The following is a 55,884-nucleotide window of genomic DNA, read 5'->3' on the forward strand; positions in this document are numbered from 1 at the left end:
GACAGCGAGGTGCCCAGCTTCTGCACGTACACCCGAACTCCGGTGCGTGGCGCTTCGACAGTGGACATCTGACGACCTCCGATCTTGCCGGCTGCTGGGTGACGCCGGTCACATGCACTGCCAGTACACCGCACAAATGGGCATGAGTGCAAGCAATTGGGCTTAAATGGGCATCTCAAATTGTGGTTTTATGACCGGATTGGGGTTAGGGTGCTGATATCAACACGGTTATCGCCAGTCCCTGCCCGTCGAGAGGACCGTCATGAAAGCCCTGCGTTTCTACGCCCCCGAGGATGTCCGGCTCGAGGATGTGCCGGAGCCCCAGTGCGGTCCCCACGAGGTGAAGATTCGGGTGCGCAACTGCTCCACCTGCGGCACCGACGTCAAGATCCTGCACAACGGACATCAGAACCTGACCCCGCCGCGCACCATCGGCCACGAGATCGCCGGTGACATCGTGGAAGTCGGTGCCGACGTCAATTCCACCTATGGCACCGATTGGGCCGAGGGAGACCGGGTTCAGGTGATCGCGGCGGTCCCGTGCGGAGAATGTCATGAGTGCCGCAAGGGCTGGATGGCCGTCTGCCAGAACCAGACATCGATGGGCTACCAGTACGACGGCGGGTTCGCCGAGTACATGATCGTTCCGCGCCAGGTGCTGAAGGTCGATGGGCTGAACCGGATTCCGGACAATGTCAGCTACGACGAGGCGTCGGCGGCCGAACCGTTCGCGTGTGCGATCAACGCGCAGGATCTGCTCGGGATCGAAGAGGGCGACACAGTCGTGGTGTTCGGTGCCGGACCCATCGGCTGCATGCACACCCGCATCGCGCGCGGCGTGCACAACTGCGGCCCCGTCTATCTCGTCGACGTGAACGAAAGCCGACTCAAGATCTCGGCCGACGCCGTCCATCCCGATGAGGTGATCAATGCGGCGGAGGTCGACGTCGTCGAGAAGGTGATGGAACTGACCGGTGGCCGCGGTGCCGACGCCGTCATCACCGCCACCGCGGCCAACGTCACCCAGGAACAGGCCATCGCGATGGCGGCCCGAAACGGGCGTATCTCGTTCTTCGGCGGACTGCCCAAGACCAACCCGACCATCACCTGTGATTCGAACGTGGTGCACTACCGCCAGTTGCACATCCACGGTGCCAACGGTTCCGCGCCGGAGCACAACAAGCGTGCGCTGCAGTACATCTCGACGGGCCAGGTGCCGGTGAAAGACCTCATCACGCGCCACGTCCCGCTCGACGACGTACTCGACGCGTTCTCGATCGTCCAGAACGGTGAGGCCATCAAGGTGACGGTCGAACCTGCCGCGGCGACCGCCTCGGTCTGAGGTCAGTACAGCTCGTTTTCATAGTGGTCGTCGATCACGGCATGAAGCGAGTCGGCCAGGTCGCCGAGTTTCTCGGCCATCTTCGCCGCGCTCTCGGTGATCGAGAGGGTGTAGAAGTCCCCGCCCAATGTCACGGCGTCGGCCAGTCCCCGGCTGTCGCCCTCCCAGAGCTTGGCCCGGATCACGGCCTTGCCGCATTGCCCGAACACCTCGCGGATGCGCACGATGGTGGCCAGCACCGCGGGTTTGCCGTCGGCGCTGAGCATTTCGAGTAGTTCCGGGTCGTCGGTGACGAACGCGTCCCCGTTCACGCGGATCACCTCGCGGATACCCGGCACGAAGAAGACCAACCCCACCGCGGGATGCGTGGTGATGTTCTTGTGGGTATCGGCGAGCTTGTTGCCCGGCCGGTCGGGGATGGCGAGCGTCCATGGGTCGAGGATCCACACCGAACCGGGTGGGTCTCCTCGCGGGCTGGTGTCCAATTGACCGTCGGCACCCACGGTCGCCATGCAGAAGAACGGGCTGTGTGCGATGAACCGAGCCGAGAATTCACCGAGTTTCGGCTCCTTCTTCTCGGCGATGAACCGCTCTGGGTATCCGACAATCTCCCTGACCCGCTCCATGGAGACGGGGGAGTACGAGTCTGCCGCCGTGCCTGTGGTTTCCATCATCGAATCCCTAGACGTCGAGAACCAGCCGGGGAGTGTGCGCCCGGGAAACGCAGACGAACATGCGATCGTTGGCCGCACGCTCGGACTCGGAGAGGATGTCGTCGCGATGGTCGGGTACGCCCTCGATGACAGCGGTCTCGCAGGCACCGCAGATCCCCGATCGGCACGACGAGGACACGTTGATCCCGGCACCGTCGAGCGCGGCGAGAACGCTCTGGCCCGCTTCGACGTTGACGGTCCTGTCCGACGCGGCACACACCACTTCGACCGGTTTGTCTTCGGCGGATGCCGCCCGCTTACGTGGCTTGAAGCGCTCGAGATGCAGACTGTCCGCCGGCCAATGGTCGGTGGCGTCCTGCAGTGCCGACAGCAGCGCCGAGGGGCCGCACGCGTAGATCTTCGCGCCGGACCGGACCTGTGCGAACTGCTCACCGAGCGGGATGCGGCCCTCGGCGTCGGAGGCATAGAAACTCACGCGTGTTCCGTATCGGCGGAGTTCGCCCGAGAACGGCATCGAGCTCGCGGTGTGCCCACCGTAGAGCAGTTTCCAGTCCAGGCCCCAAGATTCGGCCTGACGGATCATCGGAAGGATGGGGGTGATTCCGATGCCGCCGGCCACGAAGACGTATGAGGTGGCGCGACGCAGCTCGAATGTGTTGCGTAGCCCGGCAACCGTGAGTTGTTGCCCCGGACGTAGAAACGCATGCACGTACTCGGAACCGCCGCGGCTGGTGCGTTCCCGCCGCACTCCGATGCGGTAGTACGACCGCTCACCGACGGGCCCGCACAACGAGTACTGGCGCTGGATGCCGGTCGGCAGGAGCAGATCGATGTGTGCGCCGGGTTCCCACGCCGGCAGCAGTTCGCCGGCACGCGGCTGCAGTTGCACGGACACCACGCCGTCGGCCTCCCATCGGAGTTGGCGGACGGCGACGCCGATCCCGTCGGCCGTCAGTTCGCTGCCCACACCGCACCTCCCTTCCATGTTAACAATGTTAATTGCAGGTCAGAGAGTAGTGTTAACATCGTTAACGTGTCAACTGCCTCAACTGGCCGCGATCGCGTGGCGCTCGCCAAGCTGTCGGTCGACCGCGTGGTCGGGGAGGCCCTGGCGCTGGTCAACGACGGTGGACTGGAATCGCTGACCATGCGCCGGCTCGCCGACCGGCTGCAAGCGCACCTCCCGACGATCTACCGACTGGTCGACGGCAAGGACGCCCTCATCGACGAGATGGCCGAGACGATCCTGGCGAAGGCACTCGAAAACGCCGAGACTGGCGACCCGGAATGGGCTCATCGCGTCAAAGGCCTTGCTGCGGGACTCCGTTCGTCCCTGCTGGCGCAGCGCGACGGAGCCCGGATCGTCGGCGGGAACTATGCCGCCAAGCAAGCCAACTTGACCTACATCGACACGCTCGTCGGCAGTATCCAGGCCGGCGGACTGGCCCGTGAATACGCGTTGTGGGCGGCGAGCTCACTGTTCTGCTACGTCCTCGGTGAGGTGCTGGAACAACAGGGCGCGGCGGGGGGAGAGGCCGAGACGCTCGAAGGTGTGGTTCGGGCAGGCGACTATCCGCACCTCGCGTCAAGCCCCGTCGAGCAATTGCTCGACTTCGACGCGCGGTTCGAGTTCGGGTTGAACCTGCTGATGTCGGGCATGCGTTCCGGTGAGCCTTTTGCCTGACCGGCGGCACCGTTGTCGCTCAGTCCCAGTGCCAACCCGCCCCCGATCAGGCCGATGCCGGCCCATACCGCCGCGGCGGGCAATGCCCCGATGACGGCTATGCCGATGGCGGCGGCGGCAATGGGCGCCACACCGGTCAACAACCCGGCGGCCCCGGCGCCCAGCGTGCGCACGCAGGTGTACCAGAGCACGAACGCGACCGCCGTCACGCATACGGCCAGATAGCCGATCGCCAGGATCTCGCCGACGTCGAAACTGCTTGCCGCTCTCCATCCTTCGGTAACCAACGCGAGCACGGCGAACATCGCCGCGGCCATCCAGGTGGTGTGCACCGACACTCCCGCTGGACCGTGTGAACCGAGCACTGGCACCGCCAACAACGTGAATCCGGCCTCGCAGGCGAATACCACCGTGGCCCAGAACAATCCGATCCCGTCGGCCCGCCCCAGTCCTTCGACGACCACCGCCCCGACGCTGACCACGACTGCCGCGGCCAGCACCCGACTGCGCGGCCGGTGGCCTTCCAGCAGTGGCCCCATCGTCGCCAGCGCGACCGGCACGCATGCCACCGCGACCGCCAGCACCGCAGGCTCGGCGTGGCGTGATCCGTACACCAGGGCCATGTTGAACAGCACCAGGCCGCTCACGGTCACACTCAGCAGCCACAGCCATTCGGAACCCCTCGGGCGGCGCAAGGATTGGCCGGTGAGCCGGGCCCACGCGAGCAGCAGCAGGCACGCCACGGCGTAGCGCAACGCCTGCGCGGTGTGTAGTGGCGCGTCGGCGATCACGCTCGAAACGGCCACGCTGCCACCGACGAAGGTCATGCCGAGTGCGCCGGAAAAGCCGGCTCGGGTGGGGCTGGACATCTACCCATGCTGACGCCAATATGGTCCAACAAATAGAACCAAGTTTGGACACCTGTCATGGACCAAATTGCGGGGGCGGACTTCCTGCAGCTCGACCCGTCGACTGCACCGGCACGGGGGCTCACCGACTGGCTCGCGGACGCCCTGCGCACTGCGATCGCCGACGGGCGGCTGTCCCCGGGCACCCGGTTTCCGCCGACCAGGGTCTTGGCCGGCGAACTGGCGATATCACGCGGGGTGGTTGTCGAGGCCTATCGGCGGCTGGCGGACGAAGGTCTGGTCAGCGGGCACGCGGGTGGCGGCACTCACGTGCTCACGCAGCCGGTCCGGCCGACCCGGGCTGAACCTCTGGGATCGCTGGTGGCACGCCTGCCGCGCCCCCGACTGCCGGTCGGTGAGGGCATCGATCTGTCGCCGGGCGTGCCCGATCTGTCGGCATTTCCGCGCAGCACCTGGCTGCGTGCCGAACGTGCGGTGCTGGCCGAGGCCTCGCCCGACGACCTCGGTTACGGCGATCCCCGGGGCCATCCGCGGTTACGGGCCGCACTCGGCCCGTGGCTCGGCCGGACCCGCGGACTGCGCGTCGCTCCCGACGACATCCTGGTGGTCGCCGGCGTTGCCCAGGCCGTCGCCCTGCTCGCCCAGCAGTTGCGCGGCGAAGGCCTCGACACGATCGCCGTCGAGGATCCTGGTTCGCGCGGGGCCGTCGACGAACTCGAGCACTGGGGTCTGCACCCGGTGCCCATCCCCGTCGACGACGACGGAATCCTCGTCACCGAACTCGCCGCCAGCGGCGCACCGACTGTCTTCCTGACCCCGGCGCATCAGTTCCCGACGGGCGTGGTGCTGGGCCCGCATCGGCGCCGCGCGCTGCTGGAATGGGACGGCGCGCTGATCATCGAGGACGACTACGACGCCGAATACCGTTACGACCGGGCCCCTGTTCCGGCCATGCACGCGTCAGCGCCCGATCGCATCGCCTACGCCGGGAGCACCTCGAAGAGCCTGGCGCCCGCGCTGCGGCTGGGTTGGCTGATCGCGCCGCCGCGCCGCCATCCCGAGCTGGTGGCGGCCAAACATGCCACCGACCTCGGCAGCCCGACCGTGCCGCAACTGGTGCTCGCGCGATTGCTCGAATCAGGTGAATACGACCGGCACGTCCGGCTGGTGCGCACGCGGCACCGGGCACGGCGCGACGCACTGCTGGACGCGTTGACCGCGGCGATGCCCGCCGCGAGGGTGAGCGGTGTCGCCGCCGGCCTGCACCTGCTCGTCACGTTGCCCGACGACATCGATGATGCGGCGCTGGCCGACGATCTGCGTGATGCCGGTGTGCTCGTGCATCCCGTGTCATGGCACCGGCGGCTACCCGGTCCGCCCGGTCTGGTTCTCGGGTACGCGTCGCATCCACCCGACCGGTTGCGCGAAGCGGCAGCCACGATCGCGCGGGTCACGCGAAAGTGGCAGAGCGGTCGCCGACGAGGCTCGGTAGCAGCCGTGGCGTCACATTCGGTGACGCTCGACAGCAAACACACGTAACCTGTTGGCGCGCGGCAAAGTCGACGACACATCGAGCGGAGCGGAGCGGATGCGGTACTACTACTCGGCCGATGCGATCCGTGCCGCCGAAAGGCCGCTGCTGGCATCGCTGCCCGACGGGGTGCTGATGGGCCGCGCCGCCTATGGGCTGGCGACGGCGATCGCGACCGAGTTGAAGCTGCTTACCGGTGGTGTCGCCGGTCGACGGATCTGTGCGGTGGTCGGTTCCGGCGACAACGGTGGCGATGCGCTGTGGGCGGCGACGTTCCTACGCCGTCGCGGCGCCGCTGCCGATGCGGTCCTGCTCAATCCCGAGAAGACTCACGCCAAAGGGTTGGCGGCGTTCCGGCGGGCCGGAGGGCGGGTGGTGTCCGGCATCTCTGCGGCAACCGATCTGGTGATCGACGGCGTCGTCGGCATCTCCGGGCGCGGTCCGCTGCGTGCCAACGCCGCAGCGGTCTTCGACGCCAACACCGCACCCGTGATCGCCGTCGACAGCCCCAGCGGGCTCGACGTGCAGACCGGCGCCGCCGACGGCCCACATGTGCATGCCGTCCTGACCGTCACGTTCGGCGGCCTCAAACCGGTACACGCACTGGGTGAGTGCGGTCGCGTCGAGCTCGTCGACATCGGTCTGGACTTGGCGCCCGCCGATCTGGCCGGCCTGGAGGCAGCCGATGTCCGGGAGCTGTGGCCGATTCCGGGACCACACGACGACAAGTACACCCAAGGTGTGACGGGCGTGGTGTCCGGCTCGGCGACCTACCCCGGTGCGGCGGTGTTGAGCACCGGCGCCGCCGTGGCCGCCACCTCCGGCATGGTCCGGTATGCGGGAAGCGCCGGCCCGCAGGTGCTTTCACACTGGCCCGAGGTGATCGCCGCACCCAGTCCGCGGGAAGCGGGGCGAGTCCAGGCCTGGGTGGTCGGGCCGGGACTCGGTACCGATGACACGGCCAAGTCCGCGCTGCGCTTCGCGCTCGAAACCGACCTGCCGGTGATCGTCGATGCCGACGGTCTCACCCTGCTCGCCGCCGAACCCGGCCTGCTCGCCGGACGCACCGCGCCGACCGTGCTCACCCCGCATGCCGGGGAATTCGAACGGCTGGCAGGAGATCCGCCGGGCCCCGACCGCATCGCCGCCGCGCGGGGTCTGGCCGAGCGACTAGGTGCCACCGTGCTGCTCAAAGGCAACGTCACCGTCATCGCCGAACCCGGGGGATCAGGAATGACCACCTATCTCAACCCCGCAGGCCAATCATGGGCTGCCACAGCCGGATCCGGAGATGTGCTGTCCGGGATCATCGGATCCCTGCTGGCCGCCGGATTGCCGCCCGGAGAAGCCGCGGCCGCTGCCGCCTTCGTCCATGCCCGCGCCGCCAACTTGTCGGCGGCCGATCCCGGTCCCAACCCGGCGCCGACCTCGGCGTCACGCATCCTCGCTCATGTCCGCGCGGCAATCGCCGCGCTGTAGAAGAAAAGGAACTCCATGCCGCACAAGCACCATCGCGCCCCGCACATCTCGCCCGCCTATACCGGCAGATTGGCGATGGCGCCGGTTCCCTCACTCCGCCTACCCGACGATGCGATGGAACCCGGTGCGGCGTACCGCTTCATCCACGACGAGCTCATGCTCGACGGCAGCTCACGGTTGAATCTCGCGACCTTCGTCACCACGTGGATGGACCCCGAGGCCGAGAAGCTCATGGCCGAGACGTTCGACAAGAACATGATCGACAAGGACGAGTACCCGGCCACCGCGGCGATCGAGGCGCGCTGCGTGAGCATGGTCGCCGACCTGTTTCATGCCGAAGGCCTGAGCGACGACGACGCTTCGGCCGCATGTGGAGTCTCGACGATCGGTTCCAGCGAGGCAGTGATGCTGGGCGGGCTGGCCATGAAATGGCGCTGGCGCGAGAAGGTCGGGAAGGATTGGAAGGGACGCACCCCCAACCTGGTGATGGGGTCCAACGTCCAGGTGGTGTGGGAGAAGTTCTGCCGGTACTTCGACGTCGAGCCGCGTTACCTGCCGATGGAAGAGGGGCGCTACGTCATCACCCCCGAGCAGGTGCTCGACGCGGTCGACGAGGACACCATCGGCGTCGTCGCGATCCTCGGCACCACCTATACCGGCGAGCTGGAGCCGATCGCGGAGATCTGCGCGGCGCTGGACCAGCTCTCGCAAGACAAGGGCCTGGACATCCCCGTGCACGTCGACGCCGCCAGCGGCGGATTCGTCGTCCCGTTCCTGCACCCCGACCTGGAGTGGGATTTCCGGTTGCCGCGCGTGGTGTCGATCAACGTCAGCGGTCACAAGTACGGGCTGACCTACCCGGGTATCGGCTTCGTGGTGTGGCGCAGCAAGGAATACCTGCCCGAGGACCTGGTGTTCCGGGTCAACTACCTCGGTGGGGACATGCCGACGTTCACCCTGAACTTCTCCCGGCCCGGCAACCAGGTGGTGGGCCAGTACTACAACTTCCTGCGGTTGGGCCGGGCCGGATACACCCAGGTGATGCAGTGCCTGTCGCAGACGGCCCGCTGGCTCGGTGATGAGCTGCGCGACAGCGAGCACTTCGAGCTGATCACCGACGGCTCCGCCATCCCCGTGGTCAGCTTCCGGCTCAAGGGAAAACCGGGCTACACCGAGTTCGACGTGTCCGAGGGGCTGCGTTCCTTCGGCTGGCAGGTGCCGGCCTACTCCATGCCCGAGGGCGCCACCGACGTCGTGGTGCTGCGGGTCGTCGTGCGCGAGGGGTTCTCGGCCGATCTCGCCCGGGCGCTCAAGGAGGACACCATTACGGTGCTCGGCCGGCTCGACGCGCTCAAGCCGCGCGGAGCGTTCGACGACCTGCAGCCGTTTGCGCATTAGATGGGCCGGCCCGGTCCGCTGATCAGGCCGGATTGGTACCTCTGGGACAATGGTCGGCGGTGATATGACATGCAGACGACCGAACTCGCGACCTCGCTGACCCCGCACGCATCGCCGCAGGCGGTGGTGGACCTCGGCGCGATCGACCACAACGTCCGCCTGCTGCGGGAACATGCCGGCGGCGCCCGCGTGATGGCTGTGGTCAAAGCCGACGGTTACGGCCACGGCGCCGTAGAGGTGGGTACGGCCGCGTTGGCCGCCGGAGCCGCCGAACTCGGGGTGGTGACCATCGCCGAGGCAGTCGCGCTGCGGGCAGGCGGGATCACCGCGCCGGTGCTGTGCTGGCTGCACCCGCCGGGCACCGACTTCACGCCGGCGCTGGAAAACGATGTGCAGATCGCGGTGTCCGCGGTGCGCCAGCTCGACGACGTGCTGGCCGCCGTGCGCCAGACCGGCCGCGCCGCGACGGTCACGGTGAAGGTGGACACCGGGTTGAGCCGCAACGGTGTCAGCCCGGCAGATTTCCCCGCGATGGTCGCTGCGCTGGCCCGGGCCCAGACCGACGGCGCGATCCGGGTGCGCGGCATCATGAGTCACCTGGTGCACGGCGACGACCCCGACAACCCGTTCAACGAGATGCAGGGCAAGCGCCTGACCGCGATGCGCGAGCAGGCCGCCGAGCAGGGTGTGGTGTTCGAGGTGGCCCATATCGCGAACTCGCCGGCAGCCATGACCCGGCCGGATCTGGCGTTCGACATGGTGCGGCCCGGGATCGCGGTCTACGGGCTGAGCCCCATCCCCGAGCTGGGCGATATGGGTCTGATCCCTGCCATGACGGTGAAATGCCCTGTTGCACTGGTCCGTTCGGTACATGCTGGCGACGGGGTGTCCTACGGCCACCGGTGGATCGCGGACCGGGACACCACGCTGGCGCTGCTGCCGGTGGGCTACGCCGACGGCATCTTCCGCTCGTTGAGCGGGAGAATCGAGGTGCTGATCAAGGGCAGGCGTCGCCAGGCCGTCGGGCGGATCTGCATGGATCAGTTCGTCGTCGACCTGGGCCCGGATGCCACCGACGTCGCCGAAGGCGACGACGCGATCCTGTTCGGTCCCGGGACCCAGGGCGAACAGACCGCCCAGGACTGGGCCGAACTGCTCGGCACCATCAACTACGAGGTGGCCACCAGCCCGCGTGGCCGGATCGCCCGCACCTATCTGCAGGCAGGTCGCGAGCGTTGAGTCGCAATGCTCAGTGGCTGGCCGGTGCCGCCGGGCTCACCGCCGTGGGCACGGTGGCGGGCAGGTCGGTGGCGCGCTCATTGACCCGGCGCAGCACCGACGAGGATCCCTACCTGGGCGAAGATTTCGAACGCCTGGACGCAGACCGCAGTTCCGTGGTCACGACGGATGACGGGGTGCCGCTGGCCGTGCGTGAGGTCGGCCCCAACGACGCACCGCTGACGGTGGTGTTCGCCCACGGATTCTGTTTGCGCATGGGCGCCTTCTACTTTCAGCGCACCCGCCTGGCCGAACAGTGGGGCCCGCAGGTGCGGATGGTGTTCTACGACCAGCGCGGCCACGGCCAGTCGGGGACGGCGCCACCGGACACCTATTCCGTCGAACAACTCGGACGTGATCTGGAAGCCGTTCTGGCGGTGACGGTTCCGCGCGGGCCCGCGGTGCTCGTCGGCCATTCGATGGGCGGAATGACGGTCCTCTCGCATGCCCGGCAGTTCCCGCACCGCTACCCGAAGCAGATTGTCGGTGCCGCGGTGATCTCCTCGGCGGTCGAGGGTGTGGCGCGCTCACCGCTGGGCGAGATCCTGCGCAACCCGGCGCTGGAGGCGGTGCGGTTCCTGGCCCGTTATGCCCCCGGTGCCGTGCACCGCACCCGCGGTGCGGCCCGCTCGGTGATCGGGCCGATCCTGCGCGCCGCGTCCTACGGCGACGAGTCGGTCAGTCCCAGCGTGGTCGAGTTCTCCCAACGGATGATGCACGGCACGTCGATCACCACGCTGGTCGAATTCCTGCACGCTCTCGAGGTCCACGACGAGGCCGGCGCCCTACGGGTACTGGCCAAGGTGCCGACACTCATCGCCTGCGGTGACCGGGACCTGCTCACCCCGATGGAATACTCAAAGGCCATGGCCGCACAGCTACCCCGTTCCGAACTGGTGATCGTCGGGGGAGCCGGTCATCTGGTCCAGCTTGAGGAGCCCGTGGTGATCGACGACGCACTGGTCCGTCTGGTGGAGCGGGCTACGCCCTCCAAACTGGTCACACTGTCCCGCCGGGTCCGCGATCGGGTCCGGTTCCGTGGCTGAGCGCAGCGCCGGCACCGCCGAGCTCGCCACCACCGAGGACACCATCGCCCTGGGCGCGACGCTGGGTGCGGGGCTCAAAGCCGGTGACGTGGTGGTGTTGTCGGGCCCGCTGGGGGCGGGCAAGACGGTGATGGCCAAGGGCATCGCGGCGGCGATGGATGTGGACGGGCCGGTGGTCTCGCCGACGTACGTGTTGGCCCGGGTGCATCCCGCCCGGCAGGCCGGCCGACCGGCGATGGTGCATGTGGACATGTACCGGCTGCTCGACCATCCCGGCGTCGACCTGTTGGGGGAGCTCGATGCACTCGACCTCGACACCGATCTCGACGACGCCGTAGTGGTGGTCGAGTGGGGCGAGGGCCTGGCCGAACGGCTCTCCGATCATCACCTGGACATCCGCATCGAGCGCGACACCGACACCGAGACGCGCACGGTGATCTGGCAGTGGAGCGCGCCATGAACATCTTGACCATCGACACCGCGACCCCGGCGGTCAGCGCCGGCGTGGTCCACCGCGCCGAGGATGGCGCCGTGCGCACCCTCGCGGAACGGGTGACGTTGGACGCCCGGGCCCACGCCGAGCAGCTCACACCCAACGTGCTCGGTGCCGTGTCCGATGCCGGGATCACTGTCGCGGAGCTCGACGCGGTCGTCGTCGGCTGCGGGCCGGGCCCGTTCACCGGACTGCGGGTGGGGATGGCCAGTGCCGCAGCCTTCGGCCACGCATTGGGCGTTCCGGTGCACGGGGTGTGCAGCCTGGACGCCATCGGTGTCCACACCGACGGCGACGTGCTGGTGGTCACCGACGCGCGGCGGCGCGAGGTGTACTGGGCGCGCTACCGCGACGGAGTTCGGGTCGACGGGCCCGCCGTCAACGCACCTGCCGATGTGGCGCCGGAGTCCTCGGCCGCGGTGGCCGGTTCACCCGATCATGCGGCCCTGTTCGCGCTGCCCCGGCTCGATGTGGTGTACCCGACGCCGGCGGGACTGGTGCTCGCGGTCGGCGACTGGGGCGCCCCGCAGCCTCTGGTGCCGTTGTATCTGCGCCGGCCCGATGCGAAACCCTCTGCGGCGGTGCGGAAGTGACCGTTTTCGACGCGCTGACCCGTGCCGACGCCACGCGGTGCGCCGAGCTGGAAGCCAAGCTGTTCGTCGGCGACGACCCGTGGCCGGCCCGGGCGTTTTTGGCCGAACTCGACGCCAAGCACAATCGCTACATCGCGGCCCGCAACGACGGCGTTCTGGTCGGCTATGCCGGCATCTCCCGGCTGGGCCGGATGCGCCCGTACGAGTACGAGATCCACACCATCGGTGTCGATCCCGAGTTCCAGGGGCAGGGGATCGGGCGCAGGCTGCTCGACGACCTGCTCGACTACGCCTCGGGCGGAACGGTTTTCCTGGAGGTCCGCACCGACAACGAACCGGCCATCGCGCTCTACGAGAGCGTCGGATTCGTCAACATCGGCCTGCGCAAGCGGTACTACCGCGCCAGCGGCGCCGACGCCTACACCATGCAACGCCTTCCCCAAGGGGGCCCGACGTGATTATTCTGGCCATCGAAAGTTCTTGTGACGAAACGGGAGTCGGCATCGCCGATCTCGCCGCCGACGGAACCGTAACGCTTCTCGCCGACGAGGTCGCCTCCAGCGTCGACGAGCACGCCCGCTTCGGCGGTGTCGTTCCCGAGATCGCCTCACGCGCGCATCTGGAAGCGCTGGGGCCGACCATGCGCCGGGCGCTGGACGCCGCAGGCATCGAGCGGCCCGACGTCGTCGCCGCGACCATCGGCCCCGGACTGGCCGGGGCGCTGCTGGTCGGGGTCGCCGCCGCCAAGGCATACGCGGCCGGCTGGAACGTTCCCTTCTACGGGGTCAATCACCTCGGCGGGCACCTGGCCGCCGACGTGTACGACCACGGGCCGCTGCCCGAAAGTGTCGGTCTGCTGGTCTCGGGTGGTCACACCCATCTGTTGCATGTCCGGTCGTTGGGGGAGCCCATCATCGAGCTCGGCAGCACCGTCGACGACGCCGCCGGTGAGGCCTACGACAAGGTGGCCCGGCTGCTCGGACTGGGCTATCCGGGTGGACGGGTGCTCGACGAGCTGGCCCGCACCGGGGACCGTGACGCCATCGTCTTCCCCCGCGGTATGACCGGGCCACGCGACGACCCGTACGTGTTCAGCTTCTCGGGACTCAAGACCGCGGTAGCCCGGTACGTCGAGGCCCACCCGGAGGCCTCGCAGGCCGATGTCGCCGCCGGCTTCCAGGAGGCCGTCGCCGACGTGCTGACCGCCAAGGCTGTGCGCGCCGCCACCGATCTCGGGGTGTCCACCCTGCTCATCGCGGGCGGGGTGGCAGCCAACTCACGGCTGCGGGAACTCGCTGAGGAACGCTGCGCCGCAGCGGGTCTGACGCTGCGGGTGCCGCGGCCCCGACTGTGCACCGACAACGGCGCGATGATCGCCTCGTTCGCGGCGCACCTGATCGCAGCCGGCGCGGAACCGTCGCGGCTGGATGCGGCCAGTGATCCGGGATTGCCGGTGGTGAAGGGACAGGTGGCATGAGTTCGGTTGTGGACAAGCTTGAAGTCACCGAGCTGCTGTACCGCTATGCCGAACTGATCGACGCCGGCGACTTCGACGGGGTCGGGCAGTTACTGGGCCGGGCCACGTTCGGCGGCCCGGCCTCTGGCAGCGTGTCTGGAGCCCAGACCATCGCGAAGTTGTTCGCCCACACGACGCGCAGGTTCCCCGACCACGGCAACCGCACCCGGACCCGTCACCTGGTGCTCAATCCGATCGTCGAACTCGACGGCGATCGGGCCGAAGCCCGGTCGACGTTCTGCGTCGTGCAGCACGTCCCGGACGTCCCGAGTCCCGTTCCCCTACAGCCCATCGTGGTCGGGCGGTACATCGACACGTTCGCGCGGGATGACGAGGGCTGGCACTTCACCGAACGCAAGGTCGACGTGGAGATGGTGGGGGATGTCTCGGCGCATCTGAACGTCGACCCGCGACAGTACGGACGCTAGGTCAGCGCGCTTCGTTGATGTGGTGAACCCGCACACTGACCTCCAGCTGGAAACGGTCGGCGGGGTTCTTGAGTGACAGCCCGGTGAGTTCCTCGATGAGTTTGATCCGGTACAGCAGCGAGTGGCGGTTCAGGAACAGCGCCCGCGCCGCCGCACTGGTGTTGGTGGCCTCGTCGAGCAGGATCTCCAGGGTGTGCACGAGTTGCCCACGTCGGGTCTTGTCGTACTCGACGAGTGGCTGCAACGTCTGCAGGACAGTGGCCATGCTGCGCGGGTGCTGACGCAGCACCTCGGCGAACTGCATGGGACCGACCGGGCCTTCGGGCAGTGGCGACGAAACCGGAGCCGCGACGGTGACCGCATGGCCGTGTGCGGGCGCCAACAGGGCCCAGGTCACGAGATCCTCGGGGAGCCCGCTGAGTCGCTGTGCGGACTCGACCAACCCGGAAACCGTGGATTCCGTTGGGGCCGAAGAGAAATGACCCATGACCAGGTCGTCGGTCACCGACGACGTGACTGTCAGGCCGGCGGCGAGCGCCAATTCGCGCAGGGCGTTGGCGAACTTGTCGGCGGCTTCGCCCCACTGAGGATCGTCGCGCACGCGGCGACCGATGACCATCTGCACCCCGGTCTCCGGCGGAGACGGACCGACCAGCGGCAGGATGGTCTTCTGGACGTCGGCGAAGGCAATCTCCCAGGGCAGCAGCACAAATGGACACGCATGCTGGTCGGCGAGCGGGATCAGCAGCTCGAGGAGGTCGTGGGCGTCCACGTCGGGGGGCGGGCTGAGAATGATGCCGGCGGCCGGTGAGGCCACCAGGGAGACCAGGAATTCGCGCACACCGGGTTGTTTGAGGTCGGCGCCGGTGGTGAGCACCAGGTCGCCGGGCCGGACGAAGTCCTCGGCGGGTGCGTGGATGATGTCCACCCAGCGGACCTCGCGGTCCAGTCCGCGGTGGCCGGCGACCACTGAACCCTGGTCCAGGGGTGGAATCGTCAAGACCGCCGCCACGCTCAGCGACGAGTCCTCGGACATGCCGCTTCCCTTCTGATCAACTGCTCGGCGGTGCGTCGAAGCCGACGGTATCAGCGACCAGCGACGGCGGTGGCCACCTGCCCGGCAGGTGGCCACCGCCGTCGGGGTTGGTTCAGCCGACGGACGAGATCGAGGCTAGTTCCTCGGTGGACCGTCGGCTCAGCAGCATGCCTACTGCGAAGAAGATCAGTGGCATCACACCGAAGATCGCCGCCAGGGCGGGAGTGCCGCCGACCACCAGGGTCAGGTTGGACACCACCAGCACCAGGGCCGCCGCCAGGGCGAGCGTCGCGAACGAGGCCAGCACCACCTTGCCGGTCGAATTGCCCCGCCGGACGAAGAAGATCACCACCGAGATCGTGGTCAGCAGCCACAGCAGCGCGAGGGCCAGGATGCCGAGGCCACCGCCCGGTCCGAAGATCTGCAACACCGGGTCCAGCTGAAGCGCGGCGCAGATCCCCATCACGACGAACGAGGCCACGGTGATGACCAGCGAGGCGTTCGACGGTGAGCCGTGACGCTCGTGCACCTTGCCGATCTTCTTCGAGAACACGCCGCTCTGTCCGAGCACGAACGCGTACCGAGACGCGATGTTGTGGAACGCGAGGGCACATGCGAAGACACTGACCGACCACAGGATGGTGTTCAGGTCACGTCCGACCATGCCGAGGTACTTGCCCGCGGTGTTCACCATGAAGTTGTCGGGGTCGTCGGTGGCGAGCTGGATGGCGTCGTGCCCGCCGTTGCCCTCGACGAGGGCCCAGCTGGTGAAGGCGTAGAAGACCGCGACGATGCCCACCGCCCAGTAGGTGGCCCGGGGCACGGTGCGGTCGGGGTCCTTGGCCTCGTCCCGGAAAACCGCGGTCGCCTCGACGCCGACGAAACCCCACAGGGCGTAGAGCAGGGCGATGCCGAATCCGCCGGCGATGCCCTGCGGGGTGAACGAGTCACCGGTGAGCCCGTGCTCGCCGCCGCGCACCACGATGACCAGATCCACCACCATGAGGATCGCGACCTCGGACACCAGGAAGACACCGAGCACCTTGGCGCTGAGGTCGATGTCGCGGTAGCCGAGCCAACCGACGGCCGCCAGCACTACGCCGGTCAACAGCCACCAGGGGAGATCGGGTCCACCGAACCGGGTGATCAGTTCGTTGAGGATGACGCCGTCGTAGGCGGCCACGGCGATCAGAGTCGCCATGTAGGCCGGGAGCGCGAGCACGGCCGCTCCGGTTCCGGCCGCCCGGCCGAGCGACTCACGGATGTAGGCGTAGAAGGCCCCGGCGTCGGTGACGTACTTGGACATCGCGACGAAGCTGGCCGCGAACAGGCCGAAGATGACGCCCGCGACGATGAAGGCGACCGGGATGCCGGTGGTGTTGCCCAACGCCATCGCGATCGGCACATTGCCGCCGATGGTCGACAGCGGCGCCGAGGCAGCCACGACCATCAGCACGATCGCGGGCACGCCGAGGTGGCCGCGCAATTTGGCCGGACGGCCGTCCGATGACGTATCAGGTGGGGTCTTCTGGCCCGCGTTGACAACCTCGGTCATTGGGTTGATTCCTCCTAACTGCCGACCGCAGTTGGCGGCCGGGTGAAGTCCGGGGCAAGTTTGCGAGAATCACAGGCCGCTTCGCCACTGCAGTAGGTCACTTTCCAACACCTTGTTGTAAGCCAGTTCACATCGGCCGCCGCGCAGTCACACACTTTGTTGGAAGGTGCCGAGTGGATGTTGTTTCCACCGCGGCATCCAGTCGATGCTTGGCCGGTTACGCGACGCATCCGTCGCGCCGACAGAGAGGTACGACGACTGCAATGAACCCGGACAGCAGCGAAACCGAGCAGGATCACCGGCTGGGACGCATCCGACTGCTGGATGAGCAGCGCGTCAACCTGGATGGATTCGCCCAGGCCGACCCCGAGCTGGGCATGATCTCCCATCTGTCGCCCCACGATCCGGAACCGTCCTGGAAGGTGGCCGACGACGGCACCGTGGTGGAGATGGATTCGAAGCCCGTCGCCGACTTCGACACCATCGACGAGTTCATCGTCCGCTACGCCGTCGATCCTGCGGAGGCACCGCGATCGATGGCGATGAGTGACGTCGAGCTGGCCCGGATGATCGTCCACTCGGATGTGCCGCGCGAGGAGGTGCTGCGAGTCTGCGGCGGATTGACCCCGGCCAAGATGGCCCGGGTGGTGGCGCTCCTGCAGCCCGTCGAGATCCAGATGGCGATGATGAAGATGCGGGCCCGCCGCACGCCTGCGAACCAGGCCCATGTCACCAACCGCCTCGACGACCCCTTGCTCATCGCGGCAGATGCCGCCACCGCGGTCGTCTACGGGTTCCGGGAGCTGGAAGCCACCGTCCCGGTGCTCGACGACGCCCCGGCCGTCGCTGTCGGCCTGCTCATCGGGTCGCAGGTACCCGCGCCCGGGGCGCTGACACAGTGCTCGGTCGAGGAGGCGCGCGAGCTGGAACTCGGGGTCCGCGGCCTGGTGTCCTACGCCGAGACGGTCTCGGTGTACGGCACCGAGCAGGTGTTCACCGACGGTGACGACACCCCGTGGTCAAAGGCGTTTCTCACTTCGTCCTACGCCTCCCGCGGTATCAAGATGCGGCTGTCCAGCGGGGCAGGCTCGGAGGTGCTGATGGGCCAGGCCGAGCGCAAGTCGATGAACTACCTGGAGTCCCGCTGCGTCGCCCTGGCCAAAGGGATTGGCGCACAGGGGGTTCAGAACGGTGGCATCGACGGCGCCTCGATCACCGCGTCGGTGCCGGGCGGTGTCCGCGAACTCATCGCCGAGAACCTGATGGTCATGTTGCGCGGGCTGGAATCCTGCAGCGGCAACGACTCGCTGGTCTCCGAGTCCACGATGCGGCGAACCAGTCGGACGTTGCCGGTTCTGTTGTCCGGATCGGATTTCATCTTCTCCGGCTTCGGTTCGGTGGTGGCCTACGACAACATGTTCGGCCCGTCCAACTTCAATGCCGCCGACCTCGATGACTATCTGGTGATGCAGCGCGACTGGGGTGTCGACGGCGGGCTGCGGTCGGTGGACCCGACGACTCTGGAAGCCATGCGCCGGCAGGCCGCCGAGGCCACCCGTGCGGTATTCGAATATCTGGGGCTGGCCGATTTCGACGACGAGCATGTGGAAACCGTTGTCGGGGCGGCGGGTTCCAAGGACCTGCCGCCCACCGACGGGGTGAAGGTGCTCAGCGCCGCCCGGATGATCGAGCAGTCGGGTCTGACGGTCCTCGACATCGTCGCCGCGCTCGCCGAGACGGGATTCACCGATATCGCCGAACGGGTCCTGAACATGGCCAAGGCCCGCGTCACCGGCGACTACCTGCAGACCGCGGCGATCTTCGACGAACAGATGAATGTGCTGTCAGCGCTGCAGGATCCGAACGACTACCGCGGTCCCGGCACCGGGTACCGGCCGACGGCGGAGCGTCAGGCTCAGATCGATGCCGTGCGTCAGGCGCGGTCGGTGACGGACCTGGTCAAGGAGCAGGCGACCTTCGCCCATCCGGATCGGCTTATCGTGAGCGGGGTCGCGGATGTGGGAGAAGATCCCCGCGAAGTGGTCATCGGGGTGTCTCCCGCGTTCGGCGTCAAGCTGTTTCGCACCCTGTCGGGGATGACCGTCTACGACGCGCTGGAACAGATCCTGGCCGGACTGGAAGAGGAGCAGTGTGTACCGCGCCTGGTTCGGATCGCCGACTCCGTGGATCTCGGGGTGATCGGCAAGTCCGCGGCCCGGCTGTCCGGATCCGGGATCGGTGTCGGGCTTCAGGCCAAGGGGACCACACTGATCCACCGCCGTGATCTCCCGCCGTTGGCCAACCTCGAATTGCTCAGTGTGGCACCACTGATCACCCCGGAGATGTACCGGCTGATCGGCATCAACGCCGGCCGGCACGCCAAGGGTGCGACACCTGCCCCGATGCGCAACGCGTACACCGACGAGGCGATCACCGCCCGCTACCACACCAGAGTCGTGTCGATGGTGGCGATCGAACGGTCCGAGTGCGACGACCACGGCCTGAACATGGAATTGGAGCTCAAGCGATGACGATCACCGCACACTCGGGCCGCAGCCTTACCGAGGTGACGGTCGAGGCCGCCCGCAACGGCGAACTGGTTCTCGACGACATCCGGATCAGCCGCGAAACCCTTCTGTCCCAAGCCGATATCGCGGAGCGCTCCGGATCCCTGCAATTGGCGATGAACCTGCGGCGGGCTGCTGAGATGACCGCACTCAGCTCCGAGGAGATGCTTGACGCCTACGAGGCGCTCAGGCCCCGCCGGTCGAGCTTCGCCGAATTGCAGGAACTGGCACAACGTCTCGCCGACCGGGACGCACCCACCTGCGCCGCACTCGTCCGGGAGGCCGCGACGGCCTACCAGCGGCGCGGCCTGCTGCGGTGACCGTCTGGGCCGGTGTCGACATCGGCAACTCCACCACCGAGGTGGTGCTCTGCCGGATGGACGCCGAACTGACGGTGCTGGCCAGCGCCCGCACCCCGACCCGTGGTGGCAAGGGATCGCCCCGGGCGGTGCAGGGCGCTGCGCAGTTGGTGCGGCGCCTGGCCGAGTCGCATGGGCTGGTGATCGACCGGGCGGCCTTCGCCCCGACTCCGCCCGTGAAGTCCACCGTCGAACAGGTTCAGCTCGAGACCCGACGGACAGGCAGGCTGACGATCGTCACCCGGTCGGCCGCCACCACCGCGGGGGATGCGGTCGGTGTGGGGCAGCCGGTTCCGGTCGAGTGCCTCGGTGACGTGGATCCCGGCCGCCCGGTCGTCGCTTGCGCCACGGCGCAGTGGGGATACCGTGAGGTCGCGCAGCGCGTGAATGACGCTGTAGCCCAAGGATGCAAGGTCACCGCGGTGTTGACGGCCAACGATGAGGCCGTGCTGGTGTCGAATCGGCTGAACACTGCTCTGCCCGTCGTCGACGACGTCGATATCAAGTCGCTGCTGCCGGCTGCCCGCGTCGCCGTCGAAGTACGCCAGGGCGTCGCACCTCTGCAACACCTCACCGATCCCTTCTGGCTCGTCGATGCGTTCGGGCTGGGTGAGGCCGAGCGGGCCGATGCCCGTGTGATCGCCGATCAACTGTTCGACAGTGCCTGCGCTGTGGTCAGCCTCGGCGATTCCGAACCGGTGGCTGCCGCACCCGTCGTCCGGCCCATGGGGGAGAGCGCCCACGTCGTCTACCTCGCCGACATCGCGGCGCAAGCCAATTCGCGGCGCGGATCGGTCACCGTGGACAGCCTGGTGATGGCGAACATGGCCGGCGAGCAGGAGCCGCCGGCCGGGGCCGACGAGTTGGCCCGGGCGTTGGGTGTGCCGGTGACGCGCGTCGACTCGGAAGCCGCAGCGGCCCGCGTCGGCGCTCTCACCACTCCCGGGATCACCCCCGAGGTCGTAGTGGTGGATGTCGGCGGGGGCACCGTCGACGTCGTGTCCGACGGATCCCGCATCGTGCTGCCGGGTGCGGGACAGCTGCTGACGGCGGCGACGGCCACCGCCCTGGACATCTCCCGAAGCGCCGCCGAATACGCCAAACGGGCGGAGGCGGTCACGGCCGTCACCGTCCAGATCATCGAGGACGAACACGGCCGGCGACAGTTCTTGGACACGCCGGTCAGCGGCCGGTGCAGTGGGTGGTTGCTGACGGCCGCCCCCAGCGGTTGGCTGCCCTTCACGTCACGGCTGTCGGGTGCCGAGTGGCGCGGTTGGCGCCTGGCCGCCAAACGACAGGTGATCGGTGGCAACGTGATGCGGGGTATCGAGCAGGCGGCCCCCGGAGTGACCGGAGTGCTGCTCGTCGGAGGTGGCGCCAGTGACGACGAACTGGTCCGGGCCGTCAGCGAGCAGCTCGGCCACGACGTGAGTGTGGGCCGGGGAAACGTGGCCGGTCAGCTGGGGCATCGGTTCGCGGTGGCCTACGGACTGGTGGCCATGGTGGCGCAGATGCCTGCCGGCGCGCCGAGGGATGAAGAGCTGGACCGGGTCGACCGGTCAGGCGGCAGCGTGAATGCGCACGACGTGGATGTCGCTGGTGAACACCCGCGCGCCGGTGGGTAGCGGCGGGGCGGTACTTCGATAGGTCCGGCCGGTCGGCGTGGTGAGTTCTGTGGTGTGCCGGCCGTAACCGTCGTAGGTGGTCGCGGTCTGCCACCCGGGGCTTTCCTTTGCGTAATTGCAGCGTTCGCAAAGCCCTTGCCCGTTGACGGAGGTGGTCGCGCCACCGTCGGCGTGCCGGGTGATGTGGTCGATGTGCCGGATGGGGGCGTCGCAATACGGCGTGCGGCACTTTTGGTCGCGCATGGCGATCAGCCAGCGCAGCCCCTTGGGGAACGCCCGGGCGGTGGACTCCATGGCGACCAGGTTGCCGGTGGCCGGATCGGCGTAGAGCTTGCGCACCGCGGCCTCGGCCTGGGGGTCCAGCAGCGCCGCCAAGGCCATCTGTCGGGCCACCTCTGCCGGGATGGGGCCGTATCCCTGCAGCACCGCCGGTTCGGAACCCTGGGCCAACAGGCTCTCGTCGGAGACCACCAGATTGAGCGCGACCGGGACCGCGGCTTCGACCTCACGCCCGGTGGCCCGTCGGTAGAAGGCATCGGCCATCAACGGGCCTCGCCCCTGGCATCCACCTCCGGCGGCGATCGAGGCGGCCCCGGCGGCGGCGGCCTCCGCCTGCAGCGCTTGATAGGCCGTAACGCCTTCTGCGGAGGTCAGCAGCGCCGTCACGTACGCCATGCCGTGCGGGGCCGGACGCAGCGTGACAGTGCGATCGCACTGATGGCGGCTGATGCGCGACATCACCGCGTCGTGGTCGAGCCGAAAAGCCACCCGGCCGGCCTCAGCCTCAACCTTTCTGTCCCCCAGACCATCCAGCACGGCAGGATCCGCGCACAGTTCGGCGTCCATCGCGTGTCGATCTGCTGGTGACAGACAGGCGGCCTGGTCCACGATGATCATCGCCCGGTCTTCGGTAAGCACGCCGGACTGCAGAGCCGCGAGCGTGTAGGGCATGTCGTCGACCAGGATCCTGGACATCTTCAGATACTTGGCCCCGTGCCAAGGGGAGGATTTGCGGGCCAGTCCCACCTCGGACGCCAGCCCTTGAGCGCGTTTGGCGGCAGGCACACCCTCAGCGGCCTTACGGGCGAGACGCTTGGCTTCCAGCATCGTCGTCACTCTGGCCTGTGCCGCGGCAATGCCAGCGGTCGCGCGGGTCATCGCAGCTAGCTGGTCGACCAACGCCGCTTCCGTGGCGTCGGGGTCGATGTTCCAACCAACTTCGAACATGTGTTCGAGTGTAGCACCGTTCACTGACTCGATCTTTTTGACAGGGTTTCAGCCCGTAGATGAGTTCGCGGGCGGCGCACAACCCACCCTTGAGTGCTAGCACTCGCATGTATAGAGTGCTAGGTGGCACGCGGCCAACCCCCAGCGCCGGCACCCGCGACGACGGAGCGAGGGGTACGGGCGCATGCCGAACACCTGGTTAACCCGAGGGCCCCGGAGCACACCGGGACTCGATACCCGAAAAAGTGGAGGGCTTCCATCGTGGCAGTCAACATCAAGCCACTCGAGGACAAGATCCTCGTTCAGGCCAACGCGGCCGAGACCACGACCGCTTCCGGTCTGGTTATCCCCGACACCGCCAAGGAAAAGCCGCAGGAAGGCACCGTCGTCGCAGTTGGCCCCGGCCGCTGGGATGAGGATGGCGAGAAGCGGATCCCCCTGGACGTTGCCGAGGGCGACACCGTCATCTACAGCAAGTACGGCGGCACCGAGATCAAGTACAACGGCGAGGAGTACCTGATCCTGTCCGCCCGCGACGTGCTGGCTGTCGTCGCTAAGTAAGTACTCGTGCGTCCGCCCCGGAGATCCCCGCGTTTCAGTGCGGGCGGTTTCCGGGGCGGTATGCGTTAGGAGTCATGAAAGAGACTTATGAGCAAGCAGATTGAGTTCAACGAGACTGCGCGCCGTGCCATGGAGGCCGGCGTCGACAAGCTCGCCGATGCGGTCAAGGTGACGCTGGGTCCGCGCGGTCGGAACGTGGTGCTCGCCAAGGCTTTCGGCGGCCCGCAGGTCACCAATGACGGTGTGACCATCGCACGCGAGATCGACCTGGAAGACCCGTTCGAGAACCTCGGTGCCCAGCTGGTGAAGTCGGTGGCCACCAAGACCAACGACGTCGCAGGCGACGGCACCACCACCGCCACCGTCCTGGCACAGGCTCTGGTCAAGGCGGGGCTGCGCAACGTCGCGGCCGGTGCCAACCCCATCGCCCTGGGGCAGGGCATCAGCAAGGCCGCCGACGCCGTGTCCGAGGCCCTGCTGGCCGCGGCCACCCCGGTGTCGGACGAAAAGGCCATCGCCCAGGTCGCCACGGTGTCCTCACGCGATGAGCAGATCGGCCAGTTGGTCGGCGAGGCCATGACCAAGGTCGGTCACGACGGTGTCGTCACCATCGAAGAGTCTTCGACGCTCAACACCGAGCTCGAGGTCACCGAGGGTGTCGGCTTCGACAAGGGCTTCATCTCGGCCTACTTCGTCAACGACTTCGACTCGCAGGAAGCGGTGCTCGAGGACGCGGTGGTGCTGCTGCACCGCGACAAGATCAGCTCGCTGCCGGACCTGCTGCCGTTGCTGGAGAAGGTCGCCGAATCGGGCAAGCCGCTGCTGATCATCGCCGAGGACATCGAGGGCGAGGCCCTGTCCACGCTGGTCGTCAACGCCATCCGCAAGACGCTCAAGGCCGTCGCCGTCAAGGCGCCGTTCTTCGGCGATCGTCGCAAGGCGTTCCTGGACGATCTCGCCATCGTCACCGGTGGCCAGGTAGTCAACCCCGACGTGGGCCTGGTGCTGCGCGAGGCCGGCCTCGACGTGCTGGGCTCGGCCCGTCGCGTCGTGGTCACCAAGGACAGCACCGTGATCGTCGACGGTGGCGGCTCCAAGGACGCGGTCGCCGACCGCGTCAAGCAGCTCAAGGCCGAGATCGAGACCACCGATTCCGACTGGGATCGGGAGAAGCTGCAGGAGCGGCTGGCCAAGCTGTCCGGTGGCGTCGCGGTGATCAAGGTCGGCGCGGCCACCGAGACCGACCTGAAGAAGCGCAAGGAAGCGGTCGAGGACGCCGTCGCGGCGGCCAAGGCTGCCGTCGAGGAGGGCATCGTCACCGGTGGTGGCGCGGCACTCGTGCAGGCCCGCGCGGCCCTCGACAAGCTGCGCGGCGAGGTCAAGGGCGACGAGGCTCTCGGTGTCGACGTCTTCTCCTCCGCGCTGTCGGCCCCGCTGTACTGGATCGCCACCAACGCCGGCCTGGACGGCTCCGTTGTGGTGAACAAGGTCAGCGAGCAGTCCAACGGGCAGGGCTTCAACGCCGCCACCCTGACCTACGGTGACCTGGTCGCCGAGGGCATCGTGGATCCGGCCAAGGTGACCCGCTCGGCGGTGCTCAACGCCGCATCCGTGGCGCGGATGATCCTGACGACCGAGACGGCCGTCGTGGACAAGCCGGCCGAGGAAGAAGATCACGGGCACGGCCATCACGGCCACGCTCACTAAGTAGTCACGTAGAACACCCCCGGTCCTTTTGGGCCGGGGGTGTTTTCGTGGTGGGACGCGGTGAGGCTGCGAACGTGGACGTACTCAGTCTGTCGCCCCTTGGCTGCGGGGAAAGTCCCTCGGACCGATGGGCGTGGATGTTTTACTTCGCCTGGGAGCAACCCCATCCGGCCACTCTTGAGGAGCGTTCGCAGGTTGTCACTGCATTGCGCGATGGCTTATGAGATTGTCCTCCGAAACGAGTAGGAGGCTACTCATTCGCCACTGTGCAAAGCGAAATAGCGTTTCCTGGTAACCACCGAGGGAGGCCAGGATGGCAGTCGAGCGGCAGACCGTCGATCTGGCCCAAGTTCCTGATGATGTGTTCTCCTACCTGGGGACGCGGGTGCGGCGAAACCCACCACTACGTGGGTTGAATGCTGTCGTGCCATGAATCGCATCTGGCAGTGGGCGTGGGATCGCTATGCAGCGCGGTACTCGTGGGTGATCTTCGCGGTCACCGTCGCCGAACTGCTCTCGGTCTACCTGGTGTTGGCGCTCATGATCGTGGCTCTGGAGCGGTCGGACCGCTATGTCGCGGCGGCCGCGGTGACCCTTGGTGCGGTAGTGGTGACCGAATATGTGACGGCCCTGCCAGGGTTCGGCGGAAGCCGTCTCGTGGAGCGGTGGGTAGCCGGGCACGACGTCGATCGGGTTCGGGTGCTGGACGCCACCTACACCTGGAGTCGGTTGGCAGGGCGCCGAGCATTGTGGGCCAATGGGGTTTTCATCGCGTTGGCATTCGTCATTGTGGGTGCGATCGCCGGGGCGACCGGAGCACGGTTGGTCCAGTACGCGATTCTGGGCGCGGCTTCGGGGGCTTCGGCGGTGCTGGTCGCAGTACACAGTTATCCGGAAGCCGCCATGCGGCCAGCCAGGGTTGCGCTCACTGCCGACACTGCAGCGGGTGACGAACTGCCCCGCGCGCACCCAACTTTCGCCCGGTGGTCGGACCTGTCGGTGCTTGCCACGGCGTTCATTTTCGCGCTCGCCGGCGCCATGTTGGCGGCGGCTGTCAATCGGGTCAGTGAAATACCGGTGCTCGTCGTCGTGATCGGGTCGGGGCTGACGCTCGTCTTCGCCGTACCGATCACCGTCGGCGCTTCATTCGCGCCGTCGTTGCGTCCCCTTCGCGATCTCGCCGAGGGGACGGAACGTGTTGCGGTGGGCGACTATAGCCAACGGCTGCCGGTGGTTCAGGACGATGACTTGGGCGCTCTGGCAGCGTCATTCAACCGGATGCAGGCGGGCTTGGCCGAGCGGCAGCGGCTTCACGCGGCATTCGGCACCTATGTCGACCCGGTCCTGGCCACGCGGCTACTTGAACAAGGCGACGATGTGTTCACCGGTGAGCGTCGTGAGGTGACGGTGATGTTCATCGACGTCCGAGATTTCACTCCGTTCGCCGAGGCAAACACCGCAGAAGACACCGTGGCACGCTTGAACGCTCTGTTCGAAATCGTCGTGCCCGCTGTGGTCGACGCAGGAGGGCACGTCAACAAGTTCCTCGGTGACGGCGCGCTGGCGGTGTTCGGGGCGCCGAATGAACTTGCCAATCATGCCGACGCCGCGGTAAGTGCCGCGGTGTCGATGCAGCGACTGGTCGCCGAACGATTCGAGGGCGCACTACGGATCGGGATCGGTATCAATACCGGCCTGGTGATCGCCGGCACCATCGGCGGCGGGGGCAAGTTGGAGTTCACGCTGATCGGTGACGCCGTCAATGTGGCCGCCCGCGTCGAGCAACTGAACAAGGCAACCGGCGATCTCATCCTGCTGACCCAGCCGGCCGTCGACGCCATGTACGTGCGTCCAGCCGGACTCGCCGATCGCGGGCCTCACGAGCTGAAAGGCAAGTCAGCAGCGGTACAGGTATTCGCGCTTGATCCGTCGATGAGTTTGTGAGCCATCGCAGGTCGGTACGGGTATGTCTGACGAAACCATGAGCGCCACGTGCATCATCAACGCGCCGGCCGAAACCGTGTTCGCGGTGCTGGCCGACCCGACCACCCACCAGGCGATCGACGGCACCGGCTGGGTGCGCGAGTCACTCGACGGCAAGCCGCTGACCGACACCGGCCAGATCTTCCGGATGGCGATGTACCACGACAACTACGGCGGCATGCACTACGAAATGGCCAACCGGGTCGAGGTTTTCGAGCCTCCGTGTGCGATTGCGTGGCTACCGGGCCAGGGCGATGACGACGCCAATATCGAGTTCGGCGGCTGGATCTGGCGCTATGACCTTGAGCCGCGCGGCGACGACCGGACCGAGGTCACCCTCACGTACGACTGGTCGGCGGTGCCGCCCGCGCTTCGCAATGAGATCGAGTTCCCGCCGTTCGACCGGCAGCACCTGGACAACTCGCTCAAGCACCTGGCCGGCCTGGCGCAGGCTCGGGTGTAGCGGTCGGCTGAATCGACACCAACCGCAACGCGTCCGGCCGGGCGTCGTCGGACACGAACCGCACGATCAGGGTGTCGGGAGGAAACTTGGAAGCCAGGTCGTTCAGTGTCCGGGGCAGGAAGACCCTGGCCTTCGCGTTGCCGTACCAATTGGGGTTGGAGGGCGAGGTGTCGAGGTTGCCGACCTTGTCGATCTGGGTGTCCCATTCTTGAACCGGGTCCGGCGGCGTATCGCCGAATCCGGTCGATGTCAGGTACGCATCCGCTTGTCCTGCAAGGGTGATCGCCGACCCGCCGCCGACCGGCGTCCCGGTGATCGTCCCGTCGATCACATCGGCCGTCACGGATGTCAGTCGCGCGGTGCACACGTTGTCGACGACGTTGGGCGGCACACAGAAACCCGGCAGCGGGGCCGCGTGGGCCGAAGGGACATTGAGGACGGCCGGAACGGCAAGCGCAGCCGCCGCAGCACCGACGGCGGTCATTGCGCGGCGACGATGATTCGGCATCGGGCTAACCTCCTTCGGACGCGCTGAACTGTATGTCGGCGCGCCCGCCACAGGAGTTACAGATCGTCAGCTCTCGATCGGCGCGTACCAGTCGGCGTTGGTGAGCAGCACCCGCGTTCCGAGGTCGCGGTTCCACTCCGGCTCGATGCCGTGGCGCCGCACGATGGGGAACACCACCTGGTCGAGCATCCGGGTCACGTCGCTGGTGTAAAGGTCTTCCTTCGCCTGATCGCTCAGCCGGTTGTAGGCCTCCTCGTCGAAGTTCTCCGGCTCGAACGCTCCATAGCCGACATAGGTGGCGCCGTCCTCGACCAGGCGGTCGGTGTCCTGGCTGTGGAAGTAGATGTAGCCGCTCCAGTGGCGGCTGTCGTCGCGCTCGTCGCCGATCTCGGCTGACGCGCAGGTTCCGCAGCAGGAAAAGTCGGCGCGCGCAATCACGCCGTTGGCGTTGAGTTCCTCGAACGCCGCGTGTGTCCGGGACCGGTAGTCACCGATCTCGGTCTGCTGGCGCAGTCTCGCTTCGCGTAGCGACGTGAAGGCGACTGTGAGCTGTTCCTCGGTGAGCTCGTAGTCCTCGGCATAGGTGTCGAGGAAGTCCTCGACGTCGTCGTTGCCGGTGACCAGCATGCCCCAGATCTCTGAGGTCAAAGTGGCGCGGTCCTCGTCGTCCAACGCGAGGTCGGGAAGCGCGGCGTACGCGGGGATCACGTTCGGGTTCGACGGTGCGCTCACAGCGCTGGCCTCCAGATGTTGTGGGGACGGGCGAATCCGCCCGGCGGGGCGATCGTAACCGCCGTTACGAGTCGACGCGTGCACGAAAAGCGGGGGATGGCAGCCACGTCGGCAAACCGCACAACATTGCTACCGGCCTGGCGGCGTGGTACGGAATGACGGTGACTTATCCGAACGACCCGTTTTCGTCGGCGGGGGGCGCGCCGAACCCTCACTCGAACCCCTTCGGCAACCAGCCGCCGGCGAGTCCGTTCCAGGGCGGTGGTCCTCAATTCCCACCGGCGGACCCGTCGTTCGGTCAGTTTCCTCCGGTTTTTCAGGCCGGATATCAACCGGCAGTGCCACCGCCCGAACCTCCGCGCAAGAAGCGCAAGGTGTGGTTGGTGCTCACCGTGGTGGCTGCCGTCGTCGTCGCGTCCGCGGGTATCGGCACTCTTCTGTGGTGGTTGAACCGCGGCGGCGGGGCCGGCGAGGTGACTGCGGCCGGCGGGGGACCGCTGCCGGCGTCCGTGCCGCCGCTGGGCGACTTACGTCCGCCGGCCGACGTAGCGTTGCCCTCGCTTGAGCAGCCGATCGACACACCACGCTGGACCTACGAGACCGGCATTGATGCCTACGTGCTCGGCGGCGATGCCTACACCGTGGTGGTCGGGTCGGATCAAGGCGTGATGGCCTTGGACAAGGAGACCGGCGAACCACGCTGGTCGCAAGGAGTCAAGCCGCCCACGGTCAATATCAACCGGTTTGGGAGTGCCAAGTGTGTCATCACCCGCTCGGCAAAGACCATGGGATGTGGACTCAATCTGAATCTCTGCTGTGGAGATCCCGAGGTGCTGGTGTTCCTCGACGTGGCAACCGGACGCATATTGAGCCAGCCTTCGTTGCCGTCGGACCGGATAACCAATCTTCAAGGAAGCGGTGACGGCATCGCTGTCGTTTTTCGCAATGAACTGGTCTCGTATGGCGCGGACGGCAACGAGGCATGGCGTGTTCGGCATGACGGCGTCTCGGTGTTCGGCGATCAAGGGGTCGTCATCACCGAGCATGAGGTGCTTGACGCCAACACCGGGAAGCCCATCGTGAGCGAACCGAGCACCTCGAATACCGCTTTTGCATCGGGATTCGCGGTGGCATTTGCAAACTCGTTCAAGTTCTTTGACTTCAGCGGTAGAAACACCGCCACTGTGCCCAGCGAGGGATACACACTGATGGGCAATGCGGGCTCCGGAATATACCAATTTCCCTTGGGGCGTCCCGACAACGACCCGTACGGGTCGTCAGGTTTCTACTATCCGCTGGCCTACAACCGATCTACCGGCGACTTCCGTGCGTTCGACGGGCAATCCGGACGCATTCTCTGGACGTATCCCGCCGGCGCAGATGCGGTGCTTGCCAACATGATCGGGGGATTCGGCAGTGGCGAATTGTGCGTGATCGGTGTGCAAGAGACCTCGGATGCCAAGCTGAAGGCTGGTAGTTGCCAGGATGTCAACGTTGCGCCAACCGCGAATGTGCAGATGACCTTCTTCCTCGGATCCGATGGTGCGCGGTACTTGTACCGTGACCAACGGGATGTGATCTGTGTCGACGCCAGTGGGAAGGAGTTGTGGCGGAAGAAGTTTGACGATGGCTCTGACCAAGTCTGGGTGTCGGGCGGAGCGTATATCTCCGATCGCAACATCGTGATTCGGGTGATTTGACACGCGCCATCAGCTCCGCACGGCAACGACCATTGGCGCGACACGCCAAGCATGAGCGGGGTTTTTGATCCCGGGCAGCTCACAATGCGGATATGACGGAACCGCGGGAGTCGCCGCGTGGGGTCTCGCGTCAGACGTTCCTGCGCGGCGCCGTGGGCGCGTTGGCCGTCGGCGCGGTGTTCGGGTCGAGCCGGGCCAGTGCGGATCCGGCCGGCTGGGGTGACCTCTCGGCTGCCGTCAACGGGAAAGTGGTACTTCCGGACAGCGGTGGACAATTCGCTTCGGCCAAAAGTGTTTTCAATACCAACTTCAACGGCCTGACGCCGGCGGCGGTCGTCACCCCGGCATCGGCGGCGGACGTGCAACGGGCGCTGGCCTTCGCTGCGACGCACAACCTCAAGGTCGCTCCGCGCGGCGGCGGGCACTCCTATGTGGGCGCGTCGACAGCCAACGGCACGGTGGTGCTGGACCTGCGCCAACTGCCCGGTGACATCAACTACGACGCGGCGACCGGGCGTGTGACGGTAACGCCCGCGACCTCGCTGTACGCGATTCACCAGGCGCTGGCCGGTGCCGGGCGGGGCATCCCGACGGGTACCTGCCCGTCGGTCGGCGTCGCGGGGCACGCCCTGGGTGGTGGGCTGGGTGCCCAATCGCGGCACGCGGGCCTATTGAGTGATCAATTGGTGGCGGCGACCGTGGTGCTGCCGGGCGGCGCCGGGGTGACGGCCTCGGCCACCGAGAACCCGGATCTGTACTGGGCATTGCGCGGCGGTGGTGGCGGCAATTTCGGGGTAACGACGGCGCTGACCTTCGCCACGTTCCCGACCAGCGACGTGGACGTCGTCGGGCTGCATTTCCCGCTGGAGTCTTTCCCGCAGGTCCTCCTGGGCTGGCAGAACTGGCTGCGTACCGCCGACCGCAGCAGCTGGGCACTGGCCGACACCATCACCGATCCGCAGGGCGCGCACTGTCGCATCCTGGCGACCTGTCCGGCCGGGTCGGGCAGCAGCGTGGGAGCCGCCGTGATCAAGGCCGTGGGGCTGCAGCCGGCCAACACCGAGAACCGCACGTTCAACTACCTGGATCTGGTGAAGTTCCTGGCCGCCGACAATCTCAACCCGTCACCGCTCGGCTATGTCGGCGGATCCGACGTCTTCCCGACGATCACCCCGGCCGCGGCTCAGGGAATCGCTGCGGCATTCAACGCCTTCCCTGCGGGGGCCGGCCGCCCGATCGTCATCATGCATGCGCTCGACGGCGCGCTGGGCACCGTGGGTCCGGGTGACACCGCCTTTCCGTGGCGGCGGCAGTCCTCACTGGTGCAGTGGTATGTGGAAACCGCCGGTTCGCCTGCGGCAGCAGCCAACTGGCTGGCCACCGCCCATCAGGCGGTGGCGCCGTATTCGGCCGGCGGCTACGTCAACTATCTCGAGGCGAACCAACCGGCGTCGCGGTATTTCGGCGCCAATCTGTCCCGGTTGGCCGCTACTCGACAGAAGTATGACCCGGGACGGATCATGTTCTCGGGCTTGAACTTCTGAGGGAGAGAAGACTCATGGACGAGACGTTTCCGCAGACGCCGGCCGCCGCAGCGGCCCTCGCGGTGGCAACGCGCTTCTATTCACCTGCCTTGCTCAACCACTGCATCCGTTCATATCTGTGGGGCGCGACGTATGCGGCGGCACATGGCATAGCTTTCGACGACGAGCTCTACTACGTCTCGGCACTGCTGCACGACATCGGGCTCACCGACCCGTTCGACAGTCACCGGGTGTCGTTCGAGGAGGCGGGTGGGGACCTGGCCTGGGTGTTCGGCGTGGCGGCCGGGTGGTCTGCCGACCGGGCCGGCAGGGCGACGGAGATCATCGTGTTGCACATGCGCGACGACATTTCGGCGGCGGCCGACCCTGAGTCGCACCTCTTGCAGGTGGCCACCGGCTGGGACGTCGTCGGACGCAGGCCGGAGGAGTTCCCCACCGACGTGAGGACCGACATCCTCGCGCGATATCCCAGACATTCGTTCGGCCGCGAATTCATCGCGTGCTTCGAGGACCAGGCCGGCCGCAAACCAGGTGGCGCCGCTGCCGCATCGGTGGCCAACAATGGCGCCGACCGCATCCGGGCCAACCCGATGGACGCCTGAAGCTGGCAGGACCGGACAATCAGGTGCTCCCGGGACAGAGCAGCTGCCGCGGGCTTAGCCTCGAAACGTTGGGACTCACCTGCCACCCGGACGAGTGAAGGAACCGAGCATGCGAGCAACCGTGATGTATGGGGCCGGCGACGTGCGTGTCGAGGACGTACCCGACCCCGTTGTGAGGGAACCCACCGATGCGATCGTGCGGGTCACCCGAGCCTGCATCTGCGGTAGCGATCTGTGGCCGTACCAGTCGATGCCGCACAAGGACGGTGGCAGGCGGATGGGCCACGAATTCATCGGCATCGTCGAAGACGTCGGCGCTGACGTGTCCGGTTTGGGGCGCGGCGATCTGGTGGTCGCCCCCTTTGTGTGGGCGGACAACACGTGTGACTTCTGCCGGGAGGGATTGCAGACGTCGTGCCGTCACGGTGGTGGTTGGGGCGCGCCCGGCGTCGATGCCGGCCAGGGTGAGGCCGTGCGCGTCCCACAGGCGCAGGGCACGCTGGTGAAGCTTCCGGTGGCGGAGGACTCGGCGCTCATGCCGTCCCTGCTGACGTTGTCCGACGTCTTCTGCACCGGTCACCACGGCGTGGTCACGGCCGGGGTGGGGCCGGGATCTTCTGTGACCGTCATCGGTGACGGTGCGGTGGGGCTGTGCGCAGTGCTGGCCGCCAAGCGGCTGGGTGCCGAGCAGATCATCCTGAACGGCCGGCACACGGTCCGCACCGACCTCGGGCGCGAGTTCGGCGCCACCGACGTCGTCGCCGAACGCGGCGACGAAGCCGTCGAGAAGATCCGCGAACTCACCGGCGGTGACGGTACGCACGCGGTGATCGAATGTGTCGGGACCGAGCCGTCGCTGGCCACCGCCCTCGACGCGGTCCGCGCCGGTGGTCGCGTCAGCCGGCTGGGCGTATCTCAATACACCGAAGTGCCAATGGGTTTCGGCACGTTCTTCCGCAACGTCACCCTCACCGGCGGTGTCGCGCCCGCTCGCGCCTACATCGAGGAACTCATGCCCGATGTTCTCGACGGCGTCATCGAACCCGGTCGGGTGTTCGACCGGACCATCGGTCTCGACGAAACCCCCGACGGCTACCGCGCGATGGCCGACCGCGAGGCCCTCAAGGTGTTGATCGAGCCATGACACTGCTCCTTCAGGACCGTGATGAGCGTGGGGTCGTCACGCTCACCCTGAACCGCCCGCAGGCCTTCAACGCGCTGTCGGAGGCGATGCTGACCGCCCTCGGTGACGCGTTCGACGGGCTGGCCGAAGACCAGACCGTGCGGACCGTGATCCTGGCAGCGTCCGGCAAGGCCTTCTGTGCTGGGCATGACCTCAAGGAAATGCGGGCCGAGCCGTCGCTGGCGTACTACGAGCGATTGTTCGAACAGTGCACCAAAGTGATGCTGTCGATTCAGCGCCTCCCCGTGCCGGTGATCGCGCGGGTCCAGGGGCTTGCCACCGCAGCGGGCTGCCAACTTGTCGCGATGTGCGACCTCGCGGTGGCGAGCGACGACGCACGGCTGGCGGTGAGCGGCGTCAATGTCGGGCTGTTCTGTGCGACTCCGGGAGTGGCATTGTCGCGCAACGTGCCTCGCAAGGCCGCCTTCGAGATGCTGGTCACCGGTGAGTTCGTCTCTGCCGAGCAGGCCCGGTCGCTGGGGCTGGTCAACCGGGTGGCGGCAGCGGACGCCCTGGACGACGAGGTAGAGGCGCTGGTCGCGAGCATCGTGGCGAAGCCCCGGGTTGCCGTCGCGATGGGGAAAGCGTTGTTCTACCGGCAGATCGAGGCCGACATCGAGTCTGCCTACGCCGACGCGGGCACGACGATGGCCTGCAACATGATGGATCCGAGCGCGCTCGAAGGTGTGCAGGCCTTCATCGAAAAACGCTCTCCCACTTGGTCGGTGGCGTCGACGTAGCCGGCGGCGCCACCGACTGGTCGCGACGTCAGGCGGCGTGGCGGTGCCGGGTATCCGCCGAGGGGGCAATCAGGTTCTTCGATTCTCCACCGGGAAGGACGGCCATGGTCCGGTCTTCGGTGCGGACTTGGCCTTCGGCACGGTACATCTCGCGATAGCGATCCACCTGACCCTGGTCGACCGGGGTGGAGAACATGCTCACGTTGTTGGTCGGGGCGCCCGGTAACCGGGCAGCACTCAGTCTCCGGGCACTTGCCCGGAAGCCTGCCACGGCGCTGCCGAGGCAGGCGATCATTGCAACCGCTGCGACGACCGCCAGGTTGCTGCCGAGCGCCATGGCGGTGACGAACAGTCCGAGTGCGACGAACGCGACGAGCAGGAGAACGTACGCGACGTTGGAAACCGGAATGCGACGGAAAGCCTTCAGCATGGGATCACCTCATAGGAATCGAATGTGCGGACGAACGAAACGCTACGCGGAGCGTATCGTTCGATACGTATAGCGTAGCGCATAACCGGGATGCGATATTCCCGGCAGGCGATTGGCGAGCGAAGGAGGCCGGGCGGTGGCGCAGGGAAGGGTCGAGGACGGCATCGCGGAATCGACGCTGCACCTGCTGCGGAGCGGCGGACCTCGCGCCGTGACGGTCGAGGCGGTGGCCGCGCACTCAGGAATCGCGAAAACGACGATCTACCGGCGGCATCCAAATCGACGGGACATGCTCGCGAGCGCGCTGTCGCGCCTCGCGTCCCCGGGTCCGGTGGATCCAGATGCGACAGCGCCCGAGCGGCTGCGGTGGCTCATCGCGCAGGCGGTCGGGATGGTCGAGGACGGCATCGGCCTCGGTGGCCTGGCGGCGATGCTCACGGAGGATGATCCCGAATTCACCGCCGTTTTCAGGCGGATCCTCGTCGACCAACGTGCGGCGCTGGCTGCCGTGGTCGATGCCGCAAAGGCCGATGCTTCGATGCGCGCGGACGTCGACACGGTGACGCTGATCGATGCGGTGGTCGGTGCCTACATCGCCGAAAGCGCCCGGACCGGCGGTGCCCAGGAGGGCTGGGATGAGCGCTTGTTCCGGCTCTTCTGGCCTACTGTGCGAGCGTCGGACTAGGCCACCGGCGTTGATTTCGGTTATCGCCGCTGCAACTCGATGACCGGGATGACCCGGTCGGTCTTGGTCTGGTATTCGCCGAATCCCGGCGCCTTCTCGACGATCCGTGGATAGGCGGCATCGCGCTCGGCCCGCGGCATTTCCCGAGCATGTACGTCGTAGGCGTCGGTGCCGATCTCGATGTGGGCATCGGGATGCGCGCGCAGATTGTGCAACCACGCGGGGTCGACATCAGCGCCCGCATAGGAACCGACGATGGCGAGTTTCCCGTCGAGGTCGAACGCCATCACCGGGTTGACGCGCTCCTTGCCGGACTTGGCTCCGGTGGTGTGCAGCAGGAGAAGGGTCGCACCCTCGAACGGACCGCCGACCTTGCCTCCATTGGCCCGGAACTCGGCGATGATGTTGTCATTCCAGTTGTCTGCCATGGCTTCCTTCCTACGCCTGCACACCGCGATGAGGCCCGCGGATCACGAAATCGCGGTCGTGGTGATGTGGACCGACGAGGTGAGGGTCTGGTGTACCGGGCAGCGCTCGGCGATGCCCATCAACCGTTCCCGTTGGGCGTCGTCGAGATCGCCGACCAACTCGATCTCGCGATCGATGTGGTCGATCATTCCCTTGGAGGTCTCACAGTCGGCGCAGTCCTTGGCATGAATACGTGAGTGCCGCAACGCCACTCGTACCTGTTGAAGCGGCCAGCCTTTGCGGTTGGCATACATCCGCACCGTCATGGACGTACACGCCCCCAGGCCGGCCAGCACCAGGTCATAGGGATTCGGGCCGGCGTCGCCGCCCACCGGGAGGGGCTCGTCGGCGATGAGTTGGTGGCGTCCGGCGGTGATCTGCTGGGTGTAGGTGCCGGCGCCCGTCTCCGCCACGGTCACCACACCGACCGGCGATGCGGTGTCGCGCCCGGGTTCCTCAGATGTCATCCCGCTCTCCTCAACAAGTCGATCGATGGCTTTCCAGACCGGATCGTCGCATGAGTTGTCTGTCCGCAACCTGGGTACCGCGCGCTTACGGGGAACTGCGCACCCGAGGGGGACCAGCTGTTGCAGGAAGTGGGATTTTATGGCTCCCGCAGCGCGCGTTTAGCGTCGGATTCATGGAGTGGAATTTTCAGTCGGCCGGTGAGTTGGCGGTCGCGTTGCGCGCCGGTGAAGTGTCCTCGGTGGAGCTGACCGAGGCGGCGATCACTGGGATCGAGCGGGATGACCCGGTGATCAACGCGATCTGTGTGCCCGACTTCGACCGGGCACGGGATTCTGCACGGGACGCCGACCGGGCACGTGCCCGGGGCGAAGACCGGCCGCTGCTGGGTATTCCCGTGACGGTCAAGGAGTCCTACAACATGGCGGGGCTGCCCACGACCTGGGGCATGCCGCAGTTCCGGGACTTCCGGCCGGCCGCGGACGCGGTACAGGTGTCGCGGCTCAAGGCCGCCGGCGCGGTGGTGCTCGGTAAGACCAACGTCCCGTTGGGGCTGCAGGACATCCAGACCTTCAACGAGATCTACGGCACCACCAACAATCCGTGGGATCCCGATCGCACCTCGGGCGGATCTTCCGGTGGCTCGGCGGCGGCCCTGGCCTCGGGATTCGGCGCCCTGTCCATCGGCTCCGACCTCGCCGGATCATTGCGGACCCCCGCGCATTTCTGCGGCGTCTACGCGCACAAGCCGACCCTCGGCCTGGCCGCGATCCGCGGTATGACCCCGCCGTCGACCCCGGCATTGCCGACCGAGTCCGACCTCGCCGTCGTCGGTCCGATGGCGCGCACTGCCCGCGATCTCGCACTCCTGCTCGACGTGATGGCAGGACCGGACCCGCTGACTCTCGGTGTGGCACACCGGGTGACGCTGCCGCCCCCGCGTCATGAGGGCCTCGGCGACTTCCGGGTCCTGGTCCTCGATGAGCATCCGTTCCTCGCAACCTCAGCCGCGGTGCGCGCCGGCATCAGCCGGGTGGCGGATGCCCTTGCTTCCAGCGGTGCCCGCGTCGAACGACACAGTCCACTGCTGCCAGATCTGGCCGAAGCCGCGTTGCTGTACACGCAGTTGCTGTTTTCCAGCACCTCGGCGCGATTCCCGGTCGACGCGTACGAGCAGCTGCAAACCCTCGCCGCCGGCCTGAGCCCAGACGATCAGAGCCTCGATGCGGCTCGGTTGCGCGGAATGGTGTCGAGCCACCGCGATTGGATCGAGGTGAACAACCGTCGCGAACTCCACCGCCAGGGCTGGCGACAGTTGTTCGGTGAGTTCGATGTCGTCGTGTGTCCGATCACGCCGACTCCGGCGTTCCCGCATGACCACAACCCAGATCTGTTGGAACGTCGGATCGATGTCGACGGTGTCGAGTACGCGTACTTCGACCAGCTCGTCTGGGCCGGACTGGCCACCATGCCCGGCCTGCCCGCTACCGCCGTACCGGCGGGGCGGTCCGCCGAGGGACTGCCGGTGGGAGTGCAGCTCATCGGTCCGATGTTCGAGGACCGCACCCCGCTGCGGCTGGCCGAACTGCTCGAACAGCAGATCGGTGGCTTCCAGGCACCTCCGGGTGCCTAGTCCGCCAACGTCACGTCGACCGACGCCAGGCGGTCCGGATCGCCGATGATGTCGATGACATGGATCCGGCCGTCCCGAATATCAAGGCGCAGTAGGGACTTGAGCTGACCGGCGGGCGCGACGACGATGCCCGCGGCGCCGTCGAGAACGGCGACCTCGCCGCCGCGCGCTGTCGCGGCGAACAGCTTGGACTCCTCGACGAACTCCCGGGCGCCCCGCAGCTCGACGGGAATGTGCCCGCCGACGAGCACTCGGTCCACGCGGCGCACCACGTCGGGGTCGAGGATCTCCAGCAGAGCGTCGAGGTCGCCCTCCTGCGAGGCTGCCAGGAAAGCTCGCGCGACGGACAGGTGTTCGGCGGTGGGGCGAGCCGCGCTGGTTGCACCCCGCACCCGCTCCCGGGCCCGGCTGGCCAGTTTCTTGGTGGCTGCCGGCGTGCGGTCGAGCAGCGCGGCGATGTCGTCGAAGGGCACGGCGAAGGCGTCGTGCAGAACGAACGCCACGCGCTGGGCGGGAGAGAGCCGGTCGAGCACCACCAGCAGGGCGCGGCCCACCGACTCGGCCATGGCCACCTGTTCCTCGGCGGCCGGAGCCACGGCAGCAGGAACGTGCTCGTCGGAGCCGAGCACTTCCGCGCGGCGTTTCCGCTCCCGGAGTCGGTCGAGGCATTCGTGGGCGGTCACCGTGGTGAACCAGCCAGTCGGATTGGTCACCTCGGCGATGCCGCGCCGGCTCACTTTCAGCCACGCGGCCTGGACCGCGTCGTCGGCGTCATGCACCGAGCCGAGCAGTCGGTGGGCGACCTCGCGTAAGTGGTGCCGATCCTCCTCGAACCGGGCGGCCAGGGTCTCCAGATCGGTCACAGCGTCACCTTCCGGGCGTCGGAAACGTCATCAAGGTGAACCACCACCGCAGCATCCGAACATGGGAGACGACCATCATGACCCTACAACTCGGCATGATCGCGGCCGTGATCGTCGCGATCGCCATCGTGGCCAATGGGGCGATGGCCGTCGCGGACCTCGCCGCGGTCCGCTTCGTCCTCGCGAACTCCGCCGAGGTCGGTGTCCCGCGGAGTTGGGTACCGACCCTCGGACTGCTCAAGGGCGCGGGCGCGGTCGGACTGCTCGTGGGCCTGTTGGCCTTCCCGCCGCTGGGTATCGCCGCCGCGATCGGGCTGATCGGGTTCTTCGTCGGCGCCGTCATCACCCACATCCGTGCGGGCGTGTTCTACAACATCGCCTTTCCCGCCGTGTTCCTCGTGCTCGCGGTCCTCGCGCTTGGGGCCTTCCTGGCGGGCTGACCCTGGCTGTGGATGCCAGGAACTGCAAAGGCCCCATCCCTCGCGGAATGGAGCCTCTGCAGTTCGGCGTGTGAAGTTTGCTGTGGGATTCAGGCGCTGCGGCGGATCCCCCGCTTGAGCAAGAGCTCGCGCTCGGACTCGCTCAAGCCGCCCCAGATGCCATAGGGCTCGCCGACGGCGAGCGCGTGGGTGCGGCACTGGGTGATCACCGGGCAGCTGCGGCACATCTCCTTGGCGCGAACCTCGCGTTGCGCCCGGGCCCGCCCGCGCTCGCCATCGGGATGGAAGAACACTGACGAATCGACTCCACGGCAAAGTCCCTGCATTTGCCAATCCCAGATATCCGCATTGGGTCCGGGAAGTTGCTGCGGCTGCGGCATTTGGAAAACCCCTCTCTGCTCGCCCATTTCGCCAAAAGTGGGCGGGTTTGAGTCGGTGGAACCGAACTGAGCACATGTCGCCGATGACCGCTCGTGCACACAAACTAGGGGGGCCCGATAAAGCGAGTCAATACCTTGCCGATGTGCTAAAGGACATAACCGCAGGTCGAGAATTTACATCACGTTCATCATTGTGACGCGGTGACCGAGACATCGGTGTTAAGGATCTGCTAGAGGTCATCGGATTTTCCCTGCTCGGACCAGAGGTGTCGTCATGCGCTATTCCGGCCGGGCGATAGTTAGTTGACCTGCCATTAACATTCGAGCCATCAATTGTTAACTAATTGTCGCCGGCAACGTGAATTCCGGCGTATCCGTCCGTGCCGGGTTGCCCACGAACCCGGCGGTACCGACGGTATTGATAGCGTCGCTGACCGATGACTGCAATCGCAGGGGCCGCCGCGGCCCTGGCTGACGCTGCCTTCGGGGCCGACCCCGGCCGCTGGCCGCTGCCCGGCGCGACCACGCCGCGCGAGCGCTGGCTGCGGGCGGTCGCCGCCGGCGGGCAGGGGCGCTACGCCTGTGCGCTCACCGAGCTTGCCGAGATCCTGCGGTGCCAGGACTCGGGTCCGTTGGTCTCGCTGGTCCACAGCACCCGCGCCTCGTTTCTTCGCCAGCTGGGTGGGCACGCGCGCGCTCGCGGCGCCGACGGCCAGGCGTGGGCGCACCGCGGCGACGATGACGAGGCCGCCGGCGACGCGCTCGTCGGGCTCGCCGCCGACGCCTTGGGGATGGGCCGGTTCGGGGTGTCGGCCCGACTGCTCGACCGGGCTCGCGCCATAGACACCCCCGGCGACTCGCGGCAGCGGATCCGGCTGTCGTGGGTGAGCGCCGAACTGGCCATGGTCCAGGGCCGCGGCGCCGAGGCCGTCGAACATGCCCGATGCGGAGTCGCGGCCGCGGCCGGTCACCGCTCGACGCGCCACGCCGTCAAATCCGACGTCGTGCTGGCCGCGGCGCTGTGCAGTGCCGGCGAGCTCGACGCCGCGCGGGAGGTCGCCGACGCGGCACTGCCGGCCACCGAGAAATTCGGACTGATCCCGCTGCGCTGGGCGTTGGCGTGCGTGCTGGCCGACATCGGCAGCGAGTCACACGACGCTGCCCAAATCAACCGGATCCGGGACCTCGGCGCCGATACAGTGCGTCGCAGAGGCGGGGTGTGGGCCGGCGCCTAGATCTGGCACCGGCAGGGCCCTGCCTCATCGATCGTTATTGTTTAGCTGAGCCAATCCGCCCCGAGTGTCGGTGCAACGTAACGCTGGAGAGATCGCCCACGATGACAAGTTCGGGAGACCGTCTCGACATTGTCGTTGCTGACGCAGTGGCAGGTGATCGGAACGCGCTCTCGGAAGTGCTGGAGATCATTCGGCCGATCGTCGTTCGGTATGTCCGGGCGAGGGTGGGGGCGACCGAGCGCAGTGGTCTATCAGCTGATGACGTTGCGCAGGAGGTTTGCTTGGCCGCCATTACGGCGCTGCCGCGCTACAAGGATCAGGGACGCCCGTTCCTGGCCTTTGTCTACGGCATCGCTGCGCACAAGGTTGCTGACGCGCATCGCGCGGCAGCCAGGAACCGTGCCGAGCCCACCGAGGTGGTGCCCGAGCGGTTCTCCCTTGACGCGGGGCCCGAGCAGACCGCTCTCGACACCGAGTCTTCTGAACGGATGGCCAGGCTGCTGTCCGTGCTGCCCGAGAAGCAGCGCGAGATCCTGATCCTGCGCATCGTCGTCGGCATGAGCGCCGAGGAGACCGCGGAGGCCGTCGGAAGCACCGCCGGCGCCGTGCGCGTCGCGCAGCACCGTGCGCTCGCCCGGCTGAAGAACGAGATCATGGCGACGGGGCGCGACCATGCCTGACTTCGGCCGCTGGACCTCAAACGGTGGTGATCCGTCCCTCAACGAGATCAACCGGTCCGAGAAATTCATCGAGGCGCTGTCCCTCGAGCGGCAGGTCTATGCGACCGACCGGGAGGAGGCCGAACTGGCCGTCCTGCTGGCCGGTTGGCGCGACGACGCACGACAAACCCCGATGGCGGGCATCGCGACACCGCGTGAGGCCGTCAAGGCGCTCGACAAGGCGACCGGGCAGGGTCGGGTGCGCATCCCGATGGCGCTGGTGGGCTCCATGGCGGCCGCGGTGCTGTGCCTCGGCGGGTTCGGTGCGGCCGTGTACGGCTCCGGCCCGGGCGATGCCCTCTACGGGGTGCGCGGATTGGTCTTCGGGTCCGCGCCGGTAACCCGCGACGTGGGGGTCGAACTGGCGTCGAGCGAGCTCAAGCAGGTCCAGCAGATGATCGACGACGGGCAGTGGGAGCAGGCCCAGCAGAAGCTGCAGACCATCACGACCACGGTCGCCACCGTCGGCGACGAGCAGCGCAAGCAGGAACTCGTCGACCAGTGGCAGCAACTGTCGGTCAAGGTGGAGAACCGCGACCCGAACGCGACCGTGCCGCCCGATGCACCGCCGGTGGTGTTACCCGAGGTGACGGTGACGACGACGCCGCAGTCCCCGTCCACGCCGGGGGAGACGACGCCGACGTCGCCTTCGACACCGACGACCGGGCCTTCGACACCGACGACAGAGCCCAGCCCGGGTTCGGAGACGTCCACGTCACCCACGTCGCCATCGGAGAACCCGACGTCGCAACCGACGACCAGCCAGCCGTCGACGCCGCCGTCGTCGACCACGGCCCCGACGCCGTCGAGCAGTGCCGAGCCGACGACGAGCGCGCCGGCCACTGCGACAGAGTCCTCGCCCGCCTCAACGCCGGCGGCGCCTCGCACGTCCTCGGCGCCGACCACCACGGCCGCACCGGCGGCCGAAGCGCCCGCGGTGACCACTACGACTGTCGCGCCGACCGTCGAGCCGACATCTGTGCCGTCCGCGCCGTCGGTGCGTACTACGCAGGCCGCGCCTGTGGAGCCCAGCAGTGGCGGAGGTCACGAAAGCCCGTCGGGCGGACATAACGGAGAGGGCCCGGCATCGCCGGGGATCGAAGTGCCCCTGTTGCCGGGGCTAGGCGGCGGTCAGCGGTAGCCGTCGGTGTCCGACGTGGCCTCGTTGAGGGACGCGTCGGCATAGCCGCGGCAGTAGTCCCACGTCACGTAGGCATCGGGCTCGGGGTCGTAGGCCGGCTCGTGCGGGCGCACCGTGCCGTCGACGAGCAGCTGCAGCAGGTTGGCCCGCAGCATGTCCCAGTCGTGGTAGTGGTCCTGCTGGCATTCGTCACAGCAGACGACGAGACCGCGAATTCCCTTGTGCGCCAACAGCGCCTCGTATACCGCGAGATCAGCTAGATCAGCCTCGACAGCCGTCCGTTCCTGGGGGTCCAGCGGCTGGCCCGGCTCGATCGCGTCCAGCGCAGCAGAAGGATCGCAAGGATCATCGGCAAACGGATCGGGCGGCAAACCAGGGGGGAGGTGGTCACGCACGAGTCCCACACTACGCAGCCGCACAGGTATCGCGCCAGCCGTCCTGATGCGCGGGGGGATGTGCACCCTGAGGTGCAAGGAACGGCAACATCACTGTCAATAACCGAGCCGATAGAATCGGGTTATAAGCCCCACGCCTGCCACTGGAGGCCCCACCCATGTCGATCGCTGAAAGCAGCGTTCCCATTGCCGTACCGGTGTCGACCGGCGGCGACGATCCCACCAAGATCGCGATGCTCGGTCTCACCTTTGATGACGTCCTGCTGCTGCCTGCTGCCTCGGATGTGGTCCCGGCCACCGCTGACACCTCGAGCCAGCTGACCCGGAACATCCGCCTGCGGGTGCCGATGGTCAGCTCCGCGATGGACACCGTCACCGAATCGCGGATGGCCATCGCGATGGCCCGCGCCGGTGGGATGGGCGTGCTGCACCGCAACCTTCCGGCCGCCGAACAGGCCGCCCAGGTGGAGACGGTGAAGAGGTCGGAGGCCGGTATGGTCACCGACCCGGTCACCTGCTCGCCCACCAACACCCTGGCCGAGGTCGACGCGATGTGCGCCCGGTTCCGGATCTCGGGGCTCCCGGTCGTCGACGAGGCCGGGCAACTCGTGGGGATCATCACCAACCGCGACATGCGCTTCGAGGTCGACGAGAACAAGCCCGTCGCCGAGGTGATGACCAAGACGCCGCTGATCACCGCCCAGGAAGGCGTGTCCGCCGAGGCTGCCCTCGGCCTGCTGCGCCGCCACAAGATCGAGAAGCTGCCGATCGTCGACGGTCACGGCAAGCTGACCGGCCTGATCACCGTCAAGGACTTCGTCAAGACCGAGCAGTTCCCGTTGGCCACCAAGGACAGCGACGGCCGGCTCCTGGTCGGCGCTGCGGTGGGCGTCGGCGACGACGCCTGGGCGAGGGCCATGACACTGGTCGACGCCGGAGTCGACGTGCTGATCGTCGACACCGCCCACGCCCACAACCGCGGCGTGCTCGACATGGTGGCGCGGGTGAAGCAGACCGTGGGCGACCGCGTCGAGGTCGTCGGCGGCAACGTCGCGACCCGCGCCGCGGCCGCTGCGCTGGTGCAGGCCGGCGCCGACGCGGTCAAGGTCGGTGTGGGCCCCGGCTCGATCTGCACCACCCGCGTGGTCGCCGGTGTCGGCGCCCCGCAGATCACCGCGATCCTCGAAGCCGTCGCCGCCTGCAAGCCCTACGGCGTGCCGGTGATCGCCGATGGCGGTCTGCAGTACTCGGGCGACATCGCCAAGGCGCTGGCGGCCGGCGCATCGACGGCCATGCTGGGCTCGCTGCTGGCCGGCACCGCCGAGTCGCCGGGCGACCTGATCTTCGTCAACGGCAAGCAGTTCAAGAGCTACCGCGGCATGGGCTCGCTGGGTGCCATGCAGGGACGCGGCGGTGGCAAGTCCTACTCCAAAGACCGCTACTTCCAGGACGACGTGCTCTCCGAGGACAAGCTGGTGCCCGAGGGCATCGAGGGCCGGGTGCCGTTCCGGGGGCCGCTGGGCTCGGTGATCCACCAGCTCACCGGCGGGCTGCGGGCAGCCATGGGCTACACCGGCTCGGCGACCATCGAGCAGTTGCAGCAGGCGCAGTTCGTCCAGATCACGGCGGCCGGGTTGAAGGAAAGCCACCCGCACGACATCACCATGACTGTCGAGGCCCCCAACTACTACACCCGCTGAATCGGTGGGGCAGGAGACTAAGAACAGTCATGCGCGACATGGTTGAAATCGGCATGGGCAGGACCGCCCGCCGTACCTATGAGCTCGACGACGTCACGATCGTGCCCTCGCGGCGCACCCGTTCGTCCCAGGATGTCTCGACGGCCTGGCAGCTCGATGCCTACCGCTTCGAGGTTCCGGTCATCGCACACCCGACCGACTCGCTGGTGTCGGTGGAGTTCGCGATCGAGATGGGGCGCCTCGGCGGTCTCGGCGTGCTCAACGGCGAGGGGCTGATCGGCCGGCATGCCGATGTCGAGGAGAAGATCGCGAAGGTCCTCGATGTCGCGGCGAACGCCGACGACGACTCGGCGGCGATCCGCATGCTGCAGCAGCTGCACGCCGCCCCGCTGGACCCCGACCTGCTCGGCGCGGCGGTCGCGCGCATCCGCGAAGCCGGCGTGACCACGGCGGTCCGCGTCAGCCCGCAGAACGCTCAGGCCCTGACCCCGACGCTGGTGGCCGCCGGGATCGACCTGCTGGTCATCCAGGGCACCATCATCTCCGCCGAGCGGGTCGCGTCCGACGGCGAGCCGCTCAACCTGAAGACCTTCATCTCCGAGCTCGACGTGCCGGTGGTGGCCGGCGGCGTGCTCGACCATCGCACCGCGCTGCACCTGATGCGCACCGGCGCGGCCGGCGTGATCGTCGGCTACGGCTCCACTGCCGGTGTCACCACGAGCGACGAAGTGCTCGGCATCAGCGTGCCGATGGCCACGGCGATCGCCGACGCGGCGGCCGCCCGTCGTGAATACCTCGACGAGACCGGCGGCCGCTACGTGCACGTGCTGGCCGACGGCGACATCCACACCTCTGGCGACCTGGCCAAGGCGATCGCCTGCGGCGCCGACGCCGTCGTGCTCGGTACCCCGCTGGCGGTGGCCGACGAGGCGCAGGGCAGCGGTTGGTTCTGGCCGTCGGCGGCGGCTCACCCGTCGTTGCCGCGGGGCGCGCTGCTGCAGGTGGCGGTCGGGGAGCGGCCCAGCCTGGAGCAGGTGCTCACCGGACCGTCCGACGATCCGTTCGGCTCGTTGAACCTGGTCGGCGGTCTGCGCCGATCGATGGCCAAGGCCGGGTACTGCGATCTCAAGGAATTCCAGAAGGTCGGCCTGACGGTCGGTTCCTGATCTCGGCGGGATCCCCAGACCGGGCCCGCTGCGCCGTTTTCTGCACCAGGGTTGTGCTCGGGCGCTGATCGCGACCCTGAGGTAGAAATCGGTAGAGGTCGCCGCCGCATGGAGAAATTCTTCTTTACAAGTTAGGGCCTCCTGTCTAGAAGTTACCTGCGGGTAGCGTCATACTGGTCACATGCAGCCTGACTATGACGTCTTGGTGATCGGTTCGGGATTCGGCGGCAGCGTCAGCGCGCTGCGCCTCACCGAGAAGGGCTATCGGGTCGGAGTACTCGAAGCCGGCCGGCGGTTCACCGACGCCGACTTCGCCAAGACCTCGTGGGATCTGCGCAAGTTCCTCTGGGCGCCGCAGCTGGGCATGTATGGCATTCAGCGCATCCATCTGCTGCGCAACGTGATGATCCTGGCCGGCGCCGGTGTCGGCGGTGGATCCCTCAACTACGCCAACACTCTGTACGTGCCGCCGGACCCGTTCTTCAACGACCCGCAGTGGAAGGACATCACCGACTGGCGGGCCGAGTTGATGCCGCACTACGACCAGGCTCAGCGGATGCTCGGGGTAGTGAAGAACCCGACCTTCACCGACGCGGACCGTATCGTCAAAGAGGTCGCCGACGACATGGGTTGCGGGGATACGTTCGTCGCCACACCGGTTGGCGTGTTCTTCGGTCCCGACGGTGAGATGACCCCCGGCAAGACCGTGCCTGATCCCTTCTTCGGCGGAGTCGGCCCGGCCCGCACCGGGTGTATCGAGTGTGGCGAGTGCATGACCGGTTGCCGGCACGGCGCCAAGAACACGCTCGTCAAGAATTACCTTGGCCTGGCGGAATCGGCCGGCGCGCAAGTACATCCGTTGACCACCGTGACGAGTTTCGAGCAGCGTGCCGACGGTGTCTGGGAGGTCACCACCGTGCGGACCGGCAGCAAGCTGCGTCGTCACCGCAAGACTTTCACCGCGAATCATCTGATCCTGGCGGCCGGGACGTACAACACCCAGAAGCTGCTGTTCAAGATGCGGGACACCGGCAAGCTGAACAAGCTCTCGGACAAGCTGGGCGTGCTGACCCGGACCAACTCCGAGTCCATCGTGGGGGCGCAGACCCTCACGGTGACACCCGGCATGGATCTCACCCATGGCGTGGCGATCACCTCATCGGTGCATCCCACCTCCGACACCCATGTGGAACCGGTGCGCTACGGCAAGGGTTCCAACGCGATGGGCCTGCTGCAGACGCTGATGACCGACGGCACCGGGCCGAAGGGCACCGACGTTCCTCGTTGGCGGCAGTTCCTCGATCAGGCCCGCGAGGATCCGGGCAAGCTGGTCCGGCTCCTCAACCCGCAGCGGTGGAGCGAGCGCACGGTGATCGCGCTGGTGATGCAGCACCTGGACAACTCGATCACCACCTTCACCAAGCGTGGGCCCGGGGGCAAGCGGGTGATGACGTCCAAACAGGGCCACGGTGAACCGAATCCGACGTGGATCCCGGTGGGCAACGAGTTCACCAGGCGGATGGCGGAGAAGGTCGACGGCGTCGCGGGTGGCACCTGGGGCGAGCTGTTCAACATCCCGCTCACGGCGCACTTCCTCGGTGGGGCGGCGATCGGCGACAGCGCCGAGCACGGTGTCATCGACCCGTACCAGCGGGTGTACAACTACCCGACGCTCTACGTCATGGACGGCGCGGCGATATCGGCGAACCTCGGCGTGAACCCGTCGCTTTCGATCACCGCGCAGGCCGAACGCGCGGCGTCGCTCTGGCCGAACAAGGGGCAGAACGACGAGCGTCCGGCTCAAGGTGAGTCCTACCGGAAGCTGGCGCCGATCGCTCCCGAGCGTCCCGTGGTGCCGGCCGAGGCTCCCGGTGGGTTGCGGCGGCTGCCGATCGAACCCGTCAACACGGGCGGTTAGCCCCCGCCGCATTCCGGGTACCTAACCCTCGCCGGGCGGCACCGTCCGGCGAGGAAGGAAGGGTGTGGCGATGCGAAAGGCATTTCACGACGAGTTGGCGGCATTGTCCGACCAACTGGCCGAGATGTGTGCACTGGCGGTCAGCGCGATGCAGCGGGCCAACGAGGCCCTGCTCGACTCCGATCTGTCCTTGGCCGAGCAGGTCATCGCCGACCACGAACACATCGCCGACTACAACCGCCGCATCGAGGAGTCCGCATTCCGGCTGCTGGTCCTCCAGCAGCCTGTCGCCGGCGAGTTGCGCACAGTGGTCGGGTCGATGCACATCGCCGCCGATATCGACCGGATGGGCGCGCTCGCTGTCCATGTCGCCGACATCTCCCGGTTGCGTCACCCCGATTGCGCCCTGCCTGACGAAGTGCGCGCGAGTTTTACCGACATGGGATCGCAAGCCGTCCGGTTGGCGCAGACCGCGCAAGAGGTGCTGGTGTCGCGGGATCCGGACGCCGCCGCACGGCTGCGCGACGAGGACGACGGCGTCGACGCCGAGCATCGCCACCTGTTCACCCTGCTGCTGGACCGTCAGTGGGAGGACGGGGTGTGCTCGGCTGTCGACGTCGCACTGCTGGGCCGCTACTACGAGCGGTATGCCGACCACGCCGTCGAGATCGGCAAGCGGGTGATCTTCGAGGCCACGGGTGGACGGCCCGTGCACAAGAAATTGGCGTGAGCCGGTTACCGCCCGTCCGGGCTGGATTCCAGCAGCGCGGTGAACAAGCGGGTGAGGGTGTCGATGTCGATCGTTCCCGGCTGCAGCACCTCCTCGGTGGCGATCCCCGAGATGATGGTGACCACCAGCTGCGCGAGTGCCGACAGTTGCTTGCCGGGCAGTGACGTTCCGGCCTGTTCGACGATGCGCAAGGCTTGATCGGCGGCTGTCCGGCGGCGCGCCACCAGGCGTTCGCGCAGCTCGGGATCGCGCACTGCGCGCAGCCAGTACTCGATCAGGACGATCTGGTATTCGGTCTGGTCGTGGATCGAGTCCAGCGTTGCGCGACTCAGCGCCGCGGCGATCGCGGCGGTGTCGCCCTGCCCGCTGTCGAGGGCGGTCGCGATGAGTGCGCCGCGGCTCTCGAACTGCCGGTCCAACAGCGCCAGGAACAGCTCGTCCTTGGATTCGAAGTTGGAGTACACCGCTCCCTTGGTGAAGCCCGCGGCCTGACCGATGGCGTCGATGGTGGCGCCGGCGAAGCCTTCTGCGGCGAAAACCGTCAGCGCGGCATCCAGAATCCGGTCGCGCACCTCGTCGCGGGTCGGGCGCGTACGTGCCGGTTTGACAGCAGTCATGACCAACACAATACTCGCTAGTATCGAATGGATACCAGTGAGTATCGAAAGGTCGGAGATGGAAGACAGGGACGACGCCGAGGACACCTCGGAGACCGAGGCGTGCGAAGCGTCCGAAGCGGCGTCCGAGGTGGACGACGCCCAGGAAGACGCTGAGGACACGCAAGGCGCGCCTCAGATCACCACGGTGGGACTCGGGGTCGATGGCGAGCACGGCCCGCTGTTCTCCGACATCGACCTGGAGCTCACCCCGGGATTCCACGCCATCCAGATGCCCGGGGGATGGGGCCAGACTGCGCTGCTGCTGACGCTGGCCGGCCGCCTTGCACCCACCCACGGCACCGTCACCGTCTGCGGCGAGTCCCGGCCCCGCGACATCCGCCGACATTGCGCGATCGCGGCGTTCGCCGACATCGACGAACTCGAGGACTCGGTCACCGTCCAGACGGTGCTCGCCGAGCAGCGCCGCTGGCTGGCCCCGTGGTACCGGCGGGTGCCGGCGCAAGCCGGTGAGTCCGCACTACGGGAGGTGTTCGGAGACCTGACGCCGCCCGCGCCGGAAACCTACATCAGCGAACTGTCCGACCTCGACCTGTTCCTGCTGAAGGTCACCCTGGCGCTGTTCTCGAATCACCCCATCCTCGTGGTCGGTGACCTCGAGCAGGTCCGGGACAACTGCCGGCGCGCAATCGCGGTCGAGCGGCTCGGCGCCATCGCCACCCAGCGCAGTGTCGTTGTCGGAGTGACCAATCCGCTCGGCCATGAAGCTCCTGACCACGACCTGCACGATCACCGCATCCTTAACGGAAAGAACTCGTGATGCTGAATCGCCTTCGCGCAAGCGGCTCATCCCGACTGAATAGTCTTCGCGCAAGCGGCTCATCTCGGCTGAATGATCTTCGCGCAAGCGGCTCATCCCCGATAGCCGGCCTCGCCTTCGGCTCGGAAATCAAACGCTTCGGCCGCAGCCGGATGACGCGGGCTGCGATCGTGGTGCTGATGCTGCTACCGCTCGTCTACGGTGCCCTGTATCTCTGGGCCTACTGGGACCCCTTCGGTCGGGTCGACAAAATGCCGGTGGCACTGGTCAATTCGGATCGGGGCGCGGTGGTGTCAGGACAGCAGATCAATGTCGGCGCCGAGATCGCCAAGAGCCTGACCGACGACGCCAGCCTGAATTGGCATGTGGTGGACGAAGAAGAGGCACGCAAGGGTGTCGACCACGGCACGTACTACTTCATGCTCGAGCTGCCATCGGATTTCAGCGAGGCGATCGCTTCGCCTCTGACCGGACGGCCCAAGCAGGCCAACCTGAACGCGGTGTACAACGACGCCAACAACTACATCTCATCGAACATCGGCCGCACCGCGATCGACCAGGTGCTCAATGCGGTGTCGACGCGGATCTCCGGCCAGGCGGTCAACCAGGTGCTCTCCGTGGTGGTCAGCTCGGGTGCCGGGATCAAGCAGGCTGCCGACGGTGCGGCCCAACTCGCTGACGGCGCAGTGAAAGTCGATGACGGCGCCGGCCAGTTGGCGACCGGCCTGCACACCGCCCGGTCCGGCTCGGCGCAGCTCGCCACCGGCGCCAAGCAGCTCTCCGATGGGATCAACAAGGCCACCGATCCGCTGGTGGCGGTGAGCTCGGCGCTGTCGAAGATCGGTGGTGACACGCAGAAACTGGAAGACGGCACAATTGCCCTGCGGCAGGCCAATGACCAGATCGGTGCCATCACCGGGGCACAGGACTCCGCCGCGACGGCGTTGACCTCGGTGATCGACCAGCTGTCGGCCAGCTCGGATCCGATCGCCAACAACGCCGCCGGAACTCTGCGCGGCGTCCAGGGCGACCTTCGGGCCCACCAGTTCACTCCGCAGATCCGCCAGCAGCTCACCGACGCCGAGAACGCGGCGATCTCGATGACCTCGTCGCTGCGCAACCCCGGCAGCCCGTTGAACTCCGCGCTCGATCAGGTGGGCAGCAAGAACTCCGACCTCAACGCCAAGCTGAACCAGCTGCGCGGCGGTGCCCAGCAGCTCGCCTCGGGCAATGCCGAATTGGCCAGTGGTATCGCGAAACTCGACACCGGTGCCGGGCAGCTAAAAGCCGGTACCACCCAGTTGCGAAGCGGATCGGCCGAGTTGGCCACCAAGCTCGCCGACGGTGCCGGTCAGGTACCGGATTGGACGCCTGCGCAGAAGGACGCGATCGCCGACACCATCGGTGGCCCGGTTCACCTGCAGAACTCGGCGGAGAACTCCGCGCCCAACTTCGGCACCGGGATGGCACCGTTCTTCATCACACTCGCCCTGTTCTTCGGCGCGCTGGTGCTGTGGATGGTGTTGCGCCCGTTGCAGAACCGCCCGATGGCCGCGGAGGTGCTGGCGATCCGGGTGGTGCTCGCCAGCTACCTGCCCGCGGCGTTCATCGGGGTGTTCCAGGCGATCATCCTGTACTGCGTGGTGCGGTTCGCGCTCGGCATGCAGGTGGTGCATCCGGTCGCGATGCTGGGCTTCATGATCCTCGTGTCATGCGCGTTCGTCGCCGCGACGCAAGCGGTCAACGCCCTCGTCGGCCCCGCGGTCGGACGCGTGCTGTTGATGGCGCTGCTGATGCTCCAGTTGGTCAGCGCCGGCGGGATGTATCCGGTGGAGACGACGTCCCGGCCGTTCCAGGTATTCCATGCCTACGATCCGATGACATACGGCGTCAACGGATTACGCCAGCTCATCCTGGGCGGTATCGATCACCGGCTGTGGCAGGCGATCATCACACTGCTGGTGATCTGGGCGGGTGCCCTGACCATTTCGGCATTGTCGGCCCGGCGCAACCGCCTGTGGAACATGACCAGGCTGATGCCCGCGATCAAGATGTGAGTCAGACCGCCTGCAGCAGAGCGGCATCGGCGAGGGGACGGCTGGGCTGTCCGTGGATGTCGACGGGGACATCGCCGGACAGCGTCACCCGGTGCATCACTCGGCGCTGATCGTCGTAGTCGTCGACCGCACGGTGCTGCGTGGCCCGGTTGTCCCACATCGCGACGTCACCGGGAGCCCAGTTCCAGCGAATCGTATTCTCCGGCATGGTGATGCGTCGTTGCAGCAGCTCTAGCAGGGTGGCGGATTCATGGCTGTCCAGGCCGAGGAAGCCGCGGGTGAAGTCACCGGCCACCAGGGTGCGTTCGCCGGTCTCGGGGTGCACCCGCACCACCGGGTGTTCGGTGCGGAAGTCGGGCTTCTCAAACGCGGCCCGCATCTGCTGCTGTTCCTCGCTGAGGGCGATGGCCTGTGCCGCGGCGTAGTCGAAGCGGTTGCTGTGGACGGCCCACAGGTTCTCGGTGAGCGCCTTGAGCGGTGCGGGCAGCCGATCGTAGGCGGCCGCGGTCGAGGCCCACAGGGTCGATCCGCCGTACTCGGGCAGTGTCACTGCGCGCAGGATCGAGATGGCCGGGTAGTCCGGCACGAACGTGACGTCGGTGTGCCAGCGGGTGGCCTTGGCGTACTCGGAATCGAGCGGGGTGATCAGCGGGGCATCGTTCTGCTTGAGGGCGTGGTGGCCGACGGGCGTGCCCATCAAGCGCGCGAAGGCGTGATGCTCCTCGTCGGTGAGGTGGTGCTGGCCGCCGAAGAAGATCACCTTGTGCTCCAGCAGGGCGCGCCGGATTTCGGCGACCGTGCTCGCATCGAGATTCCCGCCCAGTTTCACCCCGTCGATACGGGCACCGATGCGGCTGCCGAGCTTCTTGATGGTGAGGGGAGCGGTGGTGGAAGCGGTCATCGGCTTGTCCTTTTCGCTGGTGGAACAACTGTAGTCAAGTGACTACACCTGCATGTGGGCTAGTGTAGCCACGTGACTACACCCACGCCACCGGCGAGAGATCCGGCGAACCCGGTGGGCCGGGAAGAGGTGGTGGCGGCCGCGCTGTCGGCGGCGGCCGAACTGTTCGCCGAGCGCGGGGTGTCGGCCACGTCGATCCGGGACGTCGCGTCGCGGTCCAAGGTCAATCACGGGCTGATCTATCGGCATTTCGGCACCAAGGAGCAGCTGGTCGGCGCGGTCCTCGATCACCTCGGCGGGCGGCTCACCACTCTGTTGGACGACGGCGGCCCGGCTGACGAGATCGAGCAGAACATGGACCTGCACATGCGCGTGATGGCGCGGGCGCTGCTCGACGGTTACCCGATCGGCCGGCTACAGACCCGGTTTCCGGGTGTCACGAGGCTGCTCGGGCAAGTCCTGCCTCGGTTCGAAGACGAGCGCAGTGGACGGCTTGCGGTCGCCAATGCCGTTGCCCTGCAACTGGGTTGGCGGTTCTTCGAACCGTTCCTGCGGTCGTCGGCCGGCCTGGATCCGATCGGCGACGACGAGGTACGGGACGCGGTCGGCGCCGAGGTCGCACGGATCCTCGAACCCGGCGCCGCCGCGAAGTAGTCAGCCGCCGTTGCGGACCGAGGATTCGACCTTCTCGCCGAGCTGCTTGTCGACGTTCTTCCAGTACTCGAAGGCACGCTCCAACACGTGCTCGGAGACCCCCTTCGACAGGTGCCCGGCGATATTGGACACCAGCCGGGCACGCGCCGCGTCGTCGAGCACGTCGCGCACCATCGTCCCGGCCTGGCCCCAATCGTCATCCTCGGCGTGCAGCGTGTAGGCGGCGCGGATCATCTCGCCGTCGGCACGCCACAGCGATTCACCGGTACGGGCCGGGTCGGCCTGCGGGCCGCCGTACGAGTTCGGCGCGTAGACCGGGTCGGTTGCATTCTTCATCCGCATGGCCCCGTCTTTCGAGTAGCTGTTCACCTCGACCTTCGGGGCATTGACCGGGATCTGCTTGTAATTGCTGCCGAGCCGGTGACGGTGCGCATCGGCATAGGAGAAGTCGCGGGCCAGCAGCATCTTGTCCGGACTCAGGCCGGTACCGGGCACGCGGTTGTTGGGTTCGAAGGCGGCCTGCTCGATCTCGGTGTGGTAGTCCTCGACGTTGCGGTCCAGTCGCAGGGTGCCGACGTCGATGAGCGGATAGTCGCCGTGCGGCCAGACCTTGGTCAGGTCGAACGGGTTGAAGCGATAGTCCTTGGCCTCCTCGAACGGCATGATCTGGACCTTCAGCGACCACGTCGGGAACTCGCCGCGCTCGATCGCCGAGTAGAGATCCCGCTGGTGGGCATCCCCGTCGATGCCGGCCATCTCGTCACCCTCTTCCTGGGTGAGGAACTCGACGCCCTGGTCGGTCTTGAAGTGGTACTTCACCCAGAAGATCTCCCCGGCGGCATTGACCCAGCTGTACGTGTGGCTGGAGTATCCGTTCATATGGCGCCAGTCGCGGGGGATACCGCGATCGCCCATCAACCACGTCACCTGATGCGCCGATTCCGGGGACAACGTCCAGAAGTCCCATTGCATGTCGTGGTCGCGCAGGTTGTTGGCCGCGCGCCGCTTCTGGGATCGGATGAAGTGCTGGAACTTCAACGGGTCGCGCATGAAGAACACCGGGGTGTTGTTGCCGACCATGTCGAAGTTGCCGTCGGTCGTGTAGAACTTGGTGGCGAAGCCGCGAGGATCGCGCCACGTGTCGGGGCTGCCACGCTCACCGGCCACGGTCGAAAACCGGGTCAGGGTCTCGGTTTTGACGCCGGGTTGGAACACCGCGGCCTTGGTGTAGGCGCTGACGTCGCTGGTCACCTCGAAGTGACCGAATGCGCCGCCGCCCTTCGCGTGCGGCTGGCGCTCCGGGATGCGCTCCCGGTTGAACATCGCCATCTGCTCGATCAGGTAGTGATCCTGCAGCAGGATCGGCCCGTCCGGGCCGATCGTCAACGAATGTTCGTCGCTGTACACCGGGATTCCGGCGTCGGTGGTTGTCGGCTTGGGCTGGGTACCGGTCACCCCGTCGCTCCTTTCGCTGTTCGGCGCCGCCCGCCGCGCACGGCGATACGACTGCCGAGACTGACGACAGCCGAGTACCCCGACCTACAGATCTCAAACCGGTCGGGTCGGTTTCTACTGACCCGTGCGGCGACGTACCGGTTCACGCCCGGCCGGCTGCGGCGGGGGCGGCAGCAGCGGATGCCTGGGACGGACTTTGACGGTGGTCGGCTCGCGGGTGCTCAGGTGTACCTCATCACCGGCATGACGGATGGTCAGCGACCCGTCCGGACCGTCGCGCAACGTGTAGGTGACGGTGTCGTGATGCGCGTCGACCGTTACCCGAAAATCCTTCCACCGCAATCGGAACCGCAGGCACGAGATGCCATCGGGCAGGTGTGGGTCGAGCGAGAGGGCGCCCTCGTCGTCACGCAGTCCGCCGAATCCCGCCACCAGTGCCGTCCAGGCACCGGCGAGCGACGCCATGTGCAGGCCGTCTCGGGTGTTCCGGTGTAGATCCCGCAGGTCGATCAAGGCGGCCTCATAGGTGTAGTCGTGGGCCAGGTCGAGGTGGCCGACCTCCGCGCACATCACTGCCTGGGTGCATGCC

56 protein-coding genes (2 of these 56 running past the window's edge) are annotated in these 55,884 nt (G+C 67.1%); 37 read left to right on the forward strand and 19 right to left on the reverse strand.

The features are described from left to right. Positions 1-68, reverse strand: partial view of a PTS mannitol transporter subunit IICBA gene (locus AC4ELS_RS22410; RefSeq protein ID WP_499049342.1) — the beginning only. The gene continues 1,897 nt to the left of window position 1, outside the view; only the first 68 of its 1,965 coding nucleotides appear in the window; its start codon is at positions 66-68; its stop codon lies beyond the left edge, outside the window. Positions 69-262: 194 nt separating this feature from the next. On the opposite strand from AC4ELS_RS22410, the gene AC4ELS_RS22415 reads away from it, so the two are divergent. After that, on the forward strand, positions 263-1,342 hold the full coding sequence (locus AC4ELS_RS22415) for a zinc-dependent dehydrogenase (RefSeq protein ID WP_499049344.1): 1,080 nt from the start codon (positions 263-265) through the stop codon (positions 1,340-1,342). Positions 1,343-1,344: 2 nt separating this feature from the next. Here AC4ELS_RS22415 and AC4ELS_RS22420 read toward each other — a convergent pair whose 3' ends face one another. Both AC4ELS_RS22420 and AC4ELS_RS22425 read right to left on the reverse strand, forming a co-directional pair. Then, positions 1,345-2,013: an MSMEG_1061 family FMN-dependent PPOX-type flavoprotein gene (locus tag AC4ELS_RS22420; protein ID WP_499049346.1), complete on the reverse strand. Its 669-nt coding sequence runs from the start codon at positions 2,011-2,013 to the stop codon at positions 1,345-1,347. Positions 2,014-2,023: 10 nt separating this feature from the next. Continuing rightward, positions 2,024-2,983: a PDR/VanB family oxidoreductase gene (locus AC4ELS_RS22425; protein WP_499049348.1), complete on the reverse strand. Its 960-nt coding sequence runs from the start codon at positions 2,981-2,983 to the stop codon at positions 2,024-2,026. A 66-nt stretch (positions 2,984-3,049) separates the two neighbouring features. Here AC4ELS_RS22425 and AC4ELS_RS22430 point away from each other — a divergent pair, with 66 nt between their 5' ends. Next, positions 3,050-3,700: a TetR/AcrR family transcriptional regulator C-terminal domain-containing protein gene (locus tag AC4ELS_RS22430; protein ID WP_236734952.1), complete on the forward strand. Its 651-nt coding sequence runs from the start codon at positions 3,050-3,052 to the stop codon at positions 3,698-3,700. Here AC4ELS_RS22430 and AC4ELS_RS22435 read toward each other — a convergent pair. Further along, the gene (locus AC4ELS_RS22435) at positions 3,586-4,569 is read right to left on the reverse strand and encodes a DMT family transporter (protein WP_499049350.1); all 984 of its coding nucleotides are present in this window, start codon (positions 4,567-4,569) and stop codon (positions 3,586-3,588) included. The two genes, AC4ELS_RS22430 and AC4ELS_RS22435, sit on opposite strands and share 115 nt — an antisense overlap. Positions 4,570-4,626: 57 nt before the next feature. Here AC4ELS_RS22435 and pdxR point away from each other — a divergent pair, with 57 nt between their 5' ends. The 10 genes from pdxR to AC4ELS_RS22485 all read left to right on the forward strand — a co-directional run bounded on the left by pdxR (position 4,627) and on the right by AC4ELS_RS22485 (position 14,331). Then, positions 4,627-6,108, forward strand: coding sequence for a MocR-like pyridoxine biosynthesis transcription factor PdxR (gene pdxR, locus AC4ELS_RS22440; protein ID WP_499049352.1), 1,482 nt, complete (start codon positions 4,627-4,629; stop codon positions 6,106-6,108). A 49-nt stretch (positions 6,109-6,157) separates the two neighbouring features. Beyond that, a complete protein-coding gene (locus tag AC4ELS_RS22445; RefSeq protein ID WP_499049482.1) occupies positions 6,158-7,579 on the forward strand; it encodes an NAD(P)H-hydrate dehydratase in 1,422 nt (473 codons plus the stop codon). A 15-nt stretch (positions 7,580-7,594) separates the two neighbouring features. Beyond that, a complete protein-coding gene (gene gad / locus AC4ELS_RS22450; protein WP_064888068.1) occupies positions 7,595-8,977 on the forward strand; it encodes a glutamate decarboxylase in 1,383 nt (460 codons plus the stop codon). Positions 8,978-9,046: 69 nt separating this feature from the next. Beyond that, on the forward strand, positions 9,047-10,216 hold the full coding sequence (gene alr, locus AC4ELS_RS22455; RefSeq protein WP_448445757.1) for an alanine racemase: 1,170 nt from the start codon (positions 9,047-9,049) through the stop codon (positions 10,214-10,216). Beyond that, complete coding sequence (locus AC4ELS_RS22460) at positions 10,213-11,301, forward strand: alpha/beta fold hydrolase (RefSeq protein WP_064960068.1); 1,089 nt, start codon at positions 10,213-10,215, stop codon at positions 11,299-11,301. The genes alr and AC4ELS_RS22460 overlap by 4 nt, the downstream gene beginning before the upstream one ends. Continuing rightward, on the forward strand, positions 11,294-11,761 hold the full coding sequence (tsaE, locus tag AC4ELS_RS22465) for a tRNA (adenosine(37)-N6)-threonylcarbamoyltransferase complex ATPase subunit type 1 TsaE (protein WP_055109778.1): 468 nt from the start codon (positions 11,294-11,296) through the stop codon (positions 11,759-11,761). Before AC4ELS_RS22460 ends, tsaE begins: the two co-directional genes overlap by 8 nt. Continuing rightward, positions 11,758-12,387: a tRNA (adenosine(37)-N6)-threonylcarbamoyltransferase complex dimerization subunit type 1 TsaB gene (gene tsaB, locus AC4ELS_RS22470; protein ID WP_064960078.1), complete on the forward strand. Its 630-nt coding sequence runs from the start codon at positions 11,758-11,760 to the stop codon at positions 12,385-12,387. Before tsaE ends, tsaB begins: the two co-directional genes overlap by 4 nt. Then, a complete protein-coding gene (gene rimI, locus AC4ELS_RS22475) occupies positions 12,384-12,845 on the forward strand; it encodes a ribosomal protein S18-alanine N-acetyltransferase (protein WP_064888076.1) in 462 nt (153 codons plus the stop codon). The genes tsaB and rimI overlap by 4 nt, the downstream gene beginning before the upstream one ends. Next, a complete protein-coding gene (gene tsaD / locus AC4ELS_RS22480; RefSeq protein ID WP_499049354.1) occupies positions 12,842-13,864 on the forward strand; it encodes a tRNA (adenosine(37)-N6)-threonylcarbamoyltransferase complex transferase subunit TsaD in 1,023 nt (340 codons plus the stop codon). The genes rimI and tsaD overlap by 4 nt, the downstream gene beginning before the upstream one ends. After that, positions 13,861-14,331 (forward strand): nuclear transport factor 2 family protein, encoded by a 471-nt coding sequence (locus tag AC4ELS_RS22485; protein ID WP_499049356.1) that lies wholly within the window; start codon positions 13,861-13,863, stop codon positions 14,329-14,331. The genes tsaD and AC4ELS_RS22485 overlap by 4 nt, the downstream gene beginning before the upstream one ends. Position 14,332: 1 nt before the next feature. On the opposite strand, the gene AC4ELS_RS22490 is transcribed toward AC4ELS_RS22485, so the two are convergent. Next, entirely contained in the window at positions 14,333-15,367 is a 1,035-nt protein-coding gene (locus AC4ELS_RS22490; protein ID WP_499049358.1) for a PucR family transcriptional regulator, read from the reverse strand. A 112-nt stretch (positions 15,368-15,479) separates the two neighbouring features. Continuing rightward, entirely contained in the window at positions 15,480-16,922 is a 1,443-nt protein-coding gene (locus AC4ELS_RS22495; RefSeq protein WP_064878338.1) for an APC family permease, read from the reverse strand. A 263-nt stretch (positions 16,923-17,185) separates the two neighbouring features. On the opposite strand from AC4ELS_RS22495, the gene AC4ELS_RS22500 reads away from it, so the two are divergent. The 3 genes from AC4ELS_RS22500 to AC4ELS_RS22510 are packed head-to-tail and all read left to right on the forward strand — an operon-like array spanning position 17,186 to position 21,473. Next, positions 17,186-19,453, forward strand: a complete 2,268-nt coding sequence (locus AC4ELS_RS22500; protein ID WP_448445747.1) for a propanediol/glycerol family dehydratase large subunit — start codon at positions 17,186-17,188, stop codon at positions 19,451-19,453. Then, positions 19,450-19,809, forward strand: a complete 360-nt coding sequence (locus AC4ELS_RS22505; protein ID WP_448445745.1) for a diol dehydratase small subunit — start codon at positions 19,450-19,452, stop codon at positions 19,807-19,809. Before AC4ELS_RS22500 ends, AC4ELS_RS22505 begins: the two co-directional genes overlap by 4 nt. After that, positions 19,806-21,473: a diol dehydratase reactivase ATPase-like domain-containing protein gene (locus AC4ELS_RS22510; protein ID WP_499049360.1), complete on the forward strand. Its 1,668-nt coding sequence runs from the start codon at positions 19,806-19,808 to the stop codon at positions 21,471-21,473. The genes AC4ELS_RS22505 and AC4ELS_RS22510 overlap by 4 nt, the downstream gene beginning before the upstream one ends. Here AC4ELS_RS22510 and AC4ELS_RS22515 read toward each other — a convergent pair. Beyond that, positions 21,408-22,700, reverse strand: a complete 1,293-nt coding sequence (locus AC4ELS_RS22515; protein ID WP_499049362.1) for an HNH endonuclease signature motif containing protein — start codon at positions 22,698-22,700, stop codon at positions 21,408-21,410. The two genes, AC4ELS_RS22510 and AC4ELS_RS22515, sit on opposite strands and share 66 nt — an antisense overlap. Before the next feature lie 258 nt (positions 22,701-22,958). Here AC4ELS_RS22515 and groES point away from each other — a divergent pair, with 258 nt between their 5' ends. The 4 genes from groES (at position 22,959) to AC4ELS_RS22535 (ending at position 27,414) form a co-directional block, all read left to right on the forward strand. Further along, positions 22,959-23,261: a co-chaperone GroES gene (gene groES / locus AC4ELS_RS22520; protein WP_036390082.1), complete on the forward strand. Its 303-nt coding sequence runs from the start codon at positions 22,959-22,961 to the stop codon at positions 23,259-23,261. Between the two features lie 87 nt (positions 23,262-23,348). Continuing rightward, entirely contained in the window at positions 23,349-24,968 is a 1,620-nt protein-coding gene (gene groL, locus AC4ELS_RS22525) for a chaperonin GroEL (protein WP_055109763.1), read from the forward strand. 429 nt (positions 24,969-25,397) lie between these two features. Then, positions 25,398-26,912, forward strand: coding sequence for an adenylate/guanylate cyclase domain-containing protein (locus AC4ELS_RS22530; protein WP_499049364.1), 1,515 nt, complete (start codon positions 25,398-25,400; stop codon positions 26,910-26,912). 22 nt (positions 26,913-26,934) lie between these two features. Then, entirely contained in the window at positions 26,935-27,414 is a 480-nt protein-coding gene (locus tag AC4ELS_RS22535; RefSeq protein WP_499049366.1) for an SRPBCC family protein, read from the forward strand. On the opposite strand, the gene AC4ELS_RS22540 is transcribed toward AC4ELS_RS22535, so the two are convergent. Together AC4ELS_RS22540 and AC4ELS_RS22545 are read right to left on the reverse strand one after the other, a co-directional pair. After that, positions 27,377-27,922 carry a hypothetical protein gene (locus AC4ELS_RS22540; protein WP_499049368.1) on the reverse strand — a complete coding sequence of 182 codons (546 nt, stop codon included), beginning with the start codon at positions 27,920-27,922 and terminating at the stop codon, positions 27,377-27,379. The two genes, AC4ELS_RS22535 and AC4ELS_RS22540, sit on opposite strands and share 38 nt — an antisense overlap. Positions 27,923-27,988: 66 nt before the next feature. Further along, positions 27,989-28,654: a DUF6891 domain-containing protein gene (locus AC4ELS_RS22545; protein ID WP_499049370.1), complete on the reverse strand. Its 666-nt coding sequence runs from the start codon at positions 28,652-28,654 to the stop codon at positions 27,989-27,991. Positions 28,655-28,815: 161 nt separating this feature from the next. Here AC4ELS_RS22545 and AC4ELS_RS22550 point away from each other — a divergent pair, with 161 nt between their 5' ends. From AC4ELS_RS22550 to AC4ELS_RS22570, 5 genes are all read left to right on the forward strand, one after another. Then, positions 28,816-30,354 carry a BamB-related PQQ repeat family beta-propellar protein gene (locus tag AC4ELS_RS22550; protein ID WP_499049372.1) on the forward strand — a complete coding sequence of 513 codons (1,539 nt, stop codon included), beginning with the start codon at positions 28,816-28,818 and terminating at the stop codon, positions 30,352-30,354. A 92-nt stretch (positions 30,355-30,446) separates the two neighbouring features. After that, complete coding sequence (locus tag AC4ELS_RS22555; protein WP_499049374.1) at positions 30,447-31,898, forward strand: FAD-dependent oxidoreductase; 1,452 nt, start codon at positions 30,447-30,449, stop codon at positions 31,896-31,898. Positions 31,899-31,912: 14 nt separating this feature from the next. Then, positions 31,913-32,500, forward strand: a complete 588-nt coding sequence (locus AC4ELS_RS22560; protein WP_064960840.1) for an HD domain-containing protein — start codon at positions 31,913-31,915, stop codon at positions 32,498-32,500. A 109-nt stretch (positions 32,501-32,609) separates the two neighbouring features. Then, positions 32,610-33,644 carry a zinc-dependent alcohol dehydrogenase family protein gene (locus tag AC4ELS_RS22565; protein ID WP_499049376.1) on the forward strand — a complete coding sequence of 345 codons (1,035 nt, stop codon included), beginning with the start codon at positions 32,610-32,612 and terminating at the stop codon, positions 33,642-33,644. Further along, complete coding sequence (locus tag AC4ELS_RS22570) at positions 33,641-34,423, forward strand: enoyl-CoA hydratase (RefSeq protein WP_499049378.1); 783 nt, start codon at positions 33,641-33,643, stop codon at positions 34,421-34,423. Before AC4ELS_RS22565 ends, AC4ELS_RS22570 begins: the two co-directional genes overlap by 4 nt. 28 nt (positions 34,424-34,451) lie before the next feature. On the opposite strand, the gene AC4ELS_RS22575 is transcribed toward AC4ELS_RS22570, so the two are convergent. Continuing rightward, a complete protein-coding gene (locus tag AC4ELS_RS22575; protein ID WP_499049380.1) occupies positions 34,452-34,853 on the reverse strand; it encodes a hypothetical protein in 402 nt (133 codons plus the stop codon). Between the two features lie 136 nt (positions 34,854-34,989). Here AC4ELS_RS22575 and AC4ELS_RS22580 point away from each other — a divergent pair, with 136 nt between their 5' ends. Then, positions 34,990-35,538 carry a TetR/AcrR family transcriptional regulator gene (locus tag AC4ELS_RS22580; RefSeq protein WP_498885329.1) on the forward strand — a complete coding sequence of 183 codons (549 nt, stop codon included), beginning with the start codon at positions 34,990-34,992 and terminating at the stop codon, positions 35,536-35,538. A 20-nt stretch (positions 35,539-35,558) separates the two neighbouring features. On the opposite strand, the gene AC4ELS_RS22585 is transcribed toward AC4ELS_RS22580, so the two are convergent. Further along, complete coding sequence (locus AC4ELS_RS22585) at positions 35,559-35,966, reverse strand: nitroreductase family deazaflavin-dependent oxidoreductase (protein WP_055109748.1); 408 nt, start codon at positions 35,964-35,966, stop codon at positions 35,559-35,561. A 42-nt stretch (positions 35,967-36,008) separates the two neighbouring features. Beyond that, positions 36,009-36,473, reverse strand: coding sequence for an OsmC family protein (locus AC4ELS_RS22590; RefSeq protein WP_448445716.1), 465 nt, complete (start codon positions 36,471-36,473; stop codon positions 36,009-36,011). Positions 36,474-36,646: 173 nt separating this feature from the next. Between AC4ELS_RS22590 and AC4ELS_RS22595 the strand changes: the two genes are divergently transcribed. Beyond that, entirely contained in the window at positions 36,647-38,104 is a 1,458-nt protein-coding gene (locus AC4ELS_RS22595; protein WP_499049382.1) for an amidase, read from the forward strand. Here AC4ELS_RS22595 and AC4ELS_RS22600 read toward each other — a convergent pair. Then, positions 38,101-38,967 carry a sigma-70 family RNA polymerase sigma factor gene (locus AC4ELS_RS22600; protein WP_448445712.1) on the reverse strand — a complete coding sequence of 289 codons (867 nt, stop codon included), beginning with the start codon at positions 38,965-38,967 and terminating at the stop codon, positions 38,101-38,103. The genes AC4ELS_RS22595 and AC4ELS_RS22600 overlap by 4 nt on opposite strands. Positions 38,968-39,062: 95 nt before the next feature. Between AC4ELS_RS22600 and AC4ELS_RS22605 the strand changes: the two genes are divergently transcribed. Next, positions 39,063-39,407, forward strand: a complete 345-nt coding sequence (locus tag AC4ELS_RS22605; RefSeq protein ID WP_448446049.1) for a DoxX family protein — start codon at positions 39,063-39,065, stop codon at positions 39,405-39,407. An 89-nt stretch (positions 39,408-39,496) separates the two neighbouring features. On the opposite strand, the gene AC4ELS_RS22610 is transcribed toward AC4ELS_RS22605, so the two are convergent. Further along, positions 39,497-39,787: a WhiB family transcriptional regulator gene (locus AC4ELS_RS22610; protein ID WP_055111427.1), complete on the reverse strand. Its 291-nt coding sequence runs from the start codon at positions 39,785-39,787 to the stop codon at positions 39,497-39,499. Positions 39,788-40,224: 437 nt separating this feature from the next. Between AC4ELS_RS22610 and AC4ELS_RS22615 the strand changes: the two genes are divergently transcribed. From AC4ELS_RS22615 to AC4ELS_RS22625, 3 genes are all read left to right on the forward strand, one after another. Next, a complete protein-coding gene (locus AC4ELS_RS22615) occupies positions 40,225-41,022 on the forward strand; it encodes a tetratricopeptide repeat protein (RefSeq protein WP_499049385.1) in 798 nt (265 codons plus the stop codon). 101 nt (positions 41,023-41,123) lie between these two features. Continuing rightward, on the forward strand, positions 41,124-41,702 hold the full coding sequence (locus AC4ELS_RS22620) for a sigma-70 family RNA polymerase sigma factor (RefSeq protein WP_055109741.1): 579 nt from the start codon (positions 41,124-41,126) through the stop codon (positions 41,700-41,702). Beyond that, positions 41,695-42,882, forward strand: coding sequence for an anti-sigma-D factor RsdA (locus AC4ELS_RS22625; protein ID WP_498885321.1), 1,188 nt, complete (start codon positions 41,695-41,697; stop codon positions 42,880-42,882). The genes AC4ELS_RS22620 and AC4ELS_RS22625 overlap by 8 nt, the downstream gene beginning before the upstream one ends. Here the strand turns inward: AC4ELS_RS22625 and AC4ELS_RS22630 are convergent. After that, entirely contained in the window at positions 42,873-43,277 is a 405-nt protein-coding gene (locus AC4ELS_RS22630; RefSeq protein ID WP_003882245.1) for a DUF5319 domain-containing protein, read from the reverse strand. The genes AC4ELS_RS22625 and AC4ELS_RS22630 overlap by 10 nt on opposite strands. Positions 43,278-43,435: 158 nt before the next feature. Here AC4ELS_RS22630 and guaB point away from each other — a divergent pair, with 158 nt between their 5' ends. From guaB to phoU, 4 genes are all read left to right on the forward strand, one after another. Continuing rightward, positions 43,436-44,977 carry an IMP dehydrogenase gene (gene guaB, locus AC4ELS_RS22635; protein WP_055109737.1) on the forward strand — a complete coding sequence of 514 codons (1,542 nt, stop codon included), beginning with the start codon at positions 43,436-43,438 and terminating at the stop codon, positions 44,975-44,977. 38 nt (positions 44,978-45,015) lie between these two features. After that, on the forward strand, positions 45,016-46,143 hold the full coding sequence (locus tag AC4ELS_RS22640) for a GuaB3 family IMP dehydrogenase-related protein (RefSeq protein ID WP_499049484.1): 1,128 nt from the start codon (positions 45,016-45,018) through the stop codon (positions 46,141-46,143). A gap of 181 nt (positions 46,144-46,324) precedes the next feature. Further along, positions 46,325-48,061, forward strand: coding sequence for a GMC family oxidoreductase (locus tag AC4ELS_RS22645; RefSeq protein WP_064878376.1), 1,737 nt, complete (start codon positions 46,325-46,327; stop codon positions 48,059-48,061). Between the two features lie 70 nt (positions 48,062-48,131). Then, on the forward strand, positions 48,132-48,791 hold the full coding sequence (gene phoU, locus AC4ELS_RS22650; RefSeq protein ID WP_064878378.1) for a phosphate signaling complex protein PhoU: 660 nt from the start codon (positions 48,132-48,134) through the stop codon (positions 48,789-48,791). 5 nt (positions 48,792-48,796) lie between these two features. Here phoU and AC4ELS_RS22655 read toward each other — a convergent pair whose 3' ends face one another. Next, the gene (locus tag AC4ELS_RS22655) at positions 48,797-49,408 is read right to left on the reverse strand and encodes a TetR/AcrR family transcriptional regulator (protein WP_413784885.1); all 612 of its coding nucleotides are present in this window, start codon (positions 49,406-49,408) and stop codon (positions 48,797-48,799) included. Positions 49,409-49,466: 58 nt separating this feature from the next. On the opposite strand from AC4ELS_RS22655, the gene AC4ELS_RS22660 reads away from it, so the two are divergent. After that, a complete protein-coding gene (locus tag AC4ELS_RS22660) occupies positions 49,467-50,228 on the forward strand; it encodes a P-loop NTPase family protein (RefSeq protein WP_499049388.1) in 762 nt (253 codons plus the stop codon). Between the two features lie 101 nt (positions 50,229-50,329). Further along, a complete protein-coding gene (locus tag AC4ELS_RS22665; protein ID WP_499049486.1) occupies positions 50,330-52,285 on the forward strand; it encodes a YhgE/Pip family protein in 1,956 nt (651 codons plus the stop codon). Between the two features lies 1 nt (position 52,286). Here AC4ELS_RS22665 and AC4ELS_RS22670 read toward each other — a convergent pair whose 3' ends face one another. After that, a complete protein-coding gene (locus AC4ELS_RS22670) occupies positions 52,287-53,186 on the reverse strand; it encodes a TauD/TfdA dioxygenase family protein (protein ID WP_448445702.1) in 900 nt (299 codons plus the stop codon). Positions 53,187-53,258: 72 nt separating this feature from the next. Between AC4ELS_RS22670 and AC4ELS_RS22675 the strand changes: the two genes are divergently transcribed. Then, positions 53,259-53,840 carry a TetR/AcrR family transcriptional regulator gene (locus AC4ELS_RS22675; protein WP_448445700.1) on the forward strand — a complete coding sequence of 194 codons (582 nt, stop codon included), beginning with the start codon at positions 53,259-53,261 and terminating at the stop codon, positions 53,838-53,840. Here the strand turns inward: AC4ELS_RS22675 and AC4ELS_RS22680 are convergent, their stop codons facing one another. Together AC4ELS_RS22680 and AC4ELS_RS22685 are read right to left on the reverse strand one after the other, a co-directional pair. Further along, positions 53,841-55,295, reverse strand: a complete 1,455-nt coding sequence (locus tag AC4ELS_RS22680; RefSeq protein WP_064878387.1) for a catalase — start codon at positions 55,293-55,295, stop codon at positions 53,841-53,843. 114 nt (positions 55,296-55,409) lie between these two features. Beyond that, positions 55,410-55,884 carry the 3' portion of a glycoside hydrolase family 65 protein gene (locus tag AC4ELS_RS22685; protein ID WP_463793358.1) on the reverse strand. The gene runs 1,883 nt beyond the window's last position, so only the last 475 of its 2,358 coding nucleotides appear in the window; its start codon lies beyond the right edge, outside the window; its stop codon occupies positions 55,410-55,412.

This window comes from Mycobacterium shunyiense, assembly GCF_058270035.1.

What these genes read in the sequence shown, in the direction of transcription:
- AC4ELS_RS22415 (WP_499049344.1), top strand. Translation starts at nt 263, where the DNA reads ATGAAAGCCCTGCGTTTCTACGCCCCCGAGGATGTCCGGCTCGAGGAT.
- AC4ELS_RS22420 (WP_499049346.1), bottom strand. Translation starts at nt 2,013, where the DNA reads ATGGAAACCACAGGCACGGCGGCAGACTCGTACTCCCCCGTCTCCATG.
- AC4ELS_RS22435 (WP_499049350.1), bottom strand. Translation starts at nt 4,569, where the DNA reads ATGTCCAGCCCCACCCGAGCCGGCTTTTCCGGCGCACTCGGCATGACC.
- pdxR (WP_499049352.1), top strand. Translation starts at nt 4,627, where the DNA reads ATGGACCAAATTGCGGGGGCGGACTTCCTGCAGCTCGACCCGTCGACT.
- AC4ELS_RS22445 (WP_499049482.1), top strand. Translation starts at nt 6,158, where the DNA reads ATGCGGTACTACTACTCGGCCGATGCGATCCGTGCCGCCGAAAGGCCG.
- gad (WP_064888068.1), top strand. Translation starts at nt 7,595, where the DNA reads ATGCCGCACAAGCACCATCGCGCCCCGCACATCTCGCCCGCCTATACC.
- alr (WP_448445757.1), top strand. Translation starts at nt 9,047, where the DNA reads ATGCAGACGACCGAACTCGCGACCTCGCTGACCCCGCACGCATCGCCG.
- tsaB (WP_064960078.1), top strand. Translation starts at nt 11,758, where the DNA reads ATGAACATCTTGACCATCGACACCGCGACCCCGGCGGTCAGCGCCGGC.
- AC4ELS_RS22485 (WP_499049356.1), top strand. Translation starts at nt 13,861, where the DNA reads ATGAGTTCGGTTGTGGACAAGCTTGAAGTCACCGAGCTGCTGTACCGC.
- AC4ELS_RS22490 (WP_499049358.1), bottom strand. Translation starts at nt 15,367, where the DNA reads ATGTCCGAGGACTCGTCGCTGAGCGTGGCGGCGGTCTTGACGATTCCA.
- AC4ELS_RS22495 (WP_064878338.1), bottom strand. Translation starts at nt 16,922, where the DNA reads ATGACCGAGGTTGTCAACGCGGGCCAGAAGACCCCACCTGATACGTCA.
- AC4ELS_RS22500 (WP_448445747.1), top strand. Translation starts at nt 17,186, where the DNA reads ATGAACCCGGACAGCAGCGAAACCGAGCAGGATCACCGGCTGGGACGC.
- AC4ELS_RS22505 (WP_448445745.1), top strand. Translation starts at nt 19,450, where the DNA reads ATGACGATCACCGCACACTCGGGCCGCAGCCTTACCGAGGTGACGGTC.
- AC4ELS_RS22515 (WP_499049362.1), bottom strand. Translation starts at nt 22,700, where the DNA reads ATGTTCGAAGTTGGTTGGAACATCGACCCCGACGCCACGGAAGCGGCG.
- groL (WP_055109763.1), top strand. Translation starts at nt 23,349, where the DNA reads ATGAGCAAGCAGATTGAGTTCAACGAGACTGCGCGCCGTGCCATGGAG.
- AC4ELS_RS22530 (WP_499049364.1), top strand. Translation starts at nt 25,398, where the DNA reads ATGAATCGCATCTGGCAGTGGGCGTGGGATCGCTATGCAGCGCGGTAC.
- AC4ELS_RS22535 (WP_499049366.1), top strand. Translation starts at nt 26,935, where the DNA reads ATGTCTGACGAAACCATGAGCGCCACGTGCATCATCAACGCGCCGGCC.
- AC4ELS_RS22540 (WP_499049368.1), bottom strand. Translation starts at nt 27,922, where the DNA reads ATGCCGAATCATCGTCGCCGCGCAATGACCGCCGTCGGTGCTGCGGCG.
- AC4ELS_RS22555 (WP_499049374.1), top strand. Translation starts at nt 30,447, where the DNA reads ATGACGGAACCGCGGGAGTCGCCGCGTGGGGTCTCGCGTCAGACGTTC.
- AC4ELS_RS22560 (WP_064960840.1), top strand. Translation starts at nt 31,913, where the DNA reads ATGGACGAGACGTTTCCGCAGACGCCGGCCGCCGCAGCGGCCCTCGCG.
- AC4ELS_RS22565 (WP_499049376.1), top strand. Translation starts at nt 32,610, where the DNA reads ATGCGAGCAACCGTGATGTATGGGGCCGGCGACGTGCGTGTCGAGGAC.
- AC4ELS_RS22570 (WP_499049378.1), top strand. Translation starts at nt 33,641, where the DNA reads ATGACACTGCTCCTTCAGGACCGTGATGAGCGTGGGGTCGTCACGCTC.
- AC4ELS_RS22575 (WP_499049380.1), bottom strand. Translation starts at nt 34,853, where the DNA reads ATGCTGAAGGCTTTCCGTCGCATTCCGGTTTCCAACGTCGCGTACGTT.
- AC4ELS_RS22585 (WP_055109748.1), bottom strand. Translation starts at nt 35,966, where the DNA reads ATGGCAGACAACTGGAATGACAACATCATCGCCGAGTTCCGGGCCAAT.
- AC4ELS_RS22590 (WP_448445716.1), bottom strand. Translation starts at nt 36,473, where the DNA reads ATGACATCTGAGGAACCCGGGCGCGACACCGCATCGCCGGTCGGTGTG.
- AC4ELS_RS22595 (WP_499049382.1), top strand. Translation starts at nt 36,647, where the DNA reads ATGGAGTGGAATTTTCAGTCGGCCGGTGAGTTGGCGGTCGCGTTGCGC.
- AC4ELS_RS22605 (WP_448446049.1), top strand. Translation starts at nt 39,063, where the DNA reads ATGATCGCGGCCGTGATCGTCGCGATCGCCATCGTGGCCAATGGGGCG.
- AC4ELS_RS22610 (WP_055111427.1), bottom strand. Translation starts at nt 39,787, where the DNA reads ATGCCGCAGCCGCAGCAACTTCCCGGACCCAATGCGGATATCTGGGAT.
- AC4ELS_RS22615 (WP_499049385.1), top strand. Translation starts at nt 40,225, where the DNA reads ATGACTGCAATCGCAGGGGCCGCCGCGGCCCTGGCTGACGCTGCCTTC.
- AC4ELS_RS22620 (WP_055109741.1), top strand. Translation starts at nt 41,124, where the DNA reads ATGACAAGTTCGGGAGACCGTCTCGACATTGTCGTTGCTGACGCAGTG.
- AC4ELS_RS22625 (WP_498885321.1), top strand. Translation starts at nt 41,695, where the DNA reads ATGCCTGACTTCGGCCGCTGGACCTCAAACGGTGGTGATCCGTCCCTC.
- guaB (WP_055109737.1), top strand. Translation starts at nt 43,436, where the DNA reads ATGTCGATCGCTGAAAGCAGCGTTCCCATTGCCGTACCGGTGTCGACC.
- AC4ELS_RS22640 (WP_499049484.1), top strand. Translation starts at nt 45,016, where the DNA reads ATGGTTGAAATCGGCATGGGCAGGACCGCCCGCCGTACCTATGAGCTC.
- AC4ELS_RS22645 (WP_064878376.1), top strand. Translation starts at nt 46,325, where the DNA reads ATGCAGCCTGACTATGACGTCTTGGTGATCGGTTCGGGATTCGGCGGC.
- phoU (WP_064878378.1), top strand. Translation starts at nt 48,132, where the DNA reads ATGCGAAAGGCATTTCACGACGAGTTGGCGGCATTGTCCGACCAACTG.
- AC4ELS_RS22655 (WP_413784885.1), bottom strand. Translation starts at nt 49,408, where the DNA reads ATGACTGCTGTCAAACCGGCACGTACGCGCCCGACCCGCGACGAGGTG.
- AC4ELS_RS22660 (WP_499049388.1), top strand. Translation starts at nt 49,467, where the DNA reads ATGGAAGACAGGGACGACGCCGAGGACACCTCGGAGACCGAGGCGTGC.
- AC4ELS_RS22670 (WP_448445702.1), bottom strand. Translation starts at nt 53,186, where the DNA reads ATGACCGCTTCCACCACCGCTCCCCTCACCATCAAGAAGCTCGGCAGC.